This window comes from Enterobacter sp. BIDMC 27 (assembly GCF_000534415.1).
Lineage (GTDB): Bacteria > Pseudomonadota > Gammaproteobacteria > Enterobacterales > Enterobacteriaceae > Enterobacter > Enterobacter hormaechei_C.
In genome coordinates this window covers 4,260,512-4,318,182 of the sequence record NZ_KI973178.1, presented here as the reverse complement: position 1 = coordinate 4,318,182, position 57,671 = coordinate 4,260,512, and the positions used below count along the sequence as shown (strand labels likewise).

General features: G+C 56.9%; 52 protein-coding genes (2 of these 52 running past the window's edge). 41 read left to right on the top strand and 11 right to left on the bottom strand.

Going from position 1 to position 57,671, the window contains the following annotated elements; all coding sequences use genetic code 11:
- The 11 genes from rpoE to acpS form a co-directional block, all read left to right on the top strand.
- Nucleotides 1-516: the 3' portion of an RNA polymerase sigma factor RpoE gene (rpoE, locus tag L463_RS02595; RefSeq protein ID WP_006176728.1), read on the top strand. 60 nt of this gene lie to the left of the window's left edge; the window shows 516 of its 576 coding nt (coding positions 61-576); the start codon falls outside the window, past its left edge; the stop codon is at nucleotides 514-516.
- 31 nt (nucleotides 517-547) lie between these two features.
- Nucleotides 548-1,198, top strand: a complete 651-nt coding sequence (gene rseA, locus L463_RS02600) for an anti-sigma-E factor RseA (protein ID WP_015572138.1) — start codon at nucleotides 548-550, stop codon at nucleotides 1,196-1,198.
- Nucleotides 1,198-2,151 (top strand): sigma-E factor regulatory protein RseB, encoded by a 954-nt coding sequence (rseB, locus tag L463_RS02605; protein WP_003860717.1) that lies wholly within the window; start codon nucleotides 1,198-1,200, stop codon nucleotides 2,149-2,151. Before rseA ends, rseB begins: the two co-directional genes overlap by 1 nt.
- Nucleotides 2,148-2,624: a SoxR-reducing system protein RseC gene (gene rseC, locus L463_RS02610; RefSeq protein WP_006811609.1), complete on the top strand. Its 477-nt coding sequence runs from the start codon at nucleotides 2,148-2,150 to the stop codon at nucleotides 2,622-2,624. Before rseB ends, rseC begins: the two co-directional genes overlap by 4 nt.
- A gap of 185 nt (nucleotides 2,625-2,809) precedes the next feature.
- Entirely contained in the window at nucleotides 2,810-4,615 is a 1,806-nt protein-coding gene (gene lepA, locus L463_RS02615; RefSeq protein WP_003860714.1) for a translation elongation factor 4, read from the top strand.
- Between the two features lie 15 nt (nucleotides 4,616-4,630).
- Complete coding sequence (gene lepB / locus L463_RS02620; protein ID WP_006811565.1) at nucleotides 4,631-5,605, top strand: signal peptidase I; 975 nt, start codon at nucleotides 4,631-4,633, stop codon at nucleotides 5,603-5,605.
- 223 nt (nucleotides 5,606-5,828) lie between these two features.
- Nucleotides 5,829-6,509 (top strand): ribonuclease III, encoded by a 681-nt coding sequence (rnc, locus tag L463_RS02625; RefSeq protein ID WP_003860711.1) that lies wholly within the window; start codon nucleotides 5,829-5,831, stop codon nucleotides 6,507-6,509.
- Complete coding sequence (gene era, locus L463_RS02630; protein ID WP_003860709.1) at nucleotides 6,506-7,411, top strand: GTPase Era; 906 nt, start codon at nucleotides 6,506-6,508, stop codon at nucleotides 7,409-7,411. The genes rnc and era overlap by 4 nt, the downstream gene beginning before the upstream one ends.
- 17 nt (nucleotides 7,412-7,428) lie before the next feature.
- Nucleotides 7,429-8,136: a DNA repair protein RecO gene (gene recO, locus L463_RS02635; RefSeq protein WP_015572142.1), complete on the top strand. Its 708-nt coding sequence runs from the start codon at nucleotides 7,429-7,431 to the stop codon at nucleotides 8,134-8,136.
- Nucleotides 8,137-8,211: 75 nt separating this feature from the next.
- Nucleotides 8,212-8,943 carry a pyridoxine 5'-phosphate synthase gene (pdxJ, locus tag L463_RS02640; RefSeq protein WP_015572143.1) on the top strand — a complete coding sequence of 244 codons (732 nt, stop codon included), beginning with the start codon at nucleotides 8,212-8,214 and terminating at the stop codon, nucleotides 8,941-8,943.
- A complete protein-coding gene (gene acpS, locus L463_RS02645; RefSeq protein WP_023295169.1) occupies nucleotides 8,943-9,323 on the top strand; it encodes a holo-ACP synthase in 381 nt (126 codons plus the stop codon). The genes pdxJ and acpS overlap by 1 nt, the downstream gene beginning before the upstream one ends.
- Here acpS and L463_RS02650 read toward each other — a convergent pair.
- Nucleotides 9,320-9,580: a YfhL family 4Fe-4S dicluster ferredoxin gene (locus L463_RS02650; RefSeq protein WP_003860704.1), complete on the bottom strand. Its 261-nt coding sequence runs from the start codon at nucleotides 9,578-9,580 to the stop codon at nucleotides 9,320-9,322. The two genes, acpS and L463_RS02650, sit on opposite strands and share 4 nt — an antisense overlap.
- 56 nt (nucleotides 9,581-9,636) lie before the next feature.
- A complete protein-coding gene (locus L463_RS02655) occupies nucleotides 9,637-10,485 on the bottom strand; it encodes a MurR/RpiR family transcriptional regulator (protein WP_023295168.1) in 849 nt (282 codons plus the stop codon).
- 118 nt (nucleotides 10,486-10,603) lie between these two features.
- Between L463_RS02655 and murQ the strand changes: the two genes are divergently transcribed.
- From murQ to tadA, 4 genes are read left to right on the top strand one after another with little or no spacing between them, the layout of a single operon-like run.
- Nucleotides 10,604-11,500 (top strand): N-acetylmuramic acid 6-phosphate etherase, encoded by an 897-nt coding sequence (gene murQ, locus L463_RS02660; protein WP_023295167.1) that lies wholly within the window; start codon nucleotides 10,604-10,606, stop codon nucleotides 11,498-11,500.
- A 9-nt stretch (nucleotides 11,501-11,509) separates the two neighbouring features.
- Nucleotides 11,510-12,874 (top strand): PTS transporter subunit EIIC, encoded by a 1,365-nt coding sequence (locus L463_RS02665; RefSeq protein WP_023295166.1) that lies wholly within the window; start codon nucleotides 11,510-11,512, stop codon nucleotides 12,872-12,874.
- Nucleotides 12,875-12,877: 3 nt separating this feature from the next.
- The gene (gene yfhb / locus L463_RS02670; protein WP_032104804.1) at nucleotides 12,878-13,513 is read left to right on the top strand and encodes a phosphatidylglycerophosphatase C; all 636 of its coding nucleotides are present in this window, start codon (nucleotides 12,878-12,880) and stop codon (nucleotides 13,511-13,513) included.
- A 24-nt stretch (nucleotides 13,514-13,537) separates the two neighbouring features.
- Nucleotides 13,538-14,077 (top strand): tRNA adenosine(34) deaminase TadA, encoded by a 540-nt coding sequence (tadA, locus tag L463_RS02675; RefSeq protein WP_023295164.1) that lies wholly within the window; start codon nucleotides 13,538-13,540, stop codon nucleotides 14,075-14,077.
- Here tadA and mltF read toward each other — a convergent pair.
- Nucleotides 13,965-15,515 (bottom strand): membrane-bound lytic murein transglycosylase MltF, encoded by a 1,551-nt coding sequence (mltF, locus tag L463_RS02680; RefSeq protein ID WP_017692908.1) that lies wholly within the window; start codon nucleotides 15,513-15,515, stop codon nucleotides 13,965-13,967. The genes tadA and mltF overlap by 113 nt on opposite strands.
- A 267-nt stretch (nucleotides 15,516-15,782) precedes the next feature.
- Here mltF and purL point away from each other — a divergent pair, with 267 nt between their 5' ends.
- From purL to glnB, 5 genes are all read left to right on the top strand, one after another.
- Nucleotides 15,783-19,670 (top strand): phosphoribosylformylglycinamidine synthase, encoded by a 3,888-nt coding sequence (gene purL, locus L463_RS02685; protein WP_032673277.1) that lies wholly within the window; start codon nucleotides 15,783-15,785, stop codon nucleotides 19,668-19,670.
- Nucleotides 19,671-20,202: 532 nt separating this feature from the next.
- Entirely contained in the window at nucleotides 20,203-21,636 is a 1,434-nt protein-coding gene (gene qseE / locus L463_RS02690) for a two component system sensor histidine kinase QseE/GlrK (RefSeq protein ID WP_032103989.1), read from the top strand.
- Nucleotides 21,633-22,385 (top strand): two-component system QseEF-associated lipoprotein QseG, encoded by a 753-nt coding sequence (gene qseG, locus L463_RS02695; RefSeq protein WP_032103979.1) that lies wholly within the window; start codon nucleotides 21,633-21,635, stop codon nucleotides 22,383-22,385. Before qseE ends, qseG begins: the two co-directional genes overlap by 4 nt.
- Nucleotides 22,382-23,719, top strand: coding sequence for a two-component system response regulator GlrR (glrR, locus tag L463_RS02700; protein WP_015572150.1), 1,338 nt, complete (start codon nucleotides 22,382-22,384; stop codon nucleotides 23,717-23,719). Before qseG ends, glrR begins: the two co-directional genes overlap by 4 nt.
- A gap of 80 nt (nucleotides 23,720-23,799) precedes the next feature.
- Entirely contained in the window at nucleotides 23,800-24,138 is a 339-nt protein-coding gene (gene glnB, locus L463_RS02705; RefSeq protein WP_003860685.1) for a nitrogen regulatory protein P-II, read from the top strand.
- Between the two features lie 80 nt (nucleotides 24,139-24,218).
- Here glnB and hmpA read toward each other — a convergent pair whose 3' ends face one another.
- On the bottom strand, nucleotides 24,219-25,409 hold the full coding sequence (hmpA, locus tag L463_RS02710; RefSeq protein ID WP_023295160.1) for an NO-inducible flavohemoprotein: 1,191 nt from the start codon (nucleotides 25,407-25,409) through the stop codon (nucleotides 24,219-24,221).
- A 304-nt stretch (nucleotides 25,410-25,713) separates the two neighbouring features.
- Here hmpA and glyA point away from each other — a divergent pair, with 304 nt between their 5' ends.
- Nucleotides 25,714-26,967 carry a serine hydroxymethyltransferase gene (gene glyA / locus L463_RS02715; RefSeq protein WP_003860678.1) on the top strand — a complete coding sequence of 418 codons (1,254 nt, stop codon included), beginning with the start codon at nucleotides 25,714-25,716 and terminating at the stop codon, nucleotides 26,965-26,967.
- Nucleotides 26,968-27,020: 53 nt separating this feature from the next.
- Here glyA and L463_RS02720 read toward each other — a convergent pair whose 3' ends face one another.
- Nucleotides 27,021-27,443, bottom strand: coding sequence for a DoxX family protein (locus L463_RS02720; RefSeq protein WP_015572152.1), 423 nt, complete (start codon nucleotides 27,441-27,443; stop codon nucleotides 27,021-27,023).
- Between the two features lie 172 nt (nucleotides 27,444-27,615).
- Here L463_RS02720 and L463_RS02725 point away from each other — a divergent pair, with 172 nt between their 5' ends.
- Nucleotides 27,616-28,755 (top strand): 3-phenylpropionate MFS transporter, encoded by a 1,140-nt coding sequence (locus L463_RS02725; RefSeq protein WP_023295157.1) that lies wholly within the window; start codon nucleotides 27,616-27,618, stop codon nucleotides 28,753-28,755.
- On the opposite strand, the gene csiE is transcribed toward L463_RS02725, so the two are convergent.
- Nucleotides 28,756-30,033: a stationary phase inducible protein CsiE gene (gene csiE / locus L463_RS02730; protein WP_023295156.1), complete on the bottom strand. Its 1,278-nt coding sequence runs from the start codon at nucleotides 30,031-30,033 to the stop codon at nucleotides 28,756-28,758. It abuts the gene before it with no gap.
- Nucleotides 30,034-30,158: 125 nt separating this feature from the next.
- On the opposite strand from csiE, the gene L463_RS02735 reads away from it, so the two are divergent.
- A complete protein-coding gene (locus L463_RS02735) occupies nucleotides 30,159-30,797 on the top strand; it encodes a DUF1007 family protein (RefSeq protein ID WP_023295155.1) in 639 nt (212 codons plus the stop codon).
- Entirely contained in the window at nucleotides 30,788-31,768 is a 981-nt protein-coding gene (locus L463_RS02740; protein ID WP_032103981.1) for a nickel/cobalt transporter, read from the top strand. Before L463_RS02735 ends, L463_RS02740 begins: the two co-directional genes overlap by 10 nt.
- Before the next feature lie 61 nt (nucleotides 31,769-31,829).
- Here the strand turns inward: L463_RS02740 and suhB are convergent, their stop codons facing one another.
- The gene (gene suhB / locus L463_RS02745) at nucleotides 31,830-32,633 is read right to left on the bottom strand and encodes an inositol-1-monophosphatase (RefSeq protein ID WP_003860668.1); all 804 of its coding nucleotides are present in this window, start codon (nucleotides 32,631-32,633) and stop codon (nucleotides 31,830-31,832) included.
- 132 nt (nucleotides 32,634-32,765) lie between these two features.
- Here suhB and trmJ point away from each other — a divergent pair, with 132 nt between their 5' ends.
- From trmJ to sseB, 11 genes are all read left to right on the top strand, one after another.
- Nucleotides 32,766-33,491: a tRNA (cytosine(32)/uridine(32)-2'-O)-methyltransferase TrmJ gene (trmJ, locus tag L463_RS02750; protein ID WP_015572157.1), complete on the top strand. Its 726-nt coding sequence runs from the start codon at nucleotides 32,766-32,768 to the stop codon at nucleotides 33,489-33,491.
- Nucleotides 33,492-33,727: 236 nt separating this feature from the next.
- Entirely contained in the window at nucleotides 33,728-34,219 is a 492-nt protein-coding gene (gene iscR / locus L463_RS02755; RefSeq protein WP_015572158.1) for a Fe-S cluster assembly transcriptional regulator IscR, read from the top strand.
- Between the two features lie 119 nt (nucleotides 34,220-34,338).
- Nucleotides 34,339-35,553, top strand: coding sequence for a cysteine desulfurase (gene iscS / locus L463_RS02760; RefSeq protein ID WP_003860663.1), 1,215 nt, complete (start codon nucleotides 34,339-34,341; stop codon nucleotides 35,551-35,553).
- A 24-nt stretch (nucleotides 35,554-35,577) separates the two neighbouring features.
- Nucleotides 35,578-35,964 carry a Fe-S cluster assembly scaffold IscU gene (gene iscU, locus L463_RS02765; RefSeq protein ID WP_003860661.1) on the top strand — a complete coding sequence of 129 codons (387 nt, stop codon included), beginning with the start codon at nucleotides 35,578-35,580 and terminating at the stop codon, nucleotides 35,962-35,964.
- Between the two features lie 13 nt (nucleotides 35,965-35,977).
- Nucleotides 35,978-36,301, top strand: coding sequence for an iron-sulfur cluster assembly protein IscA (gene iscA, locus L463_RS02770; RefSeq protein ID WP_003860659.1), 324 nt, complete (start codon nucleotides 35,978-35,980; stop codon nucleotides 36,299-36,301).
- 76 nt (nucleotides 36,302-36,377) lie between these two features.
- A complete protein-coding gene (gene hscB, locus L463_RS02775; protein ID WP_003860657.1) occupies nucleotides 36,378-36,893 on the top strand; it encodes a co-chaperone HscB in 516 nt (171 codons plus the stop codon).
- A 14-nt stretch (nucleotides 36,894-36,907) separates the two neighbouring features.
- Complete coding sequence (gene hscA / locus L463_RS02780; protein ID WP_023295152.1) at nucleotides 36,908-38,758, top strand: Fe-S protein assembly chaperone HscA; 1,851 nt, start codon at nucleotides 36,908-36,910, stop codon at nucleotides 38,756-38,758.
- A gap of 1 nt (nucleotide 38,759) precedes the next feature.
- Nucleotides 38,760-39,095: an ISC system 2Fe-2S type ferredoxin gene (fdx, locus tag L463_RS02785; protein WP_003860652.1), complete on the top strand. Its 336-nt coding sequence runs from the start codon at nucleotides 38,760-38,762 to the stop codon at nucleotides 39,093-39,095.
- Between the two features lies 1 nt (nucleotide 39,096).
- Nucleotides 39,097-39,297 (top strand): Fe-S cluster assembly protein IscX, encoded by a 201-nt coding sequence (gene iscX, locus L463_RS02790; protein ID WP_003860650.1) that lies wholly within the window; start codon nucleotides 39,097-39,099, stop codon nucleotides 39,295-39,297.
- A gap of 61 nt (nucleotides 39,298-39,358) precedes the next feature.
- Nucleotides 39,359-40,645: an aminopeptidase PepB gene (gene pepB, locus L463_RS02795; RefSeq protein ID WP_032103984.1), complete on the top strand. Its 1,287-nt coding sequence runs from the start codon at nucleotides 39,359-39,361 to the stop codon at nucleotides 40,643-40,645.
- A gap of 141 nt (nucleotides 40,646-40,786) precedes the next feature.
- Nucleotides 40,787-41,563 (top strand): enhanced serine sensitivity protein SseB, encoded by a 777-nt coding sequence (sseB, locus tag L463_RS02800; RefSeq protein WP_017383538.1) that lies wholly within the window; start codon nucleotides 40,787-40,789, stop codon nucleotides 41,561-41,563.
- Between the two features lie 17 nt (nucleotides 41,564-41,580).
- Here sseB and L463_RS02805 read toward each other — a convergent pair whose 3' ends face one another.
- The 4 genes from L463_RS02805 to L463_RS02820 form a co-directional block, all read right to left on the bottom strand.
- On the bottom strand, nucleotides 41,581-42,351 hold the full coding sequence (locus tag L463_RS02805; RefSeq protein ID WP_023295150.1) for a MurR/RpiR family transcriptional regulator: 771 nt from the start codon (nucleotides 42,349-42,351) through the stop codon (nucleotides 41,581-41,583).
- Entirely contained in the window at nucleotides 42,351-43,196 is an 846-nt protein-coding gene (sseA, locus tag L463_RS02810; protein WP_017383536.1) for a 3-mercaptopyruvate sulfurtransferase, read from the bottom strand. The genes L463_RS02805 and sseA overlap by 1 nt, the downstream gene beginning before the upstream one ends.
- Before the next feature lie 89 nt (nucleotides 43,197-43,285).
- Nucleotides 43,286-44,653 (bottom strand): 6-phospho-alpha-glucosidase, encoded by a 1,368-nt coding sequence (locus L463_RS02815; protein WP_023295149.1) that lies wholly within the window; start codon nucleotides 44,651-44,653, stop codon nucleotides 43,286-43,288.
- Between the two features lie 12 nt (nucleotides 44,654-44,665).
- The gene (locus tag L463_RS02820) at nucleotides 44,666-46,210 is read right to left on the bottom strand and encodes a PTS transporter subunit EIIC (protein WP_023295148.1); all 1,545 of its coding nucleotides are present in this window, start codon (nucleotides 46,208-46,210) and stop codon (nucleotides 44,666-44,668) included.
- 286 nt (nucleotides 46,211-46,496) lie between these two features.
- Between L463_RS02820 and L463_RS02825 the strand changes: the two genes are divergently transcribed.
- The 6 genes from L463_RS02825 to L463_RS02850 form a co-directional block, all read left to right on the top strand.
- A complete protein-coding gene (locus tag L463_RS02825) occupies nucleotides 46,497-51,449 on the top strand; it encodes an alpha-2-macroglobulin family protein (RefSeq protein WP_032103985.1) in 4,953 nt (1,650 codons plus the stop codon).
- Nucleotide 51,450: 1 nt separating this feature from the next.
- Complete coding sequence (gene pbpC, locus L463_RS02830) at nucleotides 51,451-53,778, top strand: peptidoglycan glycosyltransferase PbpC (protein ID WP_023295146.1); 2,328 nt, start codon at nucleotides 51,451-51,453, stop codon at nucleotides 53,776-53,778.
- Nucleotides 53,779-53,866: 88 nt separating this feature from the next.
- The gene (locus L463_RS02835; protein ID WP_023295145.1) at nucleotides 53,867-56,245 is read left to right on the top strand and encodes a DMSO/selenate family reductase complex A subunit; all 2,379 of its coding nucleotides are present in this window, start codon (nucleotides 53,867-53,869) and stop codon (nucleotides 56,243-56,245) included.
- Nucleotides 56,242-56,871, top strand: coding sequence for a DMSO/selenate family reductase complex B subunit (locus L463_RS02840; RefSeq protein WP_015572168.1), 630 nt, complete (start codon nucleotides 56,242-56,244; stop codon nucleotides 56,869-56,871). Before L463_RS02835 ends, L463_RS02840 begins: the two co-directional genes overlap by 4 nt.
- Nucleotides 56,864-57,643: a dimethyl sulfoxide reductase anchor subunit family protein gene (locus L463_RS02845; protein WP_032103986.1), complete on the top strand. Its 780-nt coding sequence runs from the start codon at nucleotides 56,864-56,866 to the stop codon at nucleotides 57,641-57,643. Before L463_RS02840 ends, L463_RS02845 begins: the two co-directional genes overlap by 8 nt.
- Nucleotides 57,643-57,671, top strand: partial view of a 4Fe-4S binding protein gene (locus L463_RS02850; protein ID WP_023295142.1) — the beginning only. It continues 847 nt past the right edge of the window; only the first 29 of its 876 coding nucleotides appear in the window; the start codon lies at nucleotides 57,643-57,645; the stop codon falls past the right edge of the window. The genes L463_RS02845 and L463_RS02850 overlap by 1 nt, the downstream gene beginning before the upstream one ends.

The following is a 57,671-nucleotide window of genomic DNA, read 5'->3' as shown; positions in this document are numbered from 1 at the left end:
GCTTTTAACCTACTGGTGGTGCGCTACCAGCATAAGGTAGCGAGTCTGGTTTCCCGCTATGTACCGTCAGGCGATGTTCCTGATGTGGTGCAAGAGTCTTTTATTAAGGCCTATCGCGCGCTGGATTCATTCCGGGGGGATAGTGCTTTTTATACCTGGCTGTATCGTATTGCAGTCAATACGGCTAAGAATTATTTGGTTGCTCAGGGCCGTCGTCCGCCTTCAAGTGACGTTGACGCTATCGACGCAGAAAACTTCGAAAGTGGCGGCGCGCTGAAAGAAATTTCGAACCCTGAGAACTTAATGTTGTCAGAAGAACTGAGACAAATCGTTTTTCGCACGATCGAGTCGCTCCCGGAAGATTTACGCATGGCAATTACGTTACGGGAGCTGGATGGCCTAAGCTATGAAGAGATAGCCGCCATCATGGATTGTCCGGTCGGCACGGTTCGTTCACGAATTTTCCGTGCGCGAGAAGCCATTGATAATAAAGTTCAACCGCTTATCAGGCGTTGACGATAGCGGGATACTGGAAAAGGTATTAGGCATGCAGAAAGAAAAACTTTCCGCTTTAATGGATGGTGAAACGCTGGATAATGAGCTGCTCGATGAGTTGTCTCATTCTCCCGAAATGCAACAGACCTGGGAGAGCTATCATCTTATCCGCGACTCTCTGCGCGGTGATACCAGCGAGGTTCTCCATTTCGATATCTCAGCACGCGTTATGGCGGCCATTGAGAACGAACCTGTTCATCAGACCACGCCGCTGATTCCTGAAGCGCAGCCTGCACCTCACCAATGGCAGAAAATGCCGTTCTGGCACAAGGTGCGTCCATGGGCCAGCCAGCTCACCCAAATGGGGGTCGCTGCGTGCGTATCGCTTGCAGTTATCGTTGGGGTCCAGCACTATAATACTCAGTCTGAAGCCAATCAGCAGCCTGAAGCGCCAGTGTTCAATACGCTGCCGATGATGGGTAAAGCCAGCCCGGTTAGCCTGGGCGTACCGGCAGATGCCTCCGCAAGCGGCGGACAGCAACAGCAGGTACAGGAGCAGCGCCGTCGCATTAATGCGATGTTGCAGGATTACGAGTTGCAGCGCCGTCTGCACTCCGAGCAGCTTCAGTTTGAGCAGGCCCAAACCCAGCAGGCTGCTGTGCAGGTGCCAGGAAACCAAACTTTAGGAACGCAATCGCAGTAATGAAGCAACTTTGGTTCGCCATGTCTTTGATGGCGGGTAGCCTGTTCTTCTCTGCTAACGCCTCGGCTGATGTTTCATCCGGGGCGTTGTTGCAGCAAATGAATCTGGCCAGCCAGTCACTCAATTACGAGTTGGCATTTATCAGCATCAATAAGCAGGGTGTCGAATCGTTACGCTATCGCCACGCCCGCCTTGATAACCAGCCGCTCGCCCAGCTTTTACAGATGGATGGCCCGCGTCGGGAAGTGGTCCAGCGTGGGAACGAAATCAGCTATTTCGAGCCTGGCCTTGAGCCGTTTACGCTCAATGGTGACTACATCGTTGACTCCCTGCCGTCGCTCATTTACACCGATTTTAAACGTCTCGCCCCCTACTATGATTTTATCTCGGTGGGGCGAACGCGTATTGCCGACAGGCTGTGCGAAGTGATCCGCGTTGTCGCGCGGGATGGGACACGTTACAGCTATATCGTCTGGATTGACGCAGAGACGAAGCTGCCGATGCGCGTTGATCTGCTCGATCGCGACGGTGAGACGCTGGAGCAGTTCCGCGTGATCTCCTTCGATGTGAACAGTCAGGTTGGCAACAGCATGCAGAATCTGGCCAAAGCCAGCCTGCCTCCTTTGCTTTCCGTGCCTGCCGGCGATTCTGTCAATTTTAACTGGGTACCATCCTGGATCCCGCAAGGGTTCAGCGAAGTTTCCAGCAGCCGTCGCCAGCTCCCAACCATCGAAACACCGGTTGAGTCGCGACTCTATTCCGATGGGCTGTTTAGCTTCTCGGTGAATATCAATCGCGCTACGGCGAACAGTTCCGAACAGATGCTCCGTACCGGTCGCCGGACGGTCAGCACGACGGTGCGCGATAATGCGGAAATTACCATTGTCGGTGAATTACCGCCGCCAACGGCAAAACGTATTTCAGACAGCATTAAATTCAGGGCTGCGCAATGATTAAAGAGTGGGCCACGGTCGTATCCTGGCAGGATGGCGTAGCGCTTGTCAGCTGTGACGTTAAAGCATCATGCAGCAGCTGCGCTTCGCGAGCCGGTTGCGGCAGCCGCGTGTTGAATAAGCTGGGGCCGCAAACGTCGCACACTATTGCTGTGCCGAGCGATCAGCCGCTGGTGGCAGGGCAAAAAGTGGAGCTGGGCATCGCTGAAGGTAGCCTGCTCACTTCCGCCATGCTGGTTTACCTTTCTCCGCTGGCAGGTCTGTTCGTGATGGGCGGGGTTTTCCAGATGCTGTTCGGCACAGATTTGGCCGCCATGTGCGGGGCCGCTTTGGGCGGCGTGGGCGGGTTCTGGCTTGCTAAAGGCGTTTCCCCAAGGCTTGCCGCCCGGGAAGCGTGGCAGCCCGTTATCCTCAGCGTTGCACTGGCACCCGACCAACTTCGTGTTGAGACGCTCTCTTCTGAGGCCCGGTAATCTGCCGGGCTTTATTATTATTTACATCGCAATAAAGAAAACGCCGTCTCTTCGCGCTATACCTGGCTCTAAGTGCATTTCCAGCTGACGAGGATGTAGTGTAGAATGCTGCGTTTTCGCACTGAAAAACGTCAGGCTAAGAACAGCGGCCTCCAGGAATTCGTAAGGCATAATTATTTAACTATATGAAGAACATACGTAACTTTTCGATCATTGCTCACATTGACCACGGTAAGTCGACGCTGTCTGACCGTATTATCCAGATTTGCGGTGGCCTGTCTGATCGTGAAATGGCAGCCCAGGTTCTGGACTCCATGGACCTGGAACGCGAACGCGGTATTACCATCAAAGCGCAGAGCGTGACGCTCGACTATAAAGCTTCCGATGGTGAAACCTATCAGCTGAACTTTATCGACACCCCAGGGCACGTTGACTTCTCTTATGAAGTGTCACGCTCGCTGGCGGCCTGCGAAGGCGCGCTGCTGGTGGTGGATGCCGGGCAGGGCGTAGAGGCCCAGACGCTGGCAAACTGCTACACCGCCATGGAAATGGATCTTGAAGTGGTGCCGGTTCTGAATAAAATCGACCTGCCAGCCGCCGATCCTGAGCGCGTAGCGGAAGAGATTGAAGACATCGTCGGTATTGATGCGACCGATGCAGTGCGCTGCTCGGCGAAAACCGGTGTCGGTGTTCCGGACGTACTGGAACGTCTGGTGCGTGATATTCCGCCGCCGGAAGGCGACCCTGATGCGCCGCTACAGGCGCTGATCATCGACTCCTGGTTTGATAACTACCTCGGCGTTGTCTCGCTGGTGCGTATTAAAAACGGCACCATGCGTAAAGGCGACAAAATCAAGGTCATGAGCACCGGCCAGGTCTACAACGCTGACCGTCTGGGCATCTTCACGCCCAAACAGGTTGACCGTACCGAACTGAAATGCGGCGAAGTGGGTTGGCTGGTCTGTGCAATTAAAGACATCCTCGGCGCGCCAGTAGGCGATACCCTGACCGGCGCACGTAACCCGGCAGATAAAGCGCTGCCAGGCTTCAAAAAGGTGAAACCGCAGGTTTATGCGGGTCTGTTCCCGGTCAGCTCTGACGATTACGAAAACTTCCGCGATGCGCTCGGAAAGCTGAGCCTCAACGATGCCTCCCTGTTCTACGAGCCAGAAAGCTCAACGGCGCTGGGCTTTGGCTTCCGCTGTGGCTTCCTCGGTCTGCTGCACATGGAGATCATTCAGGAACGTCTGGAGCGTGAATACGATCTGGATCTGATCACCACCGCCCCGACGGTTGTCTACGAAGTAGAAACCACCTCGAAAGAGGTGATCTACGTCGACAGCCCGTCCAAGCTCCCACCGCTGAATAATATTCAGGAACTGCGCGAGCCTATCGCAGAGTGTCACATGCTGCTGCCGCAGGAGTTCCTCGGTAACGTGATCACCCTGTGTATTGAGAAGCGTGGCGTGCAGACCAACATGGTTTACCACGGTAACCAGGTGGCGCTGACCTATGAAATTCCGATGGCAGAAGTGGTGCTCGACTTCTTCGACCGTCTGAAGTCTACCTCCCGTGGCTATGCGTCGCTGGACTACAACTTCAAACGCTTCCAGGCCTCGAACATGGTTCGTGTGGACGTGCTGATCAACGGCGAGCGTGTGGATGCGCTGGCGCTGATCACCCACAACGATAACGCACCGTACCGTGGTCGTGAGCTGGTTGAGAAGATGAAAGATCTGATCCCGCGTCAGCAGTTTGACATTGCGATTCAGGCGGCCATTGGTAACCACATCATTGCCCGTTCAACCGTGAAGCAGCTGCGTAAAAACGTTCTGGCTAAGTGCTACGGCGGCGACGTCAGCCGTAAGAAAAAGCTGTTGCAGAAGCAGAAAGAAGGTAAGAAGCGTATGAAGCAGGTCGGTAACGTTGAGCTGCCGCAGGAAGCATTCCTTGCCATCCTTCATGTTGGTAAAGACGGTAACGGTAAATAACCTTAAGGAGTTGGCATGGCGAACATGTTTGCCCTGATCCTGGTCATCGCTACCCTGGTGACAGGTCTGTTGTGGTGCCTCGATAAGTTTATCTTCGCCCCAAAACGCCGTGAACGTCAGGCTGCCGCGCAGGCAGCCACGGGCGATGCGCTGGACGCGAAAACCCTGAAAAAAGTCGGCCCAAAACCGGGCTGGCTGGAAACAGGGGCATCGGTATTCCCGGTGCTGGCGATTGTGCTGGTGGTGCGTTCATTTATCTATGAACCGTTCCAGATCCCGTCAGGATCGATGATGCCAACGCTGCTGATCGGTGATTTCATTCTGGTTGAGAAGTTTGCCTATGGCATCAAAGATCCGATCTATCAGAAAACGCTGATCGAAACGGGTCATCCGAAACGTGGCGACATCGTGGTGTTTAAATATCCGGAAGATCCGCGGCTGGATTATATTAAACGCGCGGTAGGTCTGCCGGGCGATAAAGTGACCTACGATCCGGTGGCAAAAGAGGTGACCATTCAGCCAGGCTGTAGCTCTGGCACCGCATGTGAAAATGCGCTGCCAGTCACTTACTCCAACGTTGAGCCAGCTGATTTTGTGCAGACCTTCGCCCGCCGTAACGGCGGTGAAGCGACCAGCGGATTCTTCCAGGTGCCAAAAGGTGAAACCAAAGAGAATGGCATTCGTCTGGTTGAACGCAAAGAGACGCTGGGCGATGTTACTCACCGCATTCTGACCGTGCCCATCGCACAGGATCAGCTGGCAATGTACTACCAGCAGCCAGGCCAACAACTGGCGACCTGGATTGTGCCGCCGGGACACTACTTCATGATGGGTGACAACCGCGATAACTCTGCGGACAGCCGTTACTGGGGCTTTGTGCCGGAAGCGAATCTGGTCGGTAAAGCAACCGCTATCTGGATGAGTTTTGAGAAGCAGGAAGGCGAGTGGCCGACCGGCGTTCGCCTGAATCGTATTGGCGGAATTCATTAATTTTCGCCAAAAATAACACGTAGCGGCTTTTATTCGCCGCTACGTGAATTATTTCAGCGATAAATCTCTTTGAACTAACGACATCCCCTGTCGTTGTGTATAGAATATTCCCCCGAAGTTTAAGGTTGGCCCTGCAAGGGTGCCACGGCACACGAAACCGCGTTGGTTTTCTCAGGTCGGTTTCGTGTGCTGCATTTTTGACGCATTCATTTATTGGTATCGCATGAACCCCATCGTAATTAATCGGCTTCAACGGAAGCTGGGCTACACTTTTCATCATCAGGAGTTGTTGCAACAGGCATTAACCCATCGCAGTGCCAGCAGCAAACATAATGAGCGTCTCGAGTTTTTAGGCGACTCTATTTTAAGTTTTGTGATTGCAAATGCGCTTTATCATCGTTTTCCGCGTGTGGACGAAGGTGATATGAGCCGCATGCGCGCCACGCTGGTGCGCGGCAATACCCTCGCTGAAATCGCACGCGAGTTTGAGCTGGGTGAATGCCTGCGTCTGGGGCCAGGTGAGCTGAAAAGTGGTGGTTTCCGTCGTGAATCCATCCTTGCCGATACGGTCGAGGCATTGATCGGTGGCGTGTTCCTGGACAGCGATATCCAGACCGTAGAAAAGCTGATCCTTAACTGGTATCAGACCCGCCTGGACGAAATCAGCCCGGGCGATAAACAAAAAGATCCTAAAACGCGTCTGCAAGAATATTTGCAGGGTCGTCATCTGCCGCTGCCATCCTATCTGGTGGTGCAGGTGCGTGGCGAAGCCCACGATCAGGAATTTACCATCCATTGCCAGGTCAGTGGCCTGAGTGAACCGGTGGTCGGCACGGGTTCAAGCCGTCGTAAGGCTGAACAGGCTGCCGCCGAACAGGCGTTAAAAATGCTGGAGCTGGAATGAGCATCGACAAAACCTATTGCGGATTTATTGCCATCGTCGGACGTCCGAACGTTGGCAAATCCACCCTGCTGAATAATCTGCTTGGGCAGAAGATTTCTATCACCTCGCGTAAGGCGCAGACCACGCGTCACCGCATCGTCGGTATCCATACTGAAGGCGCGTATCAGGCGATCTACGTCGATACACCGGGCCTGCACATGGAAGAGAAGCGCGCCATCAACCGTCTGATGAACAAGGCGGCGAGCAGCTCCATTGGCGACGTAGAGCTGGTGATTTTCGTTGTGGAAGGCACCCGCTGGACGCCGGACGACGAAATGGTCCTGAACAAGCTGCGCGACGGCAAAACGCCGGTGATCCTCGCAGTCAATAAAGTGGACAACGTGCAGGAAAAAGCCGATCTGCTGCCGCACCTGCAATGGCTGGGCAGCCAGATGAACTTCCTGGACATCGTCCCGCTGTCTGCGGAAACGGGTCTGAACGTTGATACCATCGCGGGTATCGTGCGCAAGCATCTGCCGGAAGCGACTCATCACTTCCCGGAAGACTACATCACCGATCGCTCTCAGCGTTTTATGGCGTCTGAAATCATCCGTGAGAAGCTGATGCGTTTCCTGGGCGCTGAACTGCCGTACTCTGTGACGGTGGAGATCGAGCGTTTCCAGAGCAACGAGCGTGGCGGCTACGATATTAACGGTCTGATCCTCGTTGAGCGTGAAGGGCAGAAGAAGATGGTGATCGGCAATAAAGGCGCCAAGATCAAAACTATCGGAATCGAAGCCCGTAAAGACATGCAGGACATGTTTGAAGCACCGGTTCACCTGGAACTGTGGGTGAAAGTGAAATCTGGCTGGGCCGATGATGAGCGTGCGCTGCGCAGCCTCGGTTACGGCGAAGATCAGTAACCTAAGACGACGAGCATATGGATGGATGGCAGCGCGCCTTTGTCCTGCATAGTCGTCCCTGGAGCGAAACCAGCCTGATGCTGGACGTCTTCACGGAAGAGTCCGGTCGCGTGCGCCTTGTTGCCAAAGGCGCACGTTCCAGACGTTCTAATCTGAAAGGTGCCTTGCAGCCTTTCACCCCGCTGCTGGTCCGCTTTGGCGGGCGAGGGGAAGTCAAAACCCTGCGCAGTGCTGAAGCCGTCTCCCTGGCGCTTCCTCTTTCTGGTATCACGCTCTACAGCGGTTTGTATGTTAACGAACTCATCTCACGGGTTCTTGAACATGAGACCCGCTTCTCTGAACTTTTCTTTGATTACCTGCACTGTATTCAGGCACTTGCTGGCGCAACCGGCACCCCTGAGCCTGTGCTGCGTCGTTTCGAACTGGCGCTGCTCGGACACCTTGGTTACGGCGTTGATTTTCTGCACTGTGCGGGAAGCGGAGACGAGGTAGAAGACACCATGACCTATCGCTATCGTGAGGAAAAGGGCTTTATTGCCAGTGTCGTCGTCGATAACAGCACCTTTACCGGGCGCCAGCTCAGAGCACTGTATGAACGCGAGTTCCCGGACGCCGACACTCTGCGTGCGGCAAAACGCTTTACCCGAATTGCGCTCAAGCCGTATCTTGGGGGCAAACCTTTAAAAAGCCGCGAATTATTCAGGCAGTTTATGCCGAAACGCTAATGTTTTACCCCTCACCCCAGCCCTCTCCCGGAGGGAGAGGGAGAAGGTAAATGAACAAAAATACCGAGGATTGTCATGGCTGAATTACTGTTAGGCGTCAATATCGATCACATCGCCACGTTACGTAATGCACGCGGTACCGCGTATCCCGATCCGGTTCAGGCGGCGTTTATCGCTGAGCAGGCTGGCGCCGACGGCATTACCGTTCACCTGCGTGAAGATCGTCGCCACATCACCGACCGGGACGTGCGCATCCTGCGTCAGACGCTGGACACCCGCATGAATCTGGAGATGGCGGTCACCGAAGAGATGCTGGCGATTGCCTGCGAGACCAAACCGCATTTCTGCTGCCTGGTGCCGGAAAAGCGTCAGGAAGTGACCACCGAAGGCGGTCTGGATGTGGCCGGGCAGCTCGACAAAATGCGCGATGCCTGCAAACGCCTGGCGGATGCCGGTATCCTGGTTTCTCTGTTTATCGACGCCGATTTCACCCAAATTAAAGCCGCTGCCGACGTGGGTGCGCCGTATATTGAAATTCACACCGGCTGCTATGCCGATGCCGAAAACGATGCAGCGCAGGCGAAAGAGCTGGAGCGAATCGCCAAAGCGGCAACCTACGCCGCGAGCCTGGGACTGAAGGTTAACGCCGGTCACGGCCTGACCTATCACAACGTAAAAGCCATCGCTGCCCTGCCGGAAATGCACGAGCTGAACATCGGCCACGCCATCATTGGCCGCGCGGTGATGAGCGGTCTGAAAGAAGCGGTTTCCGAGATGAAGCGCCTGATGCTGGAAGCGCGTCAGTAATGGCTATTCTGGGCTTAGGCACCGACATCGTTGAAATAGCCCGCATTGAAGCGGTGATCGCCCGGAGCGGCGATCGCCTCGCAAGACGCGTGCTGAGCGATAACGAATGGGCTATCTGGGAGACGCATCAACAGCCGGTGCGCTTTCTGGCAAAGCGTTTCGCGGTAAAAGAGGCGGCGGCGAAAGCGTTCGGCACGGGCATTCGTAACGGCCTGGCGTTTAACCAGTTTGAAGTGTTTAACGATGAGCTGGGTAAGCCACGTCTGCGTTTATGGGGCGAGGCGCTTAAGCTGGCGGAAAAGCTGGGCGTGGCGCACATGCACGTAACGCTTGCCGATGAACGCCACTACGCCTGTGCGACGGTGATTATCGAAAGTTAAATTTTGTCCGCATGGTGCATCAGGACAAACTTATCCCACAGCTGTTCTTCGTTCTCGACGTGTGCCGGATCTTTTAAGATCGTATTGGGAATGGGGCACACCTTCTGGCAGGTCGGCGTCTCATAGTGGCCGATGCATTCGGTGCAGCGGTCGCTGTTAATCTCATAAATGCTGTCGCCCATCGAAATCGCCTCGTTCGGGCATTCGGGTTCGCACATATCGCAGTTGATGCATTTTTTGGTGATTAACAGCGCCATCAGGAAATTCTCAGAAACATCACAAACAGGGCGGGCATTATACGCTCATTCGTTGTTCAGACCAGTTTTTTTACCAGCTCTTCGCTGTGACGAATACGCTCTGGCGCACGCTCCAGATCCTGCTGAACCAGCGCCATAAACAGCAGGTCCGTCAGCATCATCTGCGCACTCGTCGACGAAATCGCCGCACTGCGAGTGGCCTGTTCCTCGGCAATGGTATACAGACAGCGGGTGGCCCGTTGCTGGAGCGCATTCGGGCTGAAGCCAGTAATCGCCAGAATTTTTCCTCCTACGCGCAGGGCTTCGTCGGTAGCCATATTAATTTCACGACGCTCGCCGGAATAGGAGATGGCCAGCAGTAAATCGTCAGGATCCATGGCCTGCACGGTCGCCAGCAGCGCGTGCATATCCTGTTCAACGATGGCGTTATAGCCGATTTTTGTCAGCTTCCAGCCAAAGTTACGCGCAACCAGTCCGGAGGCGCCGATCCCGGTCAACACAATACGCCGCGCGTCGCGAAGCATGGCTACGCTTTCCAGCAGCTTCTCTTCCGTGTTCACATCCAGCGAGGCATGCATTGCCGCCACGTTCTCTTTGATCAGCTTTTCGCCGACCAGACGCATCGGATCGTCGCCGCGGATCTGGTTATGCACCGGCATTGACTGCGGATTAGGGTTGCTTACCAGTGCTTCACTGATCGCCAGTTTTAGCGCCGGAAAGCCTTTATAGCCTATCTTTTGGGCAAATTTCACCACGCTCGACTGGCTCACCCCGGCTTCGCCTGCCAGCTGCTGGGAGCTGAGGTGTCGCGCGCGATCGGGCTGGGAAAGCAAATAATCCGCCAGCTTTTTGTCACTCTGGGCAAACCCTGCGTAGCGCTGGCGAATACGAATTAAACAGTTCATACGGTCTCCTGGCGAAAATGTGATTACCCGCGCAAATACGAATTTTGCTCGCCTGAATGAATTTTATATTCCATTATAGTGCGTTTATTATGAATTAAAAATTCCAGAGGTAAATAACATGAATCTAGGCTCTCTTGTTTCTGAAACGCGTAACCCGCAAACCATGGATCTTGATGCACTGTCCACGCTGGAGCTGGTAAACCGCTTTAATCAACAGGATACCCTCGTCGCGCTGGCAGTCAAAGAGACATTGCCCGAGGTGGCGAAAGCCGTAGACGCCGCTGCCGACGCTCTGAAAGCAGGAGGACGCATTATTTACATGGGGGCGGGTACCAGTGGGCGCCTCGGTGTGCTGGATGCCTCAGAATGTCCGCCGACCTTTGGCGTTCCGCACGGTCTGGTCGTTGGCCTGATTGCCGGTGGCCCCGGCGCGCTGCTGAAAGCGGTGGAAGGGGCAGAAGACAATAAACAGCTTGGGGAAGACGATCTCAGGGCGCTGAACCTGACCGCGCAGGATCTGGTCGTCGGGCTGGCGGCTTCTGGTCGTACGCCGTACGTCATTGGTGGGCTGGAATACGCCAGACAGACGGGATGTACCACGGTGGCCATCTCCTGTAACCCGGGTTCGCCGATTGCACAGGTGGCCGCCATTGCCATCTCTCCGGTCGTCGGGCCGGAAGCGCTCACCGGCTCCACGCGCCTGAAATCGGGAACCGCGCAGAAGCTGGTGCTCAATATGATCTCCACCGGCGCGATGGTGAAATTTGGCAAGGTCTACCAAAACCTGATGGTGGATATGCAGGCCACCAACGTCAAGCTGGTGGACAGAGCCTGCCGCATGGTGATGGAGGCGACAGGGGCAGGTCGGGAAGAGGCGGAAGCGGTACTCAAACAGACCGATTACGACGTTAAACCCGCCATTCTGATGATATTAACCGGGCTGGATGCAGCCGCGGCCAGAGCCAGGCTCGAAGCCCATCACGGGTTTTTACGGGCGGCATTAGAACACCAATAAGAGGCGTGTATGGACAAAACAGCAGCGCTCGCCAGCGACATCCTGCTTGGGATCGGTGGGGAAAAAAATATTCAGCGTCTGGAAAACTGCATGACGCGTGTACGCGTCGAGGTGCACAACGACGAAAAGCTTGATTTAACGCGCCTGAAGCAGCTCCCCGGCGTGAGCGGGTACGTTAAACAGGGGCAACAGCACCAGCTGATTGTCGGTCCGGGCAAAGCGGCGCAGGTGGTTGATGCCATGCGCGCCCTGATGACGGGCGGTGAAACGGCTCCCACCTTTGACGACGCGGAACGCACCAAAGCGCAGGCGAAAGCCAAATACAAAGCCCCCATGAGCGATGCGCTGCGCCAGCTGGCAAACGTCTTTATTCCTCTGATCCCGGCGTTTATCGCGTCGGGGCTGATCACCGGGATTATCAATATCCTCAAGCGTCCGGATATTGTCGGGAATTTTGCCACCCAGTATCCGAACCTGCTGGGTATTCTGGCGATTTTCGGCAGCGCGGTGTTTGCCATCATGAACATTCTGGTGGGGGTGAACACGGCCAAAGTGTTCGGCGGCTCGCTGGCGATGGGCGGCGTAATGGCGGGTATCCTCTCCAGCCCGCAGCTGGCGCAGATTACGCTGTTTGGCGAGGCGCTTCAGCCTGGCCGCGGTGGGGTGATTGCCGTGCTGCTGGTGGTCATTCTGATGTGCTGGATCGAGAAAAAGCTGCGCGCGGTGCTGCCCGGCTCGATTGAACTGATCCTCAACCCGCTGCTGACCACATTGATTACCGGGAGCGTGGCGATTGTGGCGCTGCAACCGTTAGGCGGCGTGATCTCTGAAGCCATCGCTCACGGCGCGTCTCTGGCGATCGATCGCGGCGGGCTGCTGGTGGGGGCCGTGCTGTCCGGGACCTTCCTGCCGTTAGTCCTGACCGGTCTGCATCAGGGGCTGGTGCCGATCCACGTCGAACTGGTACAGGCGCACGGCTATAACGCACTGCTGCCGATCCTGTCGATGGCGGGTGTTGGGCAGGTCGGCGCGGCCATCGCGGTGCTGATGAAAACCCGCAACGCGCGTCTGAAAAAGGTCATAAAAGGGGCGCTGCCGGTCGGGTTACTCGGTATCGGCGAGCCGCTGATTTTCGGCGTGACCTTGCCGCTGGGTAAGCCGTTCCTGGCCGCCTGTCTCGGTGGCGCGGTGGGCGGGGCGTTAATCAGCTACTGGAAAGTGGCGACCGTCATTACCTTCGGGATCTCCGGTTTACCGCTGGCATTAACCATCGTGACCGGAAAAGTCATGCTCTATCTGTTAGGCTATCTGGTAGCGGTGATCGCCGGGTTCCTGTTTACCTGGCTGTTAGGATTCAACGACCCAGAGGAGTAAGGTTTGGCCAGTCACGAGCGTCGCGTTGTCTTTTTTGATCTGGATGGAACGCTGCATCAGCAGGATATGTTCGGCACCTTTATGCGCTACCTGCTGCGGCGCCAGCCCCTTAACGCGTTGCTGGTATTACCCCTGTTACCCGTTATTGGCATCGCGCTGCTGGTGAAAGGCCGAGCAGCGCGCTGGCCGATGAGCCTGCTGCTCTGGGGATGCACGTTTGGTCATAGCGAAGCGCGCCTTAAGCAGCTCGAACAGGATTTTGCGCACTGGTTTCGCGGGCACGTCGCCGCGTTTCCCGTGGTACAGGCGCGCCTGACCAGCTATCTCGACGCCAACGATGCTGATATCTGGCTGATTACCGGCTCCCCGCAGACGCTGGTGGAGAAGGTCTATTTTGATACGCCCTGGCTGCCGCGCGTGAATCTTATTGCGACACAGATCGCGCGCGGCTACGGCGGCTGGGTGCTGACTATGCGCTGCCTCGGACATGAAAAAGTGATACAGCTGGAGAAACGTATCGGTACGCCGCTGCGTCTGTACAGCGGCTACAGCGATAGCAAGCAGGACAACCCGCTGCTCTATTTTTGCCAGCATCGCTGGCGCGTTACTCCCCTCGGTGAACTTCAGCAACTCGAATAGTCTTATCTATAAGGGCTGTGTATAATGCCGCCCGCTTTTCGACTGGAGTATCAACCCTTGTCCAACCCTGAACACAATCATGAATACTGGATGCGTCACGCGCTGGCGCTGGCTCAACGCGCCTGGGACGAGGGCGAAGTGCCCGTGGGCGCGGTGCTGGTTCATAACAACCAGGTGATTGGGGAAGGGTGGAACCGTCCGATTGGCCGTCACGATCCTACCGCGCATGCTGAAATTATGGCGCTGCGTCAGGGCGGACTGGTGCTGCAAAACTATCGTCTGCTTGATACCACCCTGTATGTCACCCTTGAGCCGTGCGTAATGTGCTCCGGGGCGATGGTGCACAGCCGAATCGGTACGCTGGTGTTTGGCGCGCGGGATGAAAAGACGGGCGCTGCTGGTTCACTGATGGACGTACTTGGGCATCCGGGGATGAACCACCAGGTGAAAACTATCGGCGGGGTACTTGCACCAGAATGTTCGGGTCTGTTAAGTGACTTTTTTCGAATGCGTCGGCAGCAGAAAAAGCAACAAAAGGCAGAATTGAAACCGCAGGATGATTAAGCTCGTCCGGTGCGACCACCGGATAGCTTTCAGCCAGCTGTTGCGCCTCGGCCGCCTCTTTTTCTTTCTCCAGCAGATATCCCACCAGGCTTATCTGGTACTTACGAATATTTTCCACGTAGGCATACGCTTCATGCCCGCGCGCATAGCCGTACGTCAGCTTCTGGTACCACTGTTTCTGGCTAAGCAGCGGCAGGCGCTGTTTTACATCTGACCAGCTGTCCGGGTTACCTTTGGTTTTCGCCGTCAGCGCCCGCGCGTCGAGCATGTGCGCATAACCCATGTTATAGGCGGCCAGCGCAAACCAGATACGCTCCCCTTCCGGGACCGTCTCCGGCACTTTCGCCATCATATCCTGTAAATACTGCGCGCCGCCGCTGATGCTCTGTTCCGCATCGGTCCGGTCGCTGATGCCGAGGCTCTGGGCGGTATTTTTGGTCAGCATCATCAACCCGCGCACGCCCGTGGGGGAGGTGGCCTGAGCATCCCAGTGCGATTCCTGGTAGGAAATCGCCGCCAGCAGCTTCCAGTCAATCTCCTGGGCGTACTTCTCAAACAGCGGTTGCAGATCCGGCAGCACGCTGTCCACCGCGCGCAGGAAGGTGCGGGTGTCAACGTAATCAAAATCGTCTCCGTGACCGAGATATTTCTCTTCCAGGCGCGCCAGGGTGCCGTCTTCATTGATGGAATTAAAGAAATCGAGCATAGCCGCAGAGACGGTTTGATCGTCGTCCAGCTGGGTAAACCAGGTCACCGGCTGTTCGTCGGTCACATCCAGCGCCACGGCAATTTCAGGATGAACGCGCTGGAAAAGGCTGATCGCCACCGAATCAGCAATGGTATAGGCCAGCTTTTTATCTTTTACCTGCTCCAGTAATTCGGTCGTGCCGAGTTTAGGATCGACCGTCCAGCTGAGGTTCGGGTATTTTTTCTCTTTCAACGCCCGCAGATCGTCAATCACCACATGGCCTGGCGCAATGGTCAATTGCTGGTCGGTGATGTCGGCCAGTGAGCGCGGGCGCAGGCTACCCACACGATAAACCACCTGCTGCGACACGGAGTAATAGGTCGGGCCCGGCTGATAGTTTTTGCTGCGTTCGCTGTTGTACACCAGACCTGCGGCGAGAATATCGGCACGGTCATGGTCCAAATCATCAAACAGCTGGTTGATGTTCTGCCGCACGGTAACTTTCAGCTTCACGCCCAGATAGTCCGCAAACAGCTGTGCCAGTTCGTAATCAAGACCGATAGTTTTACCGTTGATATCGTCGTAAATAAGCGGGGAGGAGAGGGTACTGACGCGCAACTCCCCCCGCTCCTGAATGGCGGCGATACGGTTTTCGGCCTTGCCGAACCAGGGGATAGACGGCCAGAGGGCCACTGCCAGCAGCAACGTAACAATGCCGATGAGCAGATAATTAATCTTTAATTTTTTCAATTAGTTAATTCTCTGCGACGCCGGTTGCCTCAGTGTGCTGTAGTCATGTTAAGAATAGAGTTTGCCATTGATTGAGCGGCATTTTGCGCAAAGTAGCGCCAGTTGGCAACCAATTAGAGAGACAGGTCACATCTATTGTTAAACATAAAGGATGATTTTATTTCGACGCAAACGGTTTCGTCGGCGCTCAGGATTCTCTATAATGACGCCCGTTTTCCCCCCTTGCGCACACTGTAAGCGCCCCGGCGCTTCGAAGACGAGAGACTTATGATGGAAATTCTGCGTGGTTCGCCTGCACTGTCTGCCTTCCGTATTAACAAACTGCTGGCACGTTTTCAGGCGGCCGACCTTCCGGTAAGCAATATTTACGCTGAGTATGTCCATTTTGCTGACCTGAACGCCCCCCTGAATGCAGAGGAGCGCGTACAGCTGGAACGCCTGCTTAAATATGGCCCAAGCCTGAGCAGCCATACGCCGACCGGCAAATTAATCCTCGCCACGCCACGCCCTGGCACCATCTCCCCCTGGTCTTCCAAAGCCACCGACATCGCTCACAACTGCGGCCTGAGCCAGATTAACCGTCTGGAGCGCGGTGTGGCGTACTATGTGGAAGCGTCAACCCTGAGCGACGCGCAGTGGCAGGTGGTTGCCGCAGAGCTGCACGACCGCATGATGGAGAGCGTGTTTGATTCTCTGGATGATGCGCAGAAACTGTTCTCCCACCATCAGCCTGCGCCGGTACAGAGCGTGGATCTGCTGGGGCAGGGGCGTCAGGCGCTGATCGACGCAAACCTGCGTCTTGGTCTGGCGCTCGCAGAAGATGAAATCGACTACCTTCAGGATGCATTCGTTAAGCTGAATCGCAACCCGAACGACATCGAACTGTATATGTTCGCGCAGGCCAACTCCGAGCACTGCCGCCACAAGATTTTCAACGCCGACTGGATTATCGACGGCGAACAGCAGCCGAAGTCGCTGTTCAAAATGATCAAAAACACCATGGAGCAAACCCCTGACCACGTGCTGTCTGCCTATAAAGACAACGCCGCGGTGATGGAAGGTTCCGAGGTGGGCCGCTTCTTCGCCGACCGCGAAGCAGGGCGCTATGACTTCCATCAGGAGCCTGCGCATATCCTGATGAAAGTGGAAACCCACAACCACCCGACGGCGATTTCTCCGTGGCCGGGTGCAGCGACCGGCTCCGGCGGTGAGATCCGTGACGAAGGTGCGACCGGTCGCGGCGCGAAACCCAAAGCGGGTCTGGTCGGTTTCTCCGTTTCCAACCTGCGTATCCCGGGTTTTGAACAGCCGTGGGAAGAAGATTTCGGCAAGCCAGAGCGCATTGTCACCGCGCTGGATATCATGACCGAAGGCCCGCTGGGCGGCGCGGCGTTCAACAACGAATTTGGTCGTCCGGCGCTGAACGGTTACTTCCGTACCTACGAAGAGAAAGTGGACAGCCACAACGGCGAAGAGCTGCGCGGCTACCACAAACCGATCATGCTGGCGGGCGGGATTGGCAACATTCGCGCCGATCACGTGCAGAAAGGCGAGATCGTCGTCGGCGCGAAGCTGATCGTGCTCGGCGGCCCGGCAATGAACATCGGTCTGGGCGGCGGGGCAGCCTCGTCTATGGCTTCCGGCCAGTCTGATGCGGATCTCGACTTCGCGTCCGTGCAGCGCGACAACCCGGAAATGGAGCGCCGTTGTCAGGAAGTGATCGACCGCTGCTGGCAGCTCGGCGACGCCAACCCGATTCTGTTCATCCACGACGTGGGCGCGGGCGGACTCTCTAACGCTATGCCTGAGCTGGTGAGCGACGGCGGTCGCGGCGGACGCTTCAACCTGCGCGATATCCTGAGCGATGAGCCGGGCATGAGCCCGCTGGAAATCTGGTGTAACGAATCCCAGGAGCGCTACGTGCTGGCGGTTGCCGCCGATCAGCTGCCGCTGTTTGACGAGCTGTGCCGCCGCGAGCGCGCGCCGTATGCGGTCATCGGTGAAGCGACCGAAGAGCAGCACCTTTCCTTAAGCGACACCCACTTTGACAACCAGCCGATCGATCTGCCGCTGGACGTGCTGCTCGGCAAAACGCCGAAGATGACCCGCGACGTGCAGACTCGCAAAGCGGCGGGCAAAGCGCTGGATCGCCAGGGCATCACCGTGGCAGAAGCGGTTAACCGCGTGCTGCACCTGCCTGCCGTGGCAGAGAAAACCTTCCTGGTGACCATCGGCGACCGTACCGTGACCGGTATGGTGTCGCGCGATCAGATGGTCGGCCCGTGGCAGATCCCGGTCGCTAACTGCGCCGTGACCACCGCGAGCCTCGACAGCTACTACGGCGAAGCGATGGCGCTGGGCGAACGCACGCCAGTGGCGCTGCTGGACTTCGCCGCTTCTGCCCGTCTGGCGGTCGGTGAAGCGCTGACCAACATCGCCGCGACGCAGATTGGCGATATCAAACGCATCAAACTTTCCGCGAACTGGATGGCCGCTGCCGGTCACCCGGGCGAAGATGCCGGCCTGTACGAAGCGGTGAAAGCGGTGGGTGAAGAGCTGTGTCCTGCGCTCGGCCTGACCATTCCGGTGGGTAAAGACTCCATGTCGATGAAAACCCGCTGGCAGGAAGGTAACGAGCAGCGCGAGATGACCTCTCCGCTGTCGCTGGTGATCACCGCGTTTGCGCGCGTGGAAGACGTGCGTCATACCGTTACGCCGCAGCTTTCCACTGAAGATAACGCCCTGCTGTTGATTGACCTCGGCAAAGGCCATAACGCACTGGGCGCCACCTCGCTGGCGCAGGTTTACCGCCAGCTCGGCGATAAGCCAGCCGACGTGCGCGACGTCGCCCAGCTGAAAGGCTTCTACGACGCAATTCAGGCGCTGGTGGCGCAGCGTAAGCTGCTGGCCTACCACGACCGTTCCGATGGTGGCCTGCTGGTGACGCTGGCAGAGATGGCCTTCACCGGTCACTGCGGCGTTGAAGCAAACATTGCCACGCTTGGCGAAGACCGCCTGGCGGCGCTGTTTAACGAAGAGCTTGGCGCGGTCATTCAGGTACGCGCCGCAGATCGCGACGCGGTGGAAGCGATTCTGGCGCAGCACGGTCTGGCAGACTGCGTACACTATCTCGGTAAAGCGGTGCAGGGCGACCGCTTCGTGATTGAAGCCGACGGCCACGCGGTGTTCAGCGAAAGCCGCACCACGCTGCGTATGTGGTGGGCGGAAACCACCTGGCAGATGCAGCGCCTGCGTGACAATCCGGAATGCGCCGATCAGGAACACAACGCGAAGGCGAACGACAACGATCCTGGCCTGAACGTGAAGCTCAGCTTCGACATTAACGAAGACATTGCCGCGCCGTACATTGCGACCGGTGCGCGTCCGAAAGTAGCCGTGCTGCGCGAGCAGGGTGTTAACTCCCACGTTGAGATGGCGGCGGCCTTCCACCGGGCGGGCTTTGACGCCATCGACGTCCACATGAGCGACCTGCTGGCCGGGCGTACCGGGCTCGATGATTTCCAGGCGCTGGTCGCCTGCGGGGGGTTCTCCTACGGTGACGTGCTGGGCGCGGGCGAAGGCTGGGCGAAGTCTATTCTGTTCAACAGCCGCGTGCGTGACGAGTTCGAAACCTTCTTCCACCGTCCGCAGACGCTGGCGCTGGGCGTGTGTAACGGCTGTCAGATGATGTCTAACCTGCGCGAGCTGATCCCGGGCAGCGAAGCCTGGCCGCGCTTTGTGCGTAACCAGTCTGACCGCTTCGAAGCGCGCTTCAGCCTGGTAGAAGTGACCCAAAGCCCGTCTCTGCTGTTGCAGGGAATGGTCGGTTCACAGATGCCAATCGCGGTTTCGCACGGTGAAGGTCAGGTTGAAGTGCGTGATGCGGCGCACCTGGCTCAGCTTGAAAGCAAAGGACTGGTAGCGCTGCGCTTTGTTGATAACTTCGGCAAGGTCACCGAAACCTATCCGGCTAACCCGAACGGTTCGGCAAATGGCATTACCGCCGTCACCAGCGAAAGCGGTCGGGTGACGATCATGATGCCGCACCCGGAACGTGTCTTCCGTACCGTTAGCAACTCCTGGCACCCGGAAAACTGGGGCGAGGACAGCCCGTGGATGCGCATTTTCCGCAACGCGCGTAAACAACTGGGTTAAGTTTCAACGCCATGACTGTAGGCCCGGTAAGCGCGAGCGCCACCGGGCTTTTTTGTACCTGTCGCAAAATCGCGACAATCCTCTGGGTTAAGTGTCTCCAATAAGAGACACTTAACTTATTGATTTATATATGTCAGGACGGGTTCCCGTTAAGGTGTTGCTTAATAGCGACACTTAGCCTGGAAATCATTCACCTGACAATCAATGCATTTTAGTAATAAAACGATTATTAATCATAAGGATAGTATCAATTTTTGCAATCTGGCACGCGCGTTGCATAATAGTGACCAGTGGCTCATTCACCTTCTTATGTCAGCCCCTTCGGGACGTGCTACATAAACTTCGAATGACGCACAAAAAGGTGCCTGCCGTCCAACTACTGATTATTGCAATGCTTTATCAGGCCAGGGCGAAACGTCGAGTTAGGCACCGCCTTATTCCATGACAAAGCCGGGTTTTTACCCGGCTTTGTTGTATCTGAAGGGCAGACTCAGTTACGCTCTCCTCAAACCCGGATGATGAGAGTAATGTGTTGAAACGCTGGCCCGCTTTCCCTCGCTCCCTGCGACAGCTCGTTATGATGGCCTTCCTGCTGATCCTGCTACCTTTGCTGGTTCTGGCGTGGCAGGCATGGCAAAGCCTGAATGCGTTAAGTGCCCAGGCGGCCCTGACTAACCGCACCACGCTTATTGATGCCCGCCGTAGCGAGGCAATGACCAACGCCGCGCTGGAGATGGAGCGTAGCTATCGCCAGTACTGCGTGCTGGACGACCGCACGCTGGCGAGGGTTTATCAGAACCAGCGTAAACGCTACAGCGAAATGCTGGATGCCCATGCCGGGGTCTTGCCGGATGACAAACTCTATCAGGCGCTGCGTCAGGATCTGAACGATCTGGCGCAGCTCCAGTGCAAAAACAGCGGTCCTGATGCCGCCGCCGCCGCCCGACTTGAAGCCTTCGCGAACGCCAATACGGAGATGGTGCAGTCCACCCGTACGGTTATCTTTTCCCGTGGCCAGCAACTCCAGCAGGAGATTGCCGAGCGCGGCCAGTTCTTCGGCTGGCAGGCGCTGGTGCTGTTCCTCGTCAGCCTTGGGCTGGTACTGCTCTTTACCCGCATGATCATCGGCCCCGTAAAGGGGATCCAGCGGATGATTAACCGCCTGGGGGAGGGCAAATCTCTCGGGGATACGGTTGTTTTTAAAGGCCCGCGCGAGCTGCGCTCGGTCGGTCAGCGTATCATCTGGCTTTCTGAACGCCTGGCGTGGCTGGAATCGCAGCGTCATCAGTTCCTGCGCCATATCTCACACGAACTCAAAACACCGCTGGCCAGTATGCGTGAAGGCACGGAGCTGCTGGCAGACGAAGTAGCGGGGCCGTTAACCCCTGAGCAAAAAGAGATCGTGGCGATTCTGGATGCCAGTAGCCGCAATTTACAAAAACTTATTGAACAACTGCTGGACTATAACCGCAAGCTGGCGGATGGTGCTGTGGTGCTTGAAAGCGTTGAGATTGAACCGCTGGTGGACATGGTGATCTCCGCCCATAGCCTGCCAGCAAGAGCTAAAATGATGCATACCCAGGTGGATCTCAATGCACCTTCCTGCCTGGCAGAGCCGATGTTGTTAATGAGCGTACTGGATAATCTTTATTCCAATGCGGTGCACTATGGTACTGAATCCGGTACCATTTATATCAGAAGCAATAACAACGGTTCGCGGGTATTTATTGACGTAGCGAATACGGGAAGCCCGATTCCGGATGATGAAAAAACGATGATCTTTGAGCCCTTCTTCCAGGGGAGTCATCAGCGAAAAGGTGCGGTAAAAGGAAGTGGTCTGGGGCTGAGTATTGCCCGCGACTGCATACGACGCATGCAGGGTGAGCTTAACATCGTGAGTGATGAACGCGCCGATGTCTGTTTTCGTATCGAACTGCCTCTTGAGCCGGAAAAATCAATGAAATGAATAATAACCTGGTGAGTATGTCACACGTCTTTTACCGCGCACTGCGCGCGGTGTTTTCCAGTAAAAATGTGCGCCTGAGCCTGCCCTGCTTACTGCTGGCCGGCTGTGTAACCCATGCGCCGAAAAGTGCAATTAGCCACAAACAGGAAGATAAATGGCCGCAAAAACAGCTGGCCGATTTCCTTTCAACACGTTGCGATGATATCTGGAACCTGTCGGGGCGTGATGTTGAATCCAATCCGCTGTTCTGGCTGCGCGGAATAGACTGCGCCCAGCGGCTGGCGCCCGCCGAGGCCCGTGCCCAGGCGGCGATTCTGGTGGACGATACCTGGCAGGACGCGTTTAAACGTGGGATCGTGATGGCGGATGCCAGAATCACGCCTGTCGAACGCCGCGCCAACGTGACGCGGCTGGATACTTACGTGATCAATATTCCCCCGCAGGTGCGCCCGGTCTATCAGCTCTGGCGGGATGGACAAACCCTGCAATTACAACTGTCTGAAGAGCGTTTCCGCTACAGCAAATTGCAGCAGTCGAGCGACAGCGAGCTTGATGCGCTTCGCCAGCAGCAGGAGTCGCTGCGCGAGCAGCTGGAAACCACCACCCGCAAGCTCGAAAATCTGACCGATATCGAAAGACAGCTCTCGACGCGTAAGCCGGCAGGCAGCTATCTGCCCGATGGGTCGAAAGGCAACTCTGCCACGACGCCAGACAGTGAGACGCCGAAACAAGAGGATGTGAAGCCATGACAAGCCGTAAACCTGCCCATCTGTTACTGGTGGATGACGATCCCGGGCTGTTAAAGCTGCTGGGAATGCGTCTGGTCAGCGAAGGCTACAGCGTGGTCACCGCTGAAAGCGGGCAGGAGGGGCTGAAAGTGCTCAGCCGCGAGAAAATCGATCTGGTGATTAGTGATTTGCGCATGGATGAAATGGATGGCCTGCAACTGTTCACGGAGATCCAGAAGCAGCAGCCCGGGATGCCGGTGATTATCCTCACCGCTCACGGATCTATTCCTGATGCGGTGGCCGCGACGCAGCAGGGGGTATTCAGCTTCCTCACCAAACCAGTGGATAAAGACGCCCTCTATAAAGCAATCGACAGCGCCCTTGAGCATGCGGCGCCATCCGGCGACGACGCCTGGCGTGAATCCATCGTGACGCGTAGCCCTGTGATGCTGCGCCTGCTGGAACAGGCGCGGATGGTGGCGCAATCCGACGTTAGCGTGCTGATCAACGGCCAGAGCGGGACCGGGAAAGAGATCCTGGCCCAGGCGATCCACAACGCCAGCCCGCGCAGTAAAAATGCCTTTATTGCCATCAACTGTGGCGCGCTGCCGGAACAGCTGCTTGAGTCTGAGCTCTTCGGCCATGCCCGCGGCGCCTTTACCGGCGCGGTGAGCAGCCGTGAAGGGCTGTTCCAGGCGGCTGAGGGGGGCACGCTGTTTCTTGATGAAATTGGCGATATGCCCGCGCCGTTGCAGGTCAAACTGCTGCGCGTGTTGCAGGAGCGAAAAGTGCGTCCGCTTGGCAGCAACCGCGATATCGATATCAACGTGCGTATTATTTCCGCTACCCATCGCGATTTACCCAAGGTGATGGCGCGCAACGAGTTCCGTGAAGATCTTTACTATCGACTGAATGTCGTCAACCTGAAAATCCCGGCGCTGGCCGAGCGTGCGGAAGATATCCCGCTGCTGGCAAATCACCTTTTGCGCCAGGCCGCTGACCGCCACAAACCATTCGTGCGCGCGTTCTCCACCGATGCGATGAAACGCCTGATGACCGCAAGCTGGCCGGGCAACGTACGCCAGCTGGTGAACGTGATTGAGCAGTGCGTGGCGCTGACGTCATCGCCGGTGATCAGCGATGCGCTGGTGGAGCAGGCGCTCGAGGGGGAAAACACGGCCTTACCGACGTTTGCGGAAGCGCGAAACCAGTTCGAGCTGAACTATCTGCGTAAGCTGCTGCAAATCACCAAAGGCAACGTGACCCACGCGGCGCGCATGGCCGGGCGTAACCGTACCGAGTTTTATAAATTGCTCTCACGCCACGAGCTGGAAGCGAACGATTTTAAAGAGTAATACCGCAAAATTCGCCTGAATATGATACTGTGAGCAACCGATTACGAGGCTGCTTACTGGCAAGAGTTTAAGGACCCACCATGAAAAAGATTGATGCGATTATTAAACCTTTCAAACTGGATGATGTACGTGAAGCGCTGGCAGAAGTAGGCATCACCGGGATGACCGTAACTGAAGTGAAAGGTTTTGGTCGTCAGAAGGGCCACACCGAGCTATACCGTGGCGCAGAGTACATGGTGGACTTTCTGCCGAAAGTGAAAATCGAGATCGTGGTGAGCGATGATATCGTCGATACCTGTGTGGATACCATCATCCGCACGGCGCAGACCGGTAAAATTGGCGACGGGAAAATCTTCGTCTTTGACGTGGCGCGCGTGATCCGTATCCGTACCGGCGAAGAAGACGACGCGGCGATTTAACATTCTTGCCGGGTGGCGCTGCGCGTACCCGGCCTAAAAAACCCTTCGTAGGCCCGTGCAAGCGCAGCGCCGCCGGGCGATTACAGCACTTTATGCGGGCCGAAACATTCGTAATGAATGTTGTCTTTATTCACGCCCAGGTCTACCAGCTGCTTCGCGGCATACTGCATAAACGCTACTGGCCCACAAACGTAGAACTGCATCCCCGGTGCGCTGAACGCCCCTTCATGCTGCCCTAAATTCATCAGGCCTTCGCTGTCGAAACGAGCCGCTGCGCGGTCTGCCTCCGTCGGCAGGCGATACCAGGTATGCGCGGTGAAACGCGGCAGGGTCGCTCCGAGCGCTTTGACTTCATCCGCAAAGGCGTGCACATCACCGTTCTCCGCCGCGTGGAACCAGTTAACCTGCGCGCTGTGGTTTGCTTTCGCCAGCGTATCCAGCATCGCCAGCATAGGCGTCTGACCCACGCCTGCGGAGATCAGCGTCACCGGGGTATTCGTATCAACGGCCATAAAGAAATCGCCCGCCGGTGCCGCCAGATGGACCACGTCGCCCACGCTGGCTTCGTTATGCAGCCAGTTGGATACCTGACCGCCTTCCTCACGTTTAACCGCAATGCGATAGCCTTTGCCGTCTGGCTTGCGGGTCAGGGAGTACTGGCGAATCTCCTGGTGCGGGAAGCCTTCAGGCTTCAGCCAGACGCCCAGATACTGGCCCGGCTGGTAATCGGCAACCGGCTGACCGTCCACTGGCTCAAACTCAAAGCTGGTGATCAGTGCGCTGCGCGGGGTTTTCTCAACGATGCGGAAGGCGCGCGTGCCTTCCCAGCCGCCATTCTTGCTGGCGTTTTCGCTGTAGATCTGCGCTTCACGGTTGATGAATACGTTTGCCAGTACGCCATAGGCCTTACCCCAGGCATCCAGTACTTCCTGGCCCGGGCTGAACATTTCGTCCAGGGTTGCCAGCAGATGACTGCCGACGATGTTGTACTGCTCAGGTTTGATCTGGAAGCTGGTGTGCTTCTGGGCGATTTTTTCCACCGCAGGCAGCAGAGCCGCCAGGTTTTCGATGTTGCTGGCATAGGCGGCAATAGCGTTAAACAGCGCTTCGCGCTGATCGCCGTTACGCTGGTTGCTCATGTTGAAAATCTCTTTGAGCTCCGGGTTATGCGCGAACATGCGATCGTAGAAATGGGCGGTCAGTTTAGGACCCGTTTCAACCAGCAGGGGGATTGTGGCTTTCACGGTAGCGATGGTTTGGGCGTCGAGCATAGCAGCTTCCTTCTGATGTTACTTTAATGATGTATTTTATATGCATCTTATAAAAATACCCCTGCAATGTAAATGGTTCTTTGCATCGTGAAAAATATGCATCACAAAGCTGAAAAGAAATCCGTTGAAAATGGCGAGAGCTTTATTGCTCAAACCCTTGCGTGGCGTGGAGGTAAACGTTTGCGTAAAATCGTTTGTCAAGACCTGTTATCGCAGAACTATTCAGTTATACTGTTGCCCGTCGTCCAACAGGACTGCCTTTTCAGGCCAAAAATTTACTTGTTAGCTGAGTCAGGAGATGCGGATGTTAAAGCGTGAAATGAACATTGCCGATTATGATGCCGAACTGTGGCAGGCTATGGAGCAGGAAAAAGTACGTCAGGAAGAGCACATCGAACTGATCGCCTCCGAAAACTACACCAGCCCGCGCGTAATGCAGGCGCAGGGTTCTCAGCTGACCAACAAATATGCTGAAGGTTATCCGGGCAAGCGCTACTACGGCGGTTGCGAATACGTTGATATCGTTGAGCAGCTGGCGATTGACCGTGCGAAAGAACTCTTTGGCGCTGACTACGCGAACGTCCAGCCGCACTCTGGCTCTCAGGCTAACTTCGCTGTTTACACCGCGCTGTTGCAGCCGGGCGATACCGTTCTGGGTATGAACCTGGCGCAGGGCGGCCACCTGACTCACGGCTCCCCGGTTAACTTCTCTGGCAAACTGTACAACATCATCCCTTACGGTATTGATGAGTCCGGTAAAATTGACTACGAAGACATGGCGAAGCAGGCCAAAGAGCACAAGCCGAAGATGATCATCGGTGGCTTCTCTGCTTACTCCGGCATCGTTGACTGGGCAAAAATGCGTGAAATCGCTGACAGCATCGGTGCGTACCTGTTCGTCGACATGGCGCATGTTGCCGGTCTGATTGCGGCAGGCGTTTACCCGAACCCGGTTCCACATGCGCACGTTGTGACCACCACCACCCACAAAACCCTGGCGGGTCCACGCGGTGGCCTGATCCTGGCGAAAGGCGGTGACGAAGAGCTGTACAAAAAGCTGAACTCCGCCGTGTTCCCAAGCGCCCAGGGCGGCCCGCTGATGCACGTTATCGCCGCGAAAGCCGTCGCGCTGAAAGAAGCGATGGAGCCAGAGTTCAAGGTTTATCAGCAGCAGGTTGCTAAAAACGCCAAAGCGATGGTGGAAGTGTTCCTGAACCGTGGCTACAAAGTGGTCTCTGGCGGGACTGAAAACCACCTGTTCCTGCTGGACCTGGTTGATAAGAACCTGACCGGTAAAGAAGCTGACGCAGCCCTCGGCCGCGCCAACATCACCGTCAACAAAAACAGCGTGCCAAACGATCCGAAGAGCCCGTTCGTGACGTCCGGTATCCGTATCGGTTCTCCGGCCGTAACTCGCCGTGGCTTTAAAGAAGCGGAAGTGAAAGAGCTGGCGGGCTGGATGTGTGACGTTCTGGACAACATCAATGACGACGCGGTTATCGAGCGCGTTAAAGGTAAAGTTCTGGACATCTGCGCACGCTTCCCAGTGTACGCATAATTCTCTGCGTCGCAGAACTGAAAAAGGCCGCTCATGCGGCCTTTTTTTATGGGCTAACGTCGGTCGAGGGAGATGGCCCCCGGCCCGGTAATCGCCAGCAAAATAAAGCCGCCAGCGATACTCACATTTTTGTAGAAGTTAATCATATTTGGCAGAACCGCATCGCCCGTCATATCCCAGTAGTGGTGACCAATCACCGCCGTTCCCAGCGTATAGAAGACAAAGATCACCGCGAGGGGGCGGGTGAAAAAGCCCAGCACGATCAGAATCGCGGCGGGGACTTCCATCACCACCGCAACAATGGCGGCCAGCATGGGCATGGGGGCGCCGAGCGACGTCATATACTGAACGGTGCCGCTAAACCCCGTCAGCTTGGGATAACCGAAAATAATAAACAGGACCACAATAGCAATGCGGGCAATTAAAAGCAGGAAAGAACGAGAGGAGCCGAAATCGAAATAACGTAAGTTGTTCATGGCAAACGACCTCTTCAGGCGATGTTCTTTAAACGTAATACAATTTTGCCGCTCTCGCCATACGCCGACCGGCTGTCCATGATGTTAATTTATCGTTAATTTATAGCGCGCTAACGACTTGCTAAAGTCAGGGATTAACGCCAGACTATCGCCTCCATTTCGGGAGGGATTCATGGTCTTGCATTCCACGCGCTGGCTGGCGCTCAGCTATTTCACCTATTTCTTTAGTTACGGTATTTTTTTGCCTTTCTGGAGCGTCTGGCTCAAGGGAATTGGTCTGACGCCTGAGACCATTGGCATCCTGCTGGGCGCGGGGCTGGTGGCACGTTTCCTGGGTAGCCTGCTGATTGCGCCCCGCGTCAGCGATCCCTCCTTACTGATTAAAGCGGTGCGAATTCTGGCCCTGCTGACGCTGGTCTTTGCGGCCTGTTTCTGGGTCAGCCATCAGTTTGCCTGGCTGATGGTGGTAATGGTTGGCTTTAATCTGTTCTTCTCCCCGCTGGTGCCGCTGACGGATGCCCTGGCGAACACCTGGCAAAAGCAGATCACCATGGACTATGGCCGCGTGCGCCTGTGGGGATCGATTGCCTTCGTGATCGGCTCTGCGCTGGTCGGGAAACTGGTCAGCCTCTATGACTATCGTGCCATTCTGGCGCTGTTAACGCTCGGCATCGCCTCGATGCTGCTCGGTATGTTGCTGCGTCCGTCGGTGATGCCGCAGGGCGAAAGCCGCCATCAGGAGAGCGCCGGCTGGCCCGCCTGGCGCTCGCTGGTGGCGCAAAGCTGGCGTTTCCTGGCCTGCGTCTGTCTGCTCCAGGGGGCACATGCGGCCTATTACGGCTTCAGCGCCATCTACTGGCAGGGGGCGGGCTACTCGGCTTCTGCGGTAGGCTACCTGTGGTCGCTCGGCGTGGTGGCGGAGGTCATTATCTTCGCGCTGAGCCAAAAACTTTTCCGTCGTTTCGGGGCGCGTGACCTGCTGCTGCTTTCCGCCGTTTGCGGCGTGGTGCGCTGGGGCATCATGGGCTGGACGACTGAGCTGCCGTGGCTGATTGTGGCGCAAATTCTACACTGCGGAACCTTCACCGTGTGCCATCTGGCGGCGATGCGCTACATCGCGGCGCGAGAGGGTGGGGACGTTATTCGTCTTCAGGCGGTCTATTCAGCGGTGGCGATGGGCGGCAGTATTGCGGTGATGACCGTATTTGCCGGTTTCCTCTATCAGCACCTGGGGCACGGTGTGTTCTGGGTGATGGCGCTGGTCGCTTTACCTGCCATCGTCATCCGCCCTAAAGTCGCTGCTCGCACGTAACTATGATTCGAGCATAACGCGAATATGTTCCTGCTGCTGCGTGTTCAGGGTCTCAACGGCATGAATGAGCGGCGGCGAGAACAGCGGCAAGGCGGTTGGATAAGGCGTAATGACCAGCGCCGCCTCGCGGGGGGCGCCCTCCTTCTTAAACGCCTCCAGGCTAAGATAACGAATATTGAGCGGCAGCAGCGTCAGCTCGCGAAGCTGCTGCTCAATTAACGCTTCGCAGGCTTTATCTTCCCCCGTTAACAGGACCACCTGTTTTTCATGCAGGTCGGTCTCCTGCATCAGCCAGGCACCAAAAATCACCGCCACCAGAGCCATCTCTTCACCGGAGAATCGCAGACCAAATTCGGCTTCCAGCTCAAACAGCGCCTCTTTAGTGGTGCGCAGCAGCCGGGGGTATAAACGGTGGATCTCTTCCGGCAGACTGTTGTCGATGCCGATGTCAAATAAGGAGCGGTCCAGCGCCTGAGCCAGATGAATATAAAGCTGATCGGTCAGCCCCTGCTCATCGCTGAAGTTCATCCCGGTTTGCGCCCGGAAGCGGGCAATCATACGCACGATGGCGCGACGCAGGCGCTGATCCTGCTGGTGTTTATCCATCACCGGGTCGGGTGTGCGAAGCATCATAAATAGCAGCGCCAGGAACAGCTGTTCATCGCTGTGCGTTCCCTGCGGGACGCGCCGTTTCCAGTGGCGGACAATTTCCTGCGCCGTAAAGTATTCCCCTCGGGACTGCGTCCAGCTGCGCTGAACGGGCGAAAACTCTGGCGTATTGCCCAGATGATGCTGAATCAGACAATATTGCAGATAAAGCTGTAAAAACTGTACGTCGCGGGACTCAAACTGGCGCTGAAGCTTGCGCGCGCAAAAGTTGATAAGCGCCCGAAGGTTCGCATCGTCATAAAGCGGGCGGGCAATGCCGTGCTGTTTAAGCGCGGTTTTTAAGGCAGGGGTAAACTGTTGGGCGACAAAATGTGGACAGAGCCGAAGTGCCCTGCGCAGCCAGTGCAGCAGGCACAAACGTTGATTAAGGGCGGAACCCTCAATTCGGTAGCAGCCATCATGGTGCGTGACGATATCAAGCCGATGATAGCGCTGGATTTCATCGCGCGTCTCGGCTATATCTTGCCGTGCCATGACGTCGTCCACGCCGTTGGCAGCGATTATGCTCTGTGCGGTGATGGCAGCATCGGGCAGGTAAAGCATCAAAAGCACCTGGCAGCGGCGCTGCGAACTGGAAAGCACAGATGGAATTTCAAGCGTCGTCATCATCTGTCGGGTATCCAGTGTGAATGTTTGATAAGAATAGCTAAAGGATGGGCGCTGAAAAGCGCACCGGCAGGCCTTTCACTCAGGATTGCTGGCGAACATCACAGAATTTTTGACGTGAGGAACAGATGCAAATAGTTAAACAAAGCGCGGTAGCGTTATTTTTGGCGGTTTTCACTTGTGCCGCCGGCGCACATCCTCACAGTTTTATCAGCCTGAAAACCGAACTGGTGACGGACGGCACGCTGCTCAGCGGCCTGAAAATGCGCTGGACGATGGATGAAATCACCTCCGCCGACCTGCTGTACGATGCCGGAAACGCAAAGCCCGGCGATGAGATCTGGAAAAAGCTGGCGGCGGAAGTGATGGCCAACGTGCTGGGTCAGCACTACTTCACCGAGTTCTGGCACAACGGACAAAAGGTGAAATTTCTCAACCGTCCCACGGTGTACGGCATGACCCGCGACGGACATCAGGCGGTGCTGACCTTTATCCTTCCGCTGGCGCACCCTCAACCGCTGGCCGGGCAGAAGTACAGGTTTTCCACGTTTGACCCAACCTACTATGTCGACATGCGCTATGACAATGACAGCGACGTACGGCTGCCGGACGCGCTGCAAAAAAGCTGCAAAATTGCCGTGCACACCCCGAAACCCAGCGAAGAGATGCTGAACTTTGCCGTTTCTCTTGATAAAGAGGATGCGCCCCCCGAAGACATGGAGTTAGGTAAACAGTTTGCGCAGGAGGTGACGTTACAATGTCAGTGATCTCCTCTCCCGTCAGTAAGCCGCGTCGCTGGCTGCACCTCTGGCCTCTGGCGCTCTTTTTGTTGTTAGCGGTTGGCGGCGCGCTCTGGCTGTGGCAGGCATGGCCGCAGGTGATGATGAAAAGCATCCTCTGGCAGCGGGAAGTTAATCAGCAGATGAGCGGTCTGCTGAAAGCCGTGGCGGAAAATCCGACCAAAGCGGGCGGCGCTCTTCTGGCGTTCAGCTTTATCTATGGCGTGCTGCATGCCCTGGGACCGGGGCACGGCAAAATCGTCATCACGACCTGGCTTGCCACGCATCCGTCGAAGCTGAAATCGAGTATCGGCCTGACGCTGGCTTCTTCTTTACTTCAGGGCGGTGTGGCGATTGCGCTGGTCGTGGTCGTCCTTTCGCTGCTACAGCTGCCGGCCCGCCAGCTGCATATGAGCAGCTTCTGGCTGGAGAAGGGGAGTTACGCGCTGGTAGGCGTGCTGGGGCTGATCCTCTGCTGGCGGGCGCTGAAAAAATTGCGCGCGTTGCTGCGAAAACCAAAATTCAAATCCTTTACACCGCATCACGTTCACCATGAAAACTGCGGGTGCGGGCATCAGCATCTGCCGACGCAGGAACAATTACAGAACGGTGAGGACTGGCGTGCGCGCCTGATGATTGTTCTCTCAATGGGGATGCGTCCATGCTCGGGCGCAATCATGGTGCTGTTGTTCAGCAAAGTGACTGGCGTATTTGGCTGGGGCATGCTCTCGGCGCTGGCGATGGCGGCGGGAACGTCTCTGACGATCTCTTCGTTAGCCCTGCTGGTGCACAGCTTCCGTCAGCTGGCGGTAAAACTCAGCGGCAATAAAACGCCGGTATTGTGGCGACAGGTTGGCTGGACGACTCTGGCGCTGGCGGGCGGGGTGATTCTGCTGGTGGCTGCGGCGACAATGTGGATGAGCGCGGTGCCGGTGGGTAGGGGGTTGCGGCCTTTCTAGCCGTATCTGAGGCGTGTTGTAGGCCCGGTAAGCGTGGCGCCACCGGGCTTAACAGACTGAATTAACGCTTCAGCGCATCGCTCAGTTCATCACGCATGTTTGCCAGCATGGCTTTAACAACGCGCGGGTTACCTGCAACGATGTTGCCGGTAGACATATAGTTATGGCCGCCGGTGAAGTCGCAAACAATCGCGCCTGCTTCACGAGCGATCAGCTCGCCCGCCGCGAAGTCCCACGGCTTCAGTGACAGCTCAAAGTAACCGTCAACGCGGCCGGTTGCGACGTAGGCCAGATCCAGTGCAGCAGAGCCGGTGCGACGGAAGTCCGCGCATTCGGTGAACAGCTTGCCCAGGATATTCATATAAGTGGTTGCGTGCTGCTTCGCCTTGAACGGGAAGCCGGTCGCCAGAATCGTGCCGTCCAGATCGCGTGCATTGCTGCAACGCAGACGGTAGCCGTTCAGCTGCGCGCCCTGACCGCGGGTCGCGGTGAACAGTTCGTTACGCATTGGATCGTAAACAACGGCGACTTCAGTACGGCCTTTGATGCGTACTGCGATAGACACAGAGAAGTGTGGCAGGCGTTTGACGAAGTTGGTGGTGCCATCCAGTGGATCGATAACCCATTGAACATCCTGATCGGTACCTTCATGTTCACCGCTTTCTTCGGTGATGATGGTGTGCTGCGGGTAAGATTTGCGGATCGTTTCGATAATAATCGCTTCTGCGGCTTTATCTACGTTCGTCACGAAATCATTGCTGCCTTTCTGGCTGGTTTCTACGGAGTCTGGGGTTTCGTAGTGTTTGGCAATTACATTACCCGCCTTGCGCGCTGCGCGCACGGCGATGGTCAGCATCGGATGCATCGGTCTCTCTCACTGGATGTTAAAGAACAGGAAAATCGGCGCAGAGTATAGCAGCGGGATCGGATTATGTCTCTCGTTTATGATAATATGCCCGAATATTCTTCAGACACTGAATCCAGACATTTAAAAATTATGCTGCAAAACATTCGAATCGTGCTGGTCGAAACATCGCACACCGGCAACATGGGCTCTGTGGCCCGCGCTATGAAAACCATGGGCTTAACGAACCTGTGGCTGGTGAATCCGCTGGTGAAACCAGACTCTCAGGCTATTGCTCTGGCGGCCGGCGCCAGCGACGTGATCGGGAATGCGCAGATCGTGGACACCCTGGATGAAGCCCTGGCCGGTTGCAGCCTGGTGGTGGGGACAAGCGCGCGCTCCCGTACGCTGCCCTGGCCGATGCTGGACCCGCGCGAATGCGGCCTGAAAAGCATCTCAGAAGCGGAACAGGCGCCGGTTGCGCTGGTGTTTGGCCGTGAACGCGTTGGCCTGACCAACGAGGAATTACAGAAGTGCCACTATCACGTGGCGATTGCCGCCAATCCGGAATACAGCTCGCTGAATCTGGCGATGGCGGTGCAGGTGATCGCCTACGAAGTGCGCATGGCATGGCTGGCAACGCAGGAGAAACCGGTGGAACCTAAAGAAGAGACGGCCTACCCGCTGGTGGACGACCTCGAGCGCTTCTACGGTCATCTGGAGCAGACGCTGCTCTCAACCGGCTTTATCCGTGAAGGCCACCCGGGTCAGGTGATGAACAAGCTGCGCCGTATGTTCACCCGCGCGCGTCCGGAAAGCCAGGAGCTGAACATCCTGCGCGGGATTCTGGCGTCGATTGAGCAGAAGAATAAAGAGTAGTGCAGTGTGTTCGCCGGGTGGCGCTGCGCTTACCCGGCCTACAAAGCCCGTAGGCCCGTGCAAGCGCAGCGCCGCCGGGCAAAAAAAACGGCACAGAAGGTTAAATACCTGACTAAAACAGTCAAGTAAATAGTTGACCAATTTAGTCAGGAATGTCAGACTTGGCCCTGCTATGCAATACCCCCATTTTACAATAAAAAACCCCGGGCAGGGGCGAGTTTGAGGTTAAGTAAGACATGAGACTGACATCTAAAGGGCGTTATGCCGTGACCGCGATGCTGGACGTTGCGCTCAACTCCGAAGCGGGCCCGGTTCCGTTGGCTGATATTTCTGAACGACAAGGGATCTCCCTCTCTTACCTGGAACAGCTGTTCTCCAGACTGCGTAAAAATGGACTGGTGTCCAGCGTTCGTGGCCCGGGCGGCGGTTATCTGCTGGGTAAAGACGCAGGCAGTATTGCGGTTGGCGAAGTGATTAGCGCCGTTGACGAATCCGTCGACGCGACCCGTTGCCAGGGTAAAGGCGGCTGCCAGGGCGGCGATAAGTGCCTGACCCACGCGCTGTGGCGCGATCTGAGCGACCGTCTGACCGGCTTCCTGAACAACATCACCCTGGGTGAACTGGTGAATAACCAGGAAGTTCTGGACGTGTCGGGTCGTCAGCAAAGCCATGAATCACAGCGCAGCACCCGTTCGCAGGACGCCATCGACGTTAAACTGCGCGCGTAATAAAAAGATAAGTATTTCAGAATCAGGCCGGGGCGTTAGCTCGCCCCGTGTACTCGGTCGTACATCCAGCCGGTTGCCTGATTCCTTGCATTGAAGCGATGTACGGAGTTTATAGAGCAATGAAATTACCGATTTATCTCGATTACTCCGCAACCACGCCGGTGGACCCGCGTGTTGCCGAGAAAATGATGCAGTGTCTGACCCTGGACGGAAACTTTGGTAACCCAGCTTCCCGTTCTCACCGTTTTGGCTGGCATGCTGAAGAGGCGGTTGATATCGCCCGTAATCAGATTGCTGACCTGGTTGGTGCCGATCCGCGTGAAATTGTTTTCACCTCCGGCGCGACCGAATCCGACAACCTGGCGATCAAAGGTGCAGCCAACTTTTATCAGAAAAAAGGCAAGCACATCATCACCAGCAAAACCGAACACAAAGCCGTGCTGGACACCTGCCGTCAGCTGGAGCGTGAAGGGTTCGAAGTGACTTACCTGGCGCCGCAGAGCAACGGGATCATCGACCTGAAAGAGCTCGAAGCGGCCATGCGTGATGACACCATTCTGGTTTCCATCATGCACGTTAACAACGAAATCGGTGTTGTGCAGGACATCGCAACCATCGGCGAAATGTGCCGTGCGCGCGGCATCATCTACCACGTGGATGCGACCCAGAGCGTGGGCAAACTGCCTATCGACCTGAGCCAGCTGAAAGTGGACCTGATGTCCTTCTCCGGTCACAAAATCTATGGTCCGAAAGGTATCGGCGCGCTGTACGTTCGTCGTAAGCCACGTATCCGCATCGAAGCACAGATGCACGGCGGTGGTCACGAGCGCGGCATGCGTTCCGGTACGCTGCCTGTTCACCAGATCGTGGGCATGGGCGAAGCGTATCGCATCGCGAAAGAAGAGATGGAAACCGAGATGGCACGCCTGCGTACGCTGCGTAACCGTCTGTGGGACGGCGTGAAAGATATGGAAGAAGTGTATCTGAACGGCGATCTCGAGCAGGGCGCGCCAAACATCCTCAACGTCAGCTTCAACTATGTTGAAGGTGAATCGCTGATCATGGCGCTGAAAGACCTGGCGGTTTCTTCCGGTTCTGCCTGTACGTCTGCAAGCCTGGAGCCATCCTACGTGCTGCGCGCGCTGGGTATGACTGACGAACTGGCACACAGCTCTATCCGTTTCTCTTTAGGTCGTTTTACTACCGAAGAAGAGATTGACTACACCATCAAACTGGTTCGTAACTCCATTGGCCGTCTGCGCGACCTTTCTCCACTGTGGGAAATGTTCAAGCAGGGCGTGGATCTGAACAGCATTGAATGGTCACATCACTAATCGGTACATAAGGAGAATTCAATCATGGCATACAGCGAAAAAGTGATCGATCATTACGAGAACCCGCGCAACGTTGGCTCTTTTGACAACAGCGATGAATCTGTCGGTAGCGGTATGGTTGGCGCGCCAGCGTGTGGCGACGTGATGAAGTTGCAGATTAAAGTCAACAATGAAGGTATCATTGAAGACGCGCGCTTCAAGACCTACGGCTGCGGTTCTGCTATCGCTTCCAGCTCCCTGGTCACCGAATGGGTGAAGGGCAAGTCTCTGGACGAAGCACAGGCAATCAAGAACACGGATATTGCTGAAGAACTCGAACTGCCGCCGGTGAAAATTCACTGCTCAATTCTGGCAGAAGACGCGATCAAAGCCGCCATTGCGGATTACAAAAGCAAACGTGAAGCAAAATAATTGAGGTTTGAGTATGTCGATTACCCTTAGCGACAGCGCTGCCGCGCGAGTAAGCTCTTTTCTGGCGAACCGTGGTAAAGGCTTTGGCCTGCGACTGGGCGTACGTACCTCCGGCTGTTCTGGTATGGCTTACGTACTGGAGTTTGTTGACGAACCGGCGTCTGATGACACCGTGTTTGAAGACAAGGGCGTGAAGGTGGTGGTCGATGGCAAAAGCCTGCAATTCCTCAACGGCACTCAGCTGGACTTCGTAAAAGAAGGCCTAAACGAAGGGTTCAAATTCACGAATCCGAACGTCAAAGACGAGTGTGGTTGCGGCGAAAGCTTCCACGTTTAACCGCGCGTCATCCGAAACCCCACCGTGGCTTTGCTACGCGTGGGGTTTGTTCTAACAGGCTACCCCTGAGATTGTTATGGATTACTTCACTCTCTTCGGACTACCCGCTCAATACCCGATCGATCTCCAGGCGCTGACGGTCCGTTTTCAGGATCTCCAACGTCAGTACCATCCGGATAAATTCGCCAGCGGGACGCAGGCAGAGCAGCTGGCTGCGGTGTCACACTCCGCAACCATCAACCAGGCCTGGCAAACGCTGCGTCATCCGCTGGCGCGTGCAGAATATCTGCTCTCGCTCCACGGTTTCGATCTGGCGAGCGAACAGCATACCGTACGCGACACCGCCTTTCTGATGGAACAGCTGGAGCTGCGCGAAGAGCTGGATGAAATTGAACAGGCTAAAGACGAAGCGCGCCTGGAAAGCTTTATCACGCGCGTAAAGGGCATGTTCGATACCCGCCATCAGCAGATGGTGGAGCAACTGAACAACGAGACCTGGGACGTGGCGGCAGACACTGTGCGCAAACTCCGTTTTCTCGATAAACTGCGAAGCAGTGCTGAACAACTCGAAGAAAAGCTGCTCGATTTTTAATTTCGGAAGCAATTATGGCCTTATTACAAATTAGTGAGCCAGGCTTAAGCGCCGCACCGCACCAGCGTCGTCTGGCGGTCGGTATTGATCTGGGCACCACCAATTCTCTCGTGGCGACCGTGCGTAGCGGCCAGGCGGAAACGCTGGCTGACGAGCAGGGGCGCCATCTGCTGCCTTCCGTGGTCCACTACCAGCAGCAGGGTCACGCGGTCGGGTTTGATGCCCGCGCTAATGCCGCACGCGATCCGGCCAACACCATCAGCTCGGTTAAGCGCATGATGGGCCGCTCGCTGGCTGATATCCAGACCCGTTACCCGCATCTGCCGTATCAGCTACAGGCCAGCGAAAACGGCCTGCCGATGATCGCGACGTCTGCCGGTCTGCTGAACCCGATTCGCGTTTCCGCTGACATCCTCAAAGCGCTGGCGGCGCGCGCCACGGCGACGCTTGGCGGCGATCTGGACGGCGTGGTAATCACCGTTCCGGCCTACTTCGACGATGCACAGCGTCAGGGCACCAAAGACGCCGCGCGTCTGGCGGGCCTGCATGTGCTGCGTCTGCTGAACGAACCGACGGCGGCGGCCATTGCCTACGGCCTCGATTCCGGTCAGGAAGGGGTGATTGCGGTTTACGATCTCGGCGGCGGGACGTTTGATATTTCAATCCTGCGCCTGAGCCGCGGCGTGTTCGAAGTGCTGGCGACCGGCGGGGATTCCGCGCTCGGCGGCGATGACTTCGACCATCTGCTGGCAGACTACATCCGCGAGCAGGCGGGCATCAGCGATCGCAGCGATGCGCGCGTACAGCGTGAACTGCTGGATGCGGCCATCGACGCCAAAATCGCCCTGAGCGACGCGCAGTCGGTCACGGTTAACGTTGCGGGCTGGCAGGGTGAGATCACCCGCAATCAGTTCAGCGAACTGATCGCGCCTCTGGTTAAGCGTACCCTGCTGGCCTGCCGTCGCGCATTGAAAGATGCGGGCGTGGAGGCCAGCGAGGTGCTGGAAGTGGTCATGGTTGGCGGCTCAACCCGCGTGCCGCTGGTGCGCGAGCGCGTGGGCGAATTCTTTGGCCGCACGCCGCTGACCTCTATCGACCCGGACAAAGTAGTTGCCGTGGGCGCCGCTATCCAGGCCGATATCCTGGTCGGCAACAAGCCGGACAGCGAAATGCTGCTGCTGGACGTCATCCCGCTGTCGCTGGGGTTAGAAACCATGGGCGGCCTGGTGGAGAAAGTCATTCCGCGTAACACCACCATTCCGGTGGCGCGCGCGCAGGAGTTCACCACCTTCAAAGACGGCCAGACCGCGATGTCCATTCACGTGATGCAGGGCGAACGCGAGCTGGTGCAGGACTGCCGCTCTCTGGCGCGCTTTGCGCTGCGCGGCATTCCGGCGCTGCCGGCGGGCGGGGCGCATATTCGCGTCACTTTCCAGGTGGATGCGGACGGCCTGCTGAGCGTCACGGCGATGGAAAAATCCACCGGCGTGGAATCGTCCATCCAGGTGAAGCCGTCCTACGGCCTGACCGATGGCGAAATCGCCTCCATGATTCAGGACTCAATGAGCTACGCCGAGCAGGATGTGAAGGCGCGTATGCTGGCCGAACAAAAAGTGGAAGCCGCACGCGTGCTGGAAAGCCTGAACGGCGCACTCGCTGCCGATGCCGCGCTGTTAAGCGCCGCTGAGCGCCAGATGATTGACGACGCTGCCGCGCGCTTAAGCGCAGTCGCCGAAGGCAATGACGCTGACGCAATAGAAGAAGCCATTAAAAACGTTGATAAACAAACCCAGGACTTCGCTGCTCGCCGCATGGACAAATCTGTCCGCGTCGCGCTGAAAGGCCAGTCCGTGGACGAGGTTTAATATGCCAAAGATTGTAATTTTGCCTCATGCGGACCTCTGTCCGGATGGCGCTGTTCTGGAAGCGAAGACCGGTGAAACCATTCTCGATGTAGCCCTGCGTGCAGGTATCGAAGTGGAACACGCCTGTGAAAAATCCTGTGCCTGCACAACGTGCCACTGCATCGTGCGTGAAGGTTTCGACTCGCTTGCAGAGAGCACCGAAGACGAAGACGACATGCTGGACAAAGCATGGGGTCTGGAGCCCGACAGCCGCTTAAGCTGCCAGGCCGCGGTGACCGATGAAGATCTGGTCGTAGAGTTCCCACGTTACACCATCAACCACGCACGCGAGCATTGATATGGGACTGAAGTGGACAGACAGCCGTGAAATCGGCGAGGCGCTCTACGACGCGAACCCGGATCTCGATCCGAAGACCGTACGATTCACCGATATGCATCAGTGGATTTGCGATCTGGAAGATTTTGACGACGATCCAAACGCATCCAATGAAAAAATTCTGGAGGCGATTCTGTTAGTCTGGTTAGATGAAGCAGAATAGATAACATAAACGGGCTGCCTTCAGGCGGCCCGTTTGCTAGTTGCTAATAAGGATAAATAAAATGACCGAAGCGATGAAGATTACGCTCTCCACGCAGCCAGCCGACTCACGCTGGGGCGAAAAAGCCACCTACAGCATCAACAACGACGGTATTACCCTGCACCTGACGGGCAATGATGATTTGGGCCTGATCCAGCGCGCCGCGCGTAAAATTGACGGCCTTGGCATTAAGCATGTGTCGCTGGAAGGCGAAGGCTGGGACACCGACCGCAGCTGGGCGTTCTGGGCAGGCTACAAAGGCCCGAAAGGCACCCGCAAAATCGAGTGGGCGAACCTCGACGAAGCCAGTCAGAAAGAGCTGGAAAGCCGCCTGCAAATTATCGACTGGGTGCGCGACACCATCAACGCCCCGGCGGAAGAGTTAGGCCCTGAGCAGCTGGCGCAGCGCGCCGTCGACCTGCTGTGCGGCGTGGCGGGCGACAAGATGTCTTACCGCATCACCAAAGGTGAAGACCTGCGCGAGCAGAACTACATGGGCATCCACACCGTGGGCCGTGGCTCCGAGCGTCCTCCGGTCCTGCTGGCGCTGGATTACAACCCAACCGGCGATAAAGAAGCGCCGGTCTTTGCCTGTCTGGTCGGAAAAGGCATCACTTTCGACACCGGCGGCTACAGCCTGAAGCAGAGCGCGTTCATGGACTCCATGAAGTCCGACATGGGCGGTGCGGCCACCATCACCGGCGCGCTGGCGTTCGCCATCACCCGTGGCCTGAACAAGCGCGTGAAGCTCTACCTGTGCTGCGCGGACAACATGGTGAGCGGCAACGCCTTCAAGCTGGGCGACATCATTCGCTACCGCAACGGTAAAAACGTTGAGGTGATGAACACCGACGCCGAAGGCCGTCTGGTGCTGGCCGATGGCCTGATCGACGCCTCTGCGCAGAAGCCGGAGCTGATTATCGACATGGCAACCCTGACCGGCGCGGCGAAAACCGCGCTGGGTAACGACTATCACGCCCTGTTCAGCTTCGACGACAAGCTGGCCGATCGCCTGCTGGCCAGCGCGGCGGCGGAAAACGAACCGTTCTGGCGTCTGCCGCTGGCCGAGTTCCACCGCAGCCAGCTGCCGTCCAACTTCGCCGAGCTGAACAACACCGCGAGCGCGGCGTACCCGGCGGGGGCAAGCACCGCAGCAGGCTTCCTGTCTCACTTCGTTGAGAACTACCATGAAGGCTGGCTGCACATTGACTGCTCCGCAACCTACCGTAAAGCGGCGGTTGAGCAGTGGTCTGCGGGCGCGACCGGTCTGGGCGTGCGTACCGTGGCGAACCTGCTGACGGCTGAGTGATCTTTTTTGCCGGGTAGCGCTACGCTTACGCGCGCCTTCGGAGTCATCGTATTGCCCGGCGGCGCTGCGCTTGCACGGGCCTACGGTTTTGTAGGCCGGGTCAGCGAAGCGCCACCCGGCGTTTTTTGAAGTAGCCAAACTATGTCAGAAACCAAAAACGAATTAGAAACCCTGCTGGAGCAGGCGGCGGCCGAGCCCGCCCACCGTCCGGCATTTTTCCGCACGCTGCTGGAATCCACCGTCTGGGTGCCGGGTACCGCGGCGGAAGGGGAGCAGGTTGTCGAAGACAGCGCGCTGGATCTGCTGCACTGGGAGAAAGACGACGGCACCTCGGTGATCCCGTTCTTTACTTCGCTCGAGGCCTTGCAGGAAGCGGTAGAAGACGAACAGGCGTTCGTGGTGATGCCGGTGCGCACGTTGTTCGAAATGACCCTGGGGCAGACGCTGTTCCTCAACGCCAAACTGCCGACCGGGAAAGAGTTTACTCCGCGCGAAATCAGCCACCTGATTGGTGACGAGGGCAACCCGCTCAGCACTCAGGAGGTGCTGGAAGGGGGCGAAACGCTGCTGCTGTCTGAAGTGGCCGAGCCGCCCGCGCAGATGATTGACTCCCTGACCACGCTGTTTAAAACCATCAAGCCGGTAAAACGCGCGTTTCTCTGCTCCATCAAAGAGAGCGCTGACGAAAAGCCTGTTCTGCTGATAGGGATTGAGGCCGACGGCGATATCGACGAGATCATCCAGGCAACGGGAAGCGTGGCAACCGACACCCTGCCGGGCGATGAGCCAATTGATATCTGTCAGGTGAAGAAAGGTGAGAAGGGGATCAGCCACTTTATTACCGAGCACATCACCCCGTTCTACGAGCGTCGCTGGGGCGGCTTCCTGCGCGATCTCAAGACCAACCGCATTATCTGATTACGGCGGGGTGATCTTCACCCCGTTGCTTCCAGCAGCAGTAAATCCATCAGCAGCACCAGATTCGACTCAAACGACGTCACCCCTGCGGCTTCGGCGGCGAAATGTACCGCTTCGTCATAGAGGGCAAAATGCACGTCCGCCATACCCGCCAGCGTATTGGCCGACGCGCGGGTAAACGCGACGATGGTCATGCCGACGTTTTTGGCGATCCGCGCTTTATCCAGTACCTGCTCCGTTTCGCCGCTGCGCGAAACGGCAATAAACACCTGATAGCGCGCGGCGTTGCTGAGGAAAATATTCCGGCTGTCCCCCGGTCCGGAGATGAACGCCGTTTTTCCCAGCACCTGCAACTTCTTGGTCAGGTATTCGGCAAAAAGATATGAAAACCCGGCGCCGTAGAGAAAGAAGCTCTCTTTCTGGCGCAGCAGGCTGGCAAACTGCTGGCGTTTGTCCTGGGTGACCCACTGGAAGGTCTGCTGATAGTTAGCAATGAACCGGGCAAAAAGCGCGGGCATTTCCGCATGTTGCTCAGGCTGTACGGTGATATGCGGCGTGTCAGAAAGCAGCTGCTTGCAGTGCCAGATAAACTCGCTAAAGCCGCTAAACCCCAGCTTCTGACACAGCCGCATAATCGTCGCGGTAGAGACAAATGTCGCCTGCGCCAGCTCGCGCACCGTGATGTTGCCCACCAGCAATGGATGCTCAGTGAGGTGGGCGAGGACGCGATACTCCGCGCGGGTCAGCGACGATCCGCGCGTTAACAGCGTTGCCAGGCGGTTATCCATTATTTCGCCGGTTCAACCGGCAGATCGTCCCGTGCACCCCATTCACTCCAGGCGCCGTCATACAGAGTCACGTCATTCGCGCCAAGGGTTGCCAGCGCCAGGATCACCACGCAGGCCGTCACGCCGGAGCCGCAGCTGGCAATAACCGGACGATGCAAATCCACGCCCTGACGTTCAAAAATGGCACGCAATTCATCGGTGGTTTTCAGCTCGCCTTCAAACACCAGATCGCCCCACGGTACGTTCAGCGCCCCCGGGATATGTCCGCGTTTCAGTCCCGGACGCGGCTCGTCCGCTTCTGCGTTGAAACGTGGAGCGGGACGCGCATCGACGATTTGCGCCGTGTTTTCGTGGCTCACGACCAGCACGTCGGTCAGGCGCTTGACCACGTTAGCGTCAAACGTGGCATCAAATTCCCCTTCCGGCAGCGTGACGTCACCCTGCTGAAGCGGTAGTTCGTCGCGCTTCCAGCCTGCAAGTCCGCCCGCCAGAATCGATACCTTTTCCACGCCGAAGTTTTTCAGCATCCACCACGCTCGCGGCGCGGAAAACAGATTACCTTCATCGTAAACAACAAGATGTTTATCTTTGCTGATGCCCAGCTCGCGCATCGCCACGGAAAACGCTTCCGGGCGAGGCAGCATGTGCGGCAGGGGAGAGGTGTGATCGGAGAGGGCTTCGATATCAAAAAATACCGCGCCAGGCAGGTGCCCTGCACGGTATTCAGCGGGAACGTCACGATGCTCCTGGCCCGGAGGGGCCATGCGCGCGTCGATAATCTGAACTTCCGGGTCGTCGCCGTGCTCAATCAGCCAGTCGGCAGCGACAAAATATGAGGTGGACATGGTTGCCTCCATTCTTTTCCGTAAAAAAGGATTGTCGGTGTTTTTTCTGACACCGACAAGCTAACCACGTTCAACTCGCGAGCAAGCCCCTATTTTTTCACCGCTTCACCGTCCTGCCAGGCCTTTTGCAGCGCAGGCCAGTAGTCGCGGTTGGCTTCGATCATCTCATCCAGAATCGCTTTCGCGTGCTCAATGGTCGGCACGGTGCGGTTCAGAGTGAACGCCTGCAACGCTTTCTCGTAGCTGCCTTCGATGGTTGCCTCAACCAGCAGCTGTTCAGAGGCCAGCTGCTGTTGCAGGAGCGTCTGGTGGAACAGCGGTACCTGACCCACGCGGACAGGCTCCGGCCCTTCGGAGGTGATATAGGCAGGCACTTCCACCACCGCATCGTACGGCAGGTTGGTAATCGCCCCGCGGTTTTCCACCATCACCAGATGGCGTTGGCGCAGGTTGAACGCCAGTGAGCAGGCGACATCGACGATAAATTCGCCGTGAACACCTACGTGGAAGGCGTCCGGTAAAATTCCGGTGCGCTGGTACTCTTCGGCGGCGGCAAACAGCTTTTTCTCACGCCCGTTCATCACTTCGTTGGCGCGGGTATAGTCAGGGTTCTGATGCTCCACAATCTGGTTTGGCATCAGGTAGTACTGTAGATACGGGTTCGGCAGGTACTCCGGGAAGTTATCCATAATCGGCTTGATGTTGCGCCAGGTTTTCACCCACGACGGATCCGAGTGCTGCGGGTCGGTTTTCGCGGCATCTTCCGTCAGCAGGCCAAACTTCGCGATATGTTTACGCAGCTCCGGCAGCTTGTCCTCGCCGTCCACCCGCACGCGGGTAAACCAGCCGAAATGGTTGAGGCCAAAATAGTCCACCTCCAGTTTATGGCGATCCACGCCCAGAATGGCACCCATATTGCGCATCGCGGCAACCGGCATATCGCAGATGTTCAGCACGCGTGCGTTGGGGCGCAGGCGACGCACGCCCTCAGCGACAATCGCCGCCGGGTTGGAGTAGTTCACGATCCACGCCTTTTCGTGCGCGTAGCGTTCCACCCGATCGATCAGCTCTACCATCGGCAGGATCGTACGCAGGCCATATGCCAGCCCGCCGGGTCCGCAGGTTTCCTGGCCGACCACCCCGTGGCGCAGCGGGATCTTTTCATCCTGCTCGCGCATTTTGTACTGTCCGACGCGCATCTGGGCAAAAACAAAATGCGCGCCGCTGAAGGCCACTTCCGGGTCGCTGGTGACGGTGAATTTGATGCTCTGGCTGTGGTCGCGAATAACCTTCTCCACCACGGGCGCAATGGTGTTCTGGCGCGCCTCGTCAATGTCATACAGGCGGATCTCTGCAAGAGGGAAATCGTGCAGACGTACCATCAGGCTTTTCACAATACCTGGCGTGTAGGTGCTACCGCCGCCGGCAATCGACAGAATAAATGGGGGTGTAAACATCTTTAGCTCCTTTCAGAGAAACGTCTCAACGGCTTCTCGCATTTTTTTGACATGCAGCCCGTAGACCACCTGAACGTTGTTACCTTGTTTGATAACCCCTTTCGCGCCGGTCGCTTTCAGGCGCGGTTCGTCGATGATGTCGACGTCCTTCACCGTAACGCGTAAGCGGGTGTAGCAGTTATCCACTACCTCTATATTTTCCCGACCGCCCAGACCCACCACGATGGATTCGCCCAGCTCGTCGTTATTGCCCTTCGCCTGGTACTCCTGCTTGCTGTAAAGACGTGTCTCCTGGTCCTCATCTTCACGCCCCGGCGTTTTCATGTTGAAGCGCAGGATCAGGAAGCGGAATACCACGAAATAAAGGGCGAACATGATCAGCCCGACCACGATGTACATGGGCCAGTTGGACTTCTCCGTGCCGAGCGGCAGGTTGTAGAGGATGAAATCGATAATCCCGTTGGCGCCGATGGCGTGAACGCCAAACAGCGAGAACAGCATCATGCCGATGCCGGTCAGCACCGCATGCACCACGAACAGCAGCGGGGCGACGAACAGGAAGGAGAATTCAATCGGCTCGGTTACGCCGACCAGCAGCGAGGTCAGCGCCGCCGGGATCAGAATCGCTTTCGCAATCGCTTTACGCTCTGGCTTCGCGGTCATGTACATCGCCAGCGCGGCGGCAGGAAGGCCGAACATCTTGCTGATGCCGCGCGCATCCCACATCACGGTACTGCTGAGCTGCTTCACGTCCGGGCAGGCCATCTCGGCGAAGTAGATATTGCGCGCGCCCTGGTAAACCGTACCGCACACCTCCTGCGTACCGCCCAGTTCGGTATACAGGAACGGCGTATAGACCAGATGATGCAGGCCCGTCGGCACCAGAATGCGTTCAAGGAAACCGTAGATCGCCACGCCAAACGGACCGGACCCTTTGATCGCCAGCGCCAGGGCGCTTATTCCATGCTGTGCGTACGGCCAGAGTTCGCTCATGACCACGCCGAGCAGCATAGAGACAGGCAGCATCACAATCGCGACAAAGCAGTGGCCGGAGTAAATCGCCATCGCGCCGTTAAACTGGACACCGGAATATTTGTTGTACAGATAACCGGAGAGCGCCCCGGTCAGGATCCCGGCGAAAACGCCCATCTCCAGCACCTGAACGCCCAGCACCATGCTTTGTCCGGCGGCCTTCATCTGTTCCGCAGGGGCCAGTTCCCCCTGAAGCTGTAACGTCACGTTCATCGCGTTAATAAATACGATAAAGGTCACCAGCCCAATCAGCGCCGCGTAGCCTTTGTCTCGTGTTGCCAGTCCAATGGGGATCCCGACGGCAAACACCAGCGCCAGGTTGACCAGCACCGACACGGCAGATTTGGCGATCAGCTGGCCGACACTCTGGATCAGCGGATGGCCGAGAAACGGCAGGTACTCGGCCAGATTGCCGTTACCCAGTACATTCCCGAAGGCGATAAACAGGCCGACGATGGGTAAGATAAGTACAGGTCCGTAAAGTGATTTTCCGAAATTTTGTAGGGCGTTCACGGCTCGTTTCATGACTTTCTCTCTTATTGAACCGCGCACTCGGGGTGCGTCATGGTCATAAAACTAGCAGGCCTGATGCGAGCTTATCCAGCTATCTTCTTGTTTTAAAAACAAATGACGCGAAAGGTAACATGTTACGTTACGCTGTGTGATCGCCGTTCCATCACGGTGTGGCGGCGTGATGCCATTCTGCGAGGCGCTTTCCAGATTATAAAATTGGACTTTTTGTATTAACGAAACTTGCGGATAATACTTATCCGGACGATGACCAACAGGCCCCTCAGGCCAGGGACACAGGATGAAACCGTTTCGCTTAGCTGCGATCTCTCTCGCGCTGCTCACCACCTTTACGCTTGTCGGCTGTGATAACAGCGACGACAAACCTCAGGCCGCTGCCCCCGCAGCGTCTACTGCATCAGAACAGAAAACCCCGGCAAAACCGGATCCTGAAAAGCTGGCTAAGCTGGCCGCGCAGAGTCAGGGTAAGGCGTTGACGCTGCTGGATGCCTCTGAAGTGCAACTCGACGGCGCTGCGACGCTGGTTCTGACCTTCTCTGTACCGCTGGATCCCAGCCAGGATTTTGCGAAAACGGTGCATGTGGTGGATAAAAAAAGCGGCAAAGTGGACGGCGCCTGGGAACTGGCCCCCAATCTGAAAGAGTTGCGCCTGCGCCATCTGGAGCCGAATCGTAATCTGGTCGTCACCGTCGAACGTGATTTGCTGGCGCTGAACAAAGCGACATTCGGCATTGACTATGAAAAAGCGATCACCACCCGGGATGTTGAACCGACGGTCGGATTCGCCAGCCGCGGATCGCTGCTGCCGGGTAAGGTGGTGGAAGGGTTGCCGGTGATGGCGCTCAACGTCAACAATGTGGACGTGAACTTCTATCGCGTGAAGCCGGAGTCGCTGGCCTCGTTTGTCAGCCAGTGGGAGTACCGTAACTCGCTGACCAACTGGGAATCTGACAACCTGCTGAAGATGGCGGAACTGGTCTACACCGGCCGTTTCGACCTCAACCCGGCGCGCAATACGCGTGAAAAACTGCTCCTGCCGCTCAAAGATATTAAGCCGCTCCAGCAGTCTGGCGTCTATATCGCCGTGATGAATCAGGCTGGTCACTATAACTACAGTAACGCCGCGACGCTCTTTACCTTAAGTGATATTGGGCTGTCCGCTCACCGTTATCATAACCGCCTGGACATCTTCACCCAGAGTCTTGAAAACGGTGCGGCGCAGTCAGGCGTGACCATTACCCTTCTGAACGATAAAGGGCAGACCCTGGCCGAGGCAAACAGCGACGCCGATGGTCATGCGAAACTGGAAACCGATAAAGAAGCCGCGCTGATCCTGGCCAGTAAAGATGGCCAGACGACGCTTCTCGACCTCAAACTTCCGGCGCTGGATCTGGCGGAGTTTGATATCGCCGGTAACCCGGGTTACAGCAAACAGTTCTTTATGTTTGGCCCGCGCGATCTCTATCGTCCGGGTGAAACGGTGATCCTGAACGGCCTGCTTCGCGACTGCGATGGCAAACCGCTTCCCGATCAGCCGGTAAAACTTGACGTGCTGCGTCCGGACGGACAGGTGGCGCGTACGGTCGTTGTGCAACCTGAGAATGGCCTTTATCGCTTCAACTATCCGCTTGATAGCGGCGCCCAGACTGGCATGTGGCATATTCGCGCGAATACGGGCGATAACCAGCAGCGTATGTGGGATTTCCACGTCGAAGATTTTATGCCTGAGCGTATGGCGCTGAATCTGACCGGGCAAAAAACGCCGGTTTCTCCGCAGGAGGATGTGGACTTTAACGTTGTGGGCTATTACCTGTATGGCGCGCCAGCTAACGGCAATTCTCTGCAAGGCCAGCTTTTCCTGCGTCCGCTACGTGACGCGGTGCCTGCGCTGCCTGGCTTCCAGTTTGGTGATATTGCCGAGGAGAACCTGAACCGCAGCCTGGATGAAGTGCAGCTTACGCTGGACGAACAGGGGCGCGGACAGGTTACCACCGAAAGCCAGTGGAAAGAGGCGCACTCGCCGCTGCAACTGATTTTGCAGGCCAGCCTGCTGGAATCAGGTGGGCGTCCGGTAACGCGACGCGCCGAGCAGGCTATCTGGCCTGCGGCTGAACTTCCAGGGATCCGCCCACAGTTCGCCAGCAAGGCCGTTTACGACTACCGTACCGATACCACCGTCAATCAGCCGATAGTCGATGAAAACGGCAACGCCAGCTTTGACATCGTCTATGCCGATGCCAGCGGGACGAAAAAAGCGGTATCTGGTTTGCAGGTGCGTCTGATCCGTGAGCGTCGCGACTACTTCTGGAACTGGTCCGAGAGTGAGGGCTGGCAGTCTCAGTTTGATCAAAAAGATCTGGTTGAGGGCGAGCAGGAGCTAAACCTCAAGGCCGATGAAACCGGTAAAGTCACCTTCCCGGTGGAGTGGGGCTCATACCGTCTGGAAGTGAAAGCCCCTGATGACATGGTCAGCAGCGTGCGCTTCTGGGCGGGGTACAGCTGGCAGGATAACAGCGATGGCACGGGCGCTGCTCGCCCGGATCGTGTGACGCTGAAACTGGACAAGCCATCCTATCAGCCAGGCGATACCATCAACCTGCATATTGCAGCGCCGGCCGCAGGCAAGGGCTATGCAATGATCGAATCCAGCGAAGGACCGCTGTGGTGGAAAGAGATCGACGTGCCAGCAAACGGTCTGGATCTCGCCATTCCGGTGGATAAGGACTGGAAACGTCACGATCTCTACCTCAGCACGCTGGTGGTTCGTCCTGGCGATAAATCCAAATCCGCCACGCCAAAACGGGCGGTTGGCCTGCTGCATCTGCCAATGGGGGACGAAAATCGTCGCCTGAACATCGCACTGGATAACCCGCAAAAAATGCGTCCGAACCAGACGCTTTCTGTGAAAGTGAAAGCCAGCGTAAAAGAGGGGGCTGTGCCACAGAAGGTGAACGTGCTGGTCTCGGCTGTCGATAGCGGCGTGCTGAACATTACCGACTACGTCACGCCGGATCCGTGGGAAGCTTTCTTCGGTCAGAAGCGCTATGGCGCGGACATCTATGATGTTTACGGCCAGGTGATTGAAGGTCAGGGACGTCTGGCCGCACTGCGCTTTGGCGGAGACGGCGATGAACTGAAACGCGGCGGTAAGCCACCGGTGAACCATATCACCATAATTGCACAGCAGGCGCAGCCGGTTACGCTTGATGCCAACGGCGAAGGCACCATCACGCTGCCGATTGGCGATTTCAACGGCGAACTGCGTCTGATGGCGCAGGCCTGGACGGAAGACGATTTCGGCAGCAGCGAAAGCAAAATCATTGTGGCGGCTCCGATTATCACCGAGCTTAACACGCCGCGATTCCTCGCCAGTGGCGATACCTCCCGCCTGACGCTGGACCTGACTAACCTGACGGACCAGCCGCAAACGCTGAACATTGCGTTAACCGCAACCGGTAAGTTGTCGCTCGAAGGCGCTCAGCCAGAGCCGGTTAAGCTGCCGCCTGGCGCACGTAGCACCCTGTTTATTCCGGTGCGCGCCCTGGAAGGCTATGGTGATGGTGAAGTGACTGCTCAGGTGTCGGGGCTTCAGCTCCCTGGTGAGACGTTTGCGCCGCAGCAGAAGAGCTGGAAAATTGGCGTGCGTCCCGCATTCCCGGCGCAAACGGTGAATACGGGCACGATGCTGAACCCTGGCGAATCCTGGAGTGCACCAGCACAGCATATCAACGGTTTCTCGCCTGCCACGCTACAGGGGCAGCTGTTGCTCAGCGGTAAACCACCTTTAAATCTGGCGCGCTACATTCGTGAACTTCAGGCCTATCCATACGGATGTCTTGAGCAGACCACCAGCGGCCTGTTCCCGTCGCTTTACACCAACGCGGCACAACTTAAGGCACTGGGTATTAAAGGCGATACCGACGATAAACGCCGTGCGGCCATTGATATCGGGATCTCCCGTCTGCTGCAAATGCAGCGTGACGATGGCGGTTTTGCCTTGTGGGATAAAAACGGCCCGGAAGAGTACTGGCTGACCGCCTATGTCACGGACTTCCTGGTGCGGGCAGGGGAGCAGGGTTACAGCGTGCCTGCCGAGGCAGTGAATAACGCCAACAGCCGACTGCTGCGCTATTTACAGGATCCGGGGATGATGTCCATCCGCTACAGCGACGACACCCAGGCCAGCAAATTTGCTGTTCAGGCGTACGCTTCGCTGGTGCTGGCTCGTCAGCAAAAAGCGCCGCTCGGTGCGCTGCGTGAAATCTGGGAGCGCCACGCTCAGGCTGCTTCCGGGCTTCCGTTGATGCAGCTGGGCATGGCACTCAAACTGATGGGGGATGCACCGCGCAGCCAGCAGGCGCTGGATCTGGCTCTCAAAACTCCCCGTAACGACAGCCGAAACTGGATGGCGGATTACGGCAGCCAGCTGCGTGATAATGCCCTGATGCTCTCCCTGCTGGAAGAGTACAAGCTGCTGCCGGATGCGCAAAACAGGCTGCTGAACGCGTTATCTGAAGACGCGTTCAGCCAGCGCTGGCTGTCTACCCAGGAGAGCAATGCGCTGTTCATGGCCGGACGTTCACTGCAAACCTTGTCAGGCGCGTGGACGGCAACGACCAGCCTCTCTGAACAGACCCAGAGCAGTGATAAAGCGCAGGTAGAAAACCTGAACGGCGACCAGCTTGATGCCTTGCAGGTGACGAATACCGGCACTACGCCGCTGTGGGTACGACTGGACACGACTGGCTATCCGGAGTACGCGCCTCAGCCATCCTCTAATGTCTTGCAGATTGAACGTCATATCCTGGCGACAGACGGCAGCAGCAAGTCGCTCTCTTCTCTGAAGAGCGGTGAGCTGGTTCTGGTGTGGCTGGAGGTGAAGGCCAGCCAGAACGTGCCGGATGCGCTGGTGGTGGATCTGCTCCCGGCAGGTATGGAGCTGGAAAACCAGAATCTGGCGAGCAGCAGCGCCAGCTTGCAGGACAGCGGCAGTGAAGTGCAAAACCTGCTGAATCAGATGCAACAGTCTGATATTCAGCACATGGAATTCCGCGACGATCGCTTTGTGGCTGCGGTGCCGGTCAATGAAGGTCAGCCGGTCACGCTGGTTTACCTGGCCCGTGCCGTTACGCCGGGAACCTACCAGGTGCCTGTTCCGATGGTCGAGTCCATGTACGTTCCGCAGTGGCGGGCAACGGGGGCGGCCAGTGGCCCGCTGATCGTTGTTCCGTAAGATGCGGATAGCACGCCTGATTCGCTCCCGCTGGCTGTGGCTGGCGGGAGCGCTTCTCGTTTCAGGGGGGCTGATTGTCGTCGCTGACCGCGTGTGGCCGTTGCCCCTGAAAGAGGTCAACCCAGCGCGAGTGGTGGTGGATGAGCAGGGTGTTCCGCTGTGGCGTTTTGCCGACAGCGAAGGCATCTGGCGCTATCCGGTTACCATTGAAGAGGTTTCCCCACGCTATCTTGAGGCGCTGATCCAGTATGAAGATCGCTGGTTCTGGGATCACCCGGGCGTCAATCCGCTTTCTGTACTGCGTGCCGCCTGGCAGGATCTCACCTCCGGGAGAGTGGTTTCCGGCGGGAGCACGCTTACCATGCAGGTGGCGCGCCTGCTGGATCCGCATCCGCGTACCTTTGGCGGCAAAATCCGTCAGCTGTGGCGGGCGATGCAGCTGGAGTGGCATCTCTCCAAGCGTGAAATCCTGACGCTGTATCTTAACCGTGCCCCGTTTGGCGGCACGTTGCAGGGCGTGGGCGCGGCAAGCTGGACTTACCTGGGCAAACCGCCGTCTCAGCTAAGCTATTCCGACGCGGCGCTGCTGGCAGTGCTGCCGCAGGCACCCAGCCGTCTGCGCCCGGACCGCTGGCCGGAACGTGCCGAAGCGGCGCGGAACAAAGTGCTCGACCGTATGCTGACTCAGGGTGTCTGGTCTGAGAAGCAGGTGAAAGAGTCCCGTGAAGAGCCGGTCTGGCTGGCTCCCCGGCAGATGCCGCAGCTGGCACCGCTCTTTTCCCGCATGATGCTGAGTAAAAGTCGTGACACAAAAATAGTCACCACGCTGGATGCAGCTTTGCAACGACAGCTTGAAGAGCTGGCAATGAACTGGAAATCACGCCTGCCCGCCCGTAGTTCGCTGGCGATGATCGTCGTGGATCATACATCCATGAAAGTGCGTGGCTGGGTAGGCTCGGTAGATATCAATGATGACAGCCGTTTCAGCCACGTGGATATGGTCAATGCGATCCGATCGCCGGGATCGGTCCTCAAGCCATTCATCTATGGCATGGCGCTGGACGATGGTCTGATCCATCCCGCTTCGTTATTGCAGGATGTGCCAAGAAAAACGGGGGATTATCGTCCGGGCAACTTTGACAGCGGCTTCCATGGGCCGGTCAGTATGAGCGAAGCCCTGGTGCGTTCCCTCAACCTGCCTGCGGTGCAGGTTCTGGAAGCGTACGGCCCAAAACGTTTTGCCGGAATGCTGAGCAACGCGGGATTACCGCTCATTCTGCCTGCGGGGGCACAGCCCAACCTCTCTCTGATCCTGGGGGGCGCAGGCGCACGCCTGGCTGATATCGCTGCCGCCTATAGCGCCTTTGCGCGTCAGGGTAAGGCGGGCCGGCTGCGTTTACAGCCGGGCGATCCGCTGATCGAACGTCCGCTGTTATCGCAGGGGGCGGCGTGGATCATTCGACGCATTCTCGCTAATGAAGCACAGCCCCTGCCGGACAGTGCGTTGCCCCAGGTTGCGCCGCTGGCGTGGAAAACGGGCACCAGCTATGGCTACCGGGATGCCTGGGCCATCGGGCTGAACGCCCGGTATGTCATTGGAATCTGGACCGGACGCCCGGACGGCACGCCCGTTGCCGGGCAGTTTGGTTTCGCCAGCGCGGTACCGCTCCTGAATCAGGTCAATAACATGCTTCAGTCCCGCTCGATGGTGGATGAAGCGCGCCTGCCGCGCGATCCGCGTCCTGCAAGCGTAGGACGGGGCGTGATTTGCTGGCCGGGGGGCCAGTCCCTGCCTGAAGGGAGCGAAAACTGTCGGCGTCGGCTGTCAACCTGGCTGCTGGAAGGCAGTGAACCGCCTACGCTGTTGCTGCCGGAACAGGAAGGTATTCGCGGGATCCGTTTCCCGGTCTGGCTGGATAAAGAAGGCAAACGCGTTGCGGCGGATTGTCCTGATGCGACAGAGAAAGTGCTGGATGTCTGGCCGCTACCGCTGGAGCCCTGGCTGCCTGCTGCTGAAAAACGGGCTGCTCGTCTTCCCGCCCGTTCAGCTATTTGCCCTCCGCTGGATAACCATAATGCGGCGCCGATGATGTTGTCAGGCGTCAGAGAAGGGGCGGTAATTAAACGTCTTCCGGGTGAAAAAAATATGACCCTCAACGTTTCAACCAGCGGCGGGGAGGGACAACGATGGTGGTTTTTGAATGGCGAACCGCTGGACGGGCATCAGAAGAATTATTCACTGCAATTATATTTACCGGGTAAATATCAATTAATTGTATTGGATGAAACAGGACAAACGGCGACGGTGAATTTTGAATTAGATCGCTAAGTGTTACTCCTCAAGAGTTAGCTTGATAATTATCAATATTCGTTCCTGAAAAAAAACGAGAATGCGTTTTTATTTGAAGGAACGAGCAATGAAAAAAAATAAACATCAGGGAGAAGGGCTTATTCCCGCCATATCCCGGCGTCAGTTTATTCAGGCAGGGTCGGCGCTCGCCGCCCTGCCGTTTGTCGTCAAAACCGGCAAAGTACAGGCACAGGGCGCGGCGGTTTCAGACGCTACGCCTGAAGAAAAAGTGGTGCAAACCTGTAGTACGTTTGACTGCGGCGGGAAGTGTGATATTCGTGCTCACGTCAGTGATGGCGTTGTGACCCGAATTTCAACGCGTCCGGATAACGCGCTGGATCCGCAGATGCCAGTAATGCGCGCCTGCGTTCGTGGTCGGGCTTATCGGCAATTTGTTTATCACCCCGATCGACTGAAATATCCAATGAAACGCGTAGGTAAACGTGGCGAAGGAAAATTCGAGCGTATTACCTGGGATGAAGCCACCACCCTCATTGCGAATCAATTAAAAACTATTACGCAAAAATACGGTGCTGCGTCACGCTATGTTCATGTGGGCACCGCAGTGTCCGGCGGGACCTTTTCCGGCGATAAAATGGTTCGTCGTCTGCTCAACTTAACCGGCGGCTATCTCGAAAGCTATCACTCGGTCAGTATGGGTAACACGGCGGCGGCAACACCGTATACCTATGGCACCGCCGCCAGCGGCAGCTCTCTGGACACGCTGCTGGACACCAAACTGGTCATTCTCTGGGGGCATAACCCGACGGAAACCATCTTTGGGCACAGCAACCACTTCTACCAGAAGATGAAGCAAAACGGCACGCGCTTCATTGTTGTCGACCCACGCTATTCCGACACGGTTTCCTCCCTTGCCGATCAGTGGATCCCGCTGCTTCCCACAACAGACAACGCCCTGATGGACGCGATGATGTATGTGATCGTCACGGAGAATCTGCACGATCGCGACTTTATTCAGCGCTACACCCTGGGCTTTGACGAAGACGCTATGCCAGAGGGCGTTCCGGCCAATGAATCCCTGATGGCTTACCTGAGCGGTGCAAAGGATGGCGTGGCGAAAACGCCTGAGTGGGCAGAGAAAATCACCCACGTGCCTGCACAAACTATTCGTCAGCTGGCGCGTGACTACGCAACCACCAAACCCGCCGCGCTGATCCAGGGCTGGGGACCGCAGCGTCACAACTGCGGCGAGCGCACCGCGCGCGGCTCGACGATACTGGCCACGCTAACGGGTAACGTCGGGGTGAAAGGCGGCTGGGCAGCAGGCTATGGCGGCTGCGCAAACCGCAAATTTGCGGCCGGGCCAGAGATGCCGGACAACCCGGTCAACGCCAAAATTTCGGTCATGAACTGGGTCCAGGCCGCGGATGATGCTTCTAAGGTAACCGCGGAAGATGGCCTGAAGGATGCTGAGAAGCTGGACAGCAATATCCGCATCCTGTTCTCGCTGGCGGGCAATTATCTGGCTAACCAGAACCCGGATCTTCATCAGGCAACCCGTGTCCTGGAAGACGAGTCGAAAATCGAGTTTATCGTCGCAAGCGATCTGTTTATGACGCCGAGCGCCAGATACGCCGACCTGCTTTTGCCGGAAACCAGCTTCATGGAACGCTGGAATATCGGCGAAACCTGGGGCACGGCAAGCTATCTGATCCTGTCAGAAAAGCTGATTGAACCTGAATTTGAACGCCGTTCAGACTACGACTGGCTACGGGAGGTCGCTGCTAAGCTTGGCGTCGAGCCAGCGTTCAGCGAGGGCCGTGACGAAAAAGCGTGGATTGAGCACATCTGGGAGCAGACGCGGCTGTCCATGCCGGATGAAAACCTGCCGGACTTCGCGACGCTACAGAAGACGCGTCAGCATCTTTTCAAAAGCGCGCCGTACGTTGCCTTTGAAGACAACATTCGCGATCCGCAGAATCATCCGTTCCCGACGCCGTCCGGAAAAATTGAGATCTTCTCGAAGCGTCTGTACGACATGCAGCACCCGGAAATTCCGGCGCTGTCGCACTACGTGCCAGCCCATGAAGGGCCGGAAGACGAGCTGGCGAAAACCTTCCCGCTCCAGCTGATCACCTGGAAAGGGAAAAACCGCGCTAACTCCACCCAGTACGCCAACCCGTGGTTAATTGAGGCGCAGCAGCAAAAGCTGTGGATCAACCCGCAGGATGCGCAAAAGCGCGGCATTGCGCAGGGGGATACCGTGCGTATTCATAACGCGCGCGGCATTTGCGAGATCCCGGCGGAGGTCACGCCGCGCATCATTCCAGGCGTGGTGGCCATGCAGGCAGGCGCCTGGTGGCAGCCGGACGCGCAGGGTATCGATAAAGGCGGCTGCGCGAACGTGCTCAGTTCCGCCCGTATTACCGCGCTTGCGAAAGGGAATTCCCATCAAACCATGCTGGTGGAGGTAGCTAAAGCATGAGTCAGTTTAAACATTACGCACCGGTGAGCGACAAACAGCTGGGTTTTTATATCGACTCTTCTCGCTGCTCGGGCTGCAAGGCATGCCAGGTGGCGTGCAAAGATAAAAACAACCTTGAGGTCGGACGTCGTTTCCGTCGCGTTTATGAAGTCAACGGCGGGAGTTTTATCCCGACCGGGCAGGGCGGCGTCAGCAACAACGTTTTTGCCTACACGCTCTCTATTTCCTGTAACCACTGCGCAGACCCTGTCTGCACCAAAAACTGTCCAACCACCGCGATGCATAAGCGTCCGGGGGACGGCATTGTGCGCGTTGATACTGATAAGTGTGTCGGCTGCGGCTACTGCGCATGGTCTTGCCCTTACGGCGCGCCACAGCTCAACGAGCAGACCGGACAGATGTCCAAATGTGATTTCTGCGTGGATCTCCAGGCGAAGGGAGAGCAGCCCGTCTGTGTGGCAACCTGTCCACTCGAAGCGATTAAATTCGGGCCGATTGATGAACTGCGGGCGAAGTATGGTGCGGTCTGTGATGTGAAAGGCTTGCCTGACTCCTCCATCACCAAACCAAACCTGGTGATCAAAGCGCATCAGGGCGCAGAGAAAGAGGGGAAACGTCATGCATGAGTTACCGCTGCTGATTTTTACGCTGTTCCTGCAAGGATCGGTTGGCGTTACGCTGTGGCTGGCGTTCGGAAGCACGCAACGCAGCGCGCTGCTGCCGGCAGCCGGAGCGTTTGTGCTGGCGAGTCTGGGGCTGCTCGCCTCCGCGCTGCACATGGGCTATCCGCTTAATGCTCTTAACGCGCTGCGCCACGTATCCAGCTCCTGGCTGAGCCGTGAGATTATCTTTGCCAGTCTTTATCTTGCGGCGCTTGGCTTCGCAACGCTGCTGATGTTTGTCAAAAAGCCAGGCTGGAAGCCACTGTTGGTTGTGGCAGGTCTGGTTGGTTTAGTCGACGTGTTCTGCATGGCGCAGATCTACATGCACGCATCTGTGGTGACATGGCAGCACGTAAACACGCTGGTGCTGTTTTTCGGTTCGGTGGGGATTATCGGCTCAGCCTGCATGGCCGTTGGGACGCGTTCCCAGACTACCGTGCGTGCGGCGGTTGTCATTATCACGCTGCTGGTGCTTGTACGTCTGGTGATGCAGCCCGTCTGGCTGGCAGATATTACGGCTATGGACAACACCGTGGTGACGTTCCCTCACGCACCGCTACAGATGCTGGAGCAACTGCGAACCGTTCATCTGCTGAGCTGGTGCGTATCCGTTGCGGGTATGCTGTGCTTTGCTGCGGGCGGTCTGAAAGCGGCGCGATCTCCCATGCTGCTGGGAAGCGCATTGCTGATTGTCGGTGAGCTGATGCTGCGCTTCGTTTTCTTCAGTATTGGCTGATGAGTGGATTGACCTTTGCCCCGGCGAT

Bases quoted from the DNA above. Each gene is read 5' to 3' on its own strand.
- pepB (WP_032103984.1), top strand. From the start codon at position 39,359: ATGACCGAAGCGATGAAGATTACGCTCTCCACGCAGCCAGCCGACTCA.
- sseA (WP_017383536.1), bottom strand. From the start codon at position 43,196: ATGTCCACCTCATATTTTGTCGCTGCCGACTGGCTGATTGAGCACGGC.
- L463_RS02845 (WP_032103986.1), top strand. From the start codon at position 56,864: ATGCATGAGTTACCGCTGCTGATTTTTACGCTGTTCCTGCAAGGATCG.
- hscA (WP_023295152.1), top strand. From the start codon at position 36,908: ATGGCCTTATTACAAATTAGTGAGCCAGGCTTAAGCGCCGCACCGCAC.
- L463_RS02840 (WP_015572168.1), top strand. From the start codon at position 56,242: ATGAGTCAGTTTAAACATTACGCACCGGTGAGCGACAAACAGCTGGGT.
- glyA (WP_003860678.1), top strand. From the start codon at position 25,714: ATGTTAAAGCGTGAAATGAACATTGCCGATTATGATGCCGAACTGTGG.
- trmJ (WP_015572157.1), top strand. From the start codon at position 32,766: ATGCTGCAAAACATTCGAATCGTGCTGGTCGAAACATCGCACACCGGC.
- iscA (WP_003860659.1), top strand. From the start codon at position 35,978: ATGTCGATTACCCTTAGCGACAGCGCTGCCGCGCGAGTAAGCTCTTTT.
- sseB (WP_017383538.1), top strand. From the start codon at position 40,787: ATGTCAGAAACCAAAAACGAATTAGAAACCCTGCTGGAGCAGGCGGCG.
- L463_RS02650 (WP_003860704.1), bottom strand. From the start codon at position 9,580: ATGGCGCTGTTAATCACCAAAAAATGCATCAACTGCGATATGTGCGAA.
- rseA (WP_015572138.1), top strand. From the start codon at position 548: ATGCAGAAAGAAAAACTTTCCGCTTTAATGGATGGTGAAACGCTGGAT.
- L463_RS02815 (WP_023295149.1), bottom strand. From the start codon at position 44,653: ATGTTTACACCCCCATTTATTCTGTCGATTGCCGGCGGCGGTAGCACC.
- purL (WP_032673277.1), top strand. From the start codon at position 15,783: ATGATGGAAATTCTGCGTGGTTCGCCTGCACTGTCTGCCTTCCGTATT.
- L463_RS02820 (WP_023295148.1), bottom strand. From the start codon at position 46,210: ATGAAACGAGCCGTGAACGCCCTACAAAATTTCGGAAAATCACTTTAC.
- iscR (WP_015572158.1), top strand. From the start codon at position 33,728: ATGAGACTGACATCTAAAGGGCGTTATGCCGTGACCGCGATGCTGGAC.
- lepA (WP_003860714.1), top strand. From the start codon at position 2,810: ATGAAGAACATACGTAACTTTTCGATCATTGCTCACATTGACCACGGT.
- L463_RS02735 (WP_023295155.1), top strand. From the start codon at position 30,159: ATGCAAATAGTTAAACAAAGCGCGGTAGCGTTATTTTTGGCGGTTTTC.
- glnB (WP_003860685.1), top strand. From the start codon at position 23,800: ATGAAAAAGATTGATGCGATTATTAAACCTTTCAAACTGGATGATGTA.
- hmpA (WP_023295160.1), bottom strand. From the start codon at position 25,409: ATGCTCGACGCCCAAACCATCGCTACCGTGAAAGCCACAATCCCCCTG.
- acpS (WP_023295169.1), top strand. From the start codon at position 8,943: ATGGCTATTCTGGGCTTAGGCACCGACATCGTTGAAATAGCCCGCATT.
- qseG (WP_032103979.1), top strand. From the start codon at position 21,633: ATGAATAATAACCTGGTGAGTATGTCACACGTCTTTTACCGCGCACTG.
- pdxJ (WP_015572143.1), top strand. From the start codon at position 8,212: ATGGCTGAATTACTGTTAGGCGTCAATATCGATCACATCGCCACGTTA.
- lepB (WP_006811565.1), top strand. From the start codon at position 4,631: ATGGCGAACATGTTTGCCCTGATCCTGGTCATCGCTACCCTGGTGACA.
- L463_RS02805 (WP_023295150.1), bottom strand. From the start codon at position 42,351: ATGGATAACCGCCTGGCAACGCTGTTAACGCGCGGATCGTCGCTGACC.
- iscS (WP_003860663.1), top strand. From the start codon at position 34,339: ATGAAATTACCGATTTATCTCGATTACTCCGCAACCACGCCGGTGGAC.
- L463_RS02740 (WP_032103981.1), top strand. From the start codon at position 30,788: ATGTCAGTGATCTCCTCTCCCGTCAGTAAGCCGCGTCGCTGGCTGCAC.
- rseB (WP_003860717.1), top strand. From the start codon at position 1,198: ATGAAGCAACTTTGGTTCGCCATGTCTTTGATGGCGGGTAGCCTGTTC.
- murQ (WP_023295167.1), top strand. From the start codon at position 10,604: ATGAATCTAGGCTCTCTTGTTTCTGAAACGCGTAACCCGCAAACCATG.
- era (WP_003860709.1), top strand. From the start codon at position 6,506: ATGAGCATCGACAAAACCTATTGCGGATTTATTGCCATCGTCGGACGT.
- iscU (WP_003860661.1), top strand. From the start codon at position 35,578: ATGGCATACAGCGAAAAAGTGATCGATCATTACGAGAACCCGCGCAAC.
- L463_RS02720 (WP_015572152.1), bottom strand. From the start codon at position 27,443: ATGAACAACTTACGTTATTTCGATTTCGGCTCCTCTCGTTCTTTCCTG.
- rnc (WP_003860711.1), top strand. From the start codon at position 5,829: ATGAACCCCATCGTAATTAATCGGCTTCAACGGAAGCTGGGCTACACT.
- fdx (WP_003860652.1), top strand. From the start codon at position 38,760: ATGCCAAAGATTGTAATTTTGCCTCATGCGGACCTCTGTCCGGATGGC.
- L463_RS02825 (WP_032103985.1), top strand. From the start codon at position 46,497: ATGAAACCGTTTCGCTTAGCTGCGATCTCTCTCGCGCTGCTCACCACC.
- tadA (WP_023295164.1), top strand. From the start codon at position 13,538: ATGCCGCCCGCTTTTCGACTGGAGTATCAACCCTTGTCCAACCCTGAA.
- L463_RS02835 (WP_023295145.1), top strand. From the start codon at position 53,867: ATGAAAAAAAATAAACATCAGGGAGAAGGGCTTATTCCCGCCATATCC.
- iscX (WP_003860650.1), top strand. From the start codon at position 39,097: ATGGGACTGAAGTGGACAGACAGCCGTGAAATCGGCGAGGCGCTCTAC.
- rseC (WP_006811609.1), top strand. From the start codon at position 2,148: ATGATTAAAGAGTGGGCCACGGTCGTATCCTGGCAGGATGGCGTAGCG.
- L463_RS02725 (WP_023295157.1), top strand. From the start codon at position 27,616: ATGGTCTTGCATTCCACGCGCTGGCTGGCGCTCAGCTATTTCACCTAT.
- csiE (WP_023295156.1), bottom strand. From the start codon at position 30,033: ATGATGACGACGCTTGAAATTCCATCTGTGCTTTCCAGTTCGCAGCGC.
- suhB (WP_003860668.1), bottom strand. From the start codon at position 32,633: ATGCATCCGATGCTGACCATCGCCGTGCGCGCAGCGCGCAAGGCGGGT.
- L463_RS02655 (WP_023295168.1), bottom strand. From the start codon at position 10,485: ATGAACTGTTTAATTCGTATTCGCCAGCGCTACGCAGGGTTTGCCCAG.
- recO (WP_015572142.1), top strand. From the start codon at position 7,429: ATGGATGGATGGCAGCGCGCCTTTGTCCTGCATAGTCGTCCCTGGAGC.
- pbpC (WP_023295146.1), top strand. From the start codon at position 51,451: ATGCGGATAGCACGCCTGATTCGCTCCCGCTGGCTGTGGCTGGCGGGA.
- glrR (WP_015572150.1), top strand. From the start codon at position 22,382: ATGACAAGCCGTAAACCTGCCCATCTGTTACTGGTGGATGACGATCCC.
- hscB (WP_003860657.1), top strand. From the start codon at position 36,378: ATGGATTACTTCACTCTCTTCGGACTACCCGCTCAATACCCGATCGAT.
- L463_RS02665 (WP_023295166.1), top strand. From the start codon at position 11,510: ATGGACAAAACAGCAGCGCTCGCCAGCGACATCCTGCTTGGGATCGGT.